Origin of the sequence: Heliorestis convoluta (assembly GCF_009649955.1) — a bacterium.
GTDB lineage: Bacteria > Bacillota > Desulfitobacteriia > Heliobacteriales > Heliobacteriaceae > Heliorestis > Heliorestis convoluta.
Window position 1 is genome coordinate 2,630,172 of the sequence record NZ_CP045875.1, and the last position, 57,671, is coordinate 2,687,842.

Here is a 57,671-nt window from a genome sequence, read left to right on the forward strand (position 1 = left end):
ACACTGCATCATTACTATAGGATGGTGTCCGTCTTTCCTTACAGGTGTAGCTGTTAGACCTAGAACATACTTTGCCTTCGCTTTTTTCATTACCTGTTCAAAGCTATATGCCGAGATATGGTGACACTCGTCTACAACAATATGTCCGTATTCTGCAATGAAGTCCTTAATTTGCCCTTTTACATTTAGACTTTGTATGACTCCAATATCAATATATCCTGTTCGTTTCTCTTTTCCCCCACCAATAGTGCCGATAGAATTGGGAGTTATATTCAAAAAACTTCCTAACCGCTCTTTCCATTGGTCCATCAAGTGTCGTCGATGCACCAGAATCAAGGTGTTTACTTTTCGTTCTACAATCATCCACGAAGCCACAACGGTTTTACCAAAAGCAGTTGTAGCAGAGAGAACTCCATTGTCATGTTTTATTAACTCATTTACTGCAGTTTTCTGTAATTCTGTTAGTTCTCCGATAAAATTTATTTTTATTGTTTTTCCTTTTTCTCTCTGTTCCTCCCAAATTAACGTAATGTTATGCTCATTGAACAAGTCTATGAGTTCTTCTTTGCAACCTCTAGGCAGAATGATGTAGGTAGGGCTGTTTTCTGCACAACTAATGATTCTTGGCTTTCCGTACGTAGAAAGCCTCATGGATTGGGCTTTGTAAAACTCAGGATTTTGAAAAGCTGCTATGGTCATGAGCTTTTGCATAAATGTAGTAGGTAGGCCGCTCTTCTCTACATAAAAAGAATTGCTTTCTATCACTTTTATAGTTGAAGGAAGTGCTCCTTCAATGTTCGAAGATCTCTTTTCTTGATCGGAAACATCTTTCCAGGGCTCTCTTTCTTCTAATACACTTAACTTTACTGGAAGAATTCCTGTGGACTTTTCTATATCTAATATTGTTGATTCTACTTGATCTGTTGTCATCTTTAGAACGCTGGATAAAAATTTCCATTGATCTTCATAAGGTATGAATTGCCTATCGAGAAAAATGCTATTTCCTTGTAATTTTGATTGACCTTGAAGAGGAAGGGCAATCAAATTACCAAATCCTCCTTTTGGCATTGTGTCTTGATTTGGAAAGAGTCGGTCGTAAGATTCAAAGCCTATTTCATGGCGTTTTGATAAACACTTTGTGAGAATGGCTGTTCCTAATTGTCTAGCCCGAGATGCTTCAATAGCTGCTTCAAAAAAGATCCATACATGTCCGCCATTTCCTGAGCGAGATCGTTCGAGGATTGCAGGGACATTCAATTCTGCACAAGTATCAGTGAAGATAGATGCGTCTTCTTGCCACGTTCCTTTATCAAAGTCAATTGCAAGAAATTTGCAAGTATCATCGTTACATAAGGGATATATGCCGACAGTATGATTCCCTGCTTTCGTTTCCCTAGGATGACTTTTCGTTGACTCAGTTCTTTCATGACTTGTTCGGGAGAGTAGGCTTTTAGTGCTCCTTTGCGAGAAAGAATGCGTCCCGCACCGTGGGAGCAGGAGTGCAGAGCTTTGGCTTGTCCATGGCCACGAACAATATAGGAGTGCATGCCCATAGCACCGGGGATGATTCCTAATTCTCCCATGGCAACACGAATCGATCCCTTACGATAAACAACCAGATCTCGATTAAAGTGGTTCTCTAAAGCAGCGTAATTGTGATGAGCGTTGATCGGTTTTTCAAAGGATAGATCAGAAAAGTATTGGGACAAGACTTCTTGAACTTGAGCCATGATTACAAGGCGGTTTTCTTGGGCAAAAGCAAGAGCTAAGTTCATCCATTCTAGATAGTCCATTCCTTCTTGGCTATCTAAAGGCAGGTGTGCCAGATCAGAGTTGGCCGTCGTCGTTGCCAATGCTTTCGCTTTTTCTATAGGATTTCAAAGCAGAACGCCCTCCTTTTCAGAATTACAAGGATCTCCATTCATAATAGCAGGAAGTATCTCCATATCAAAGCCGGCTTTTAATGCGCTTGCCATCGCCAATCGGAAGATTATCTTAAAGAATGTATTTTGTATACACAGCGCCGTGTTTACGATCAAATGATGAGGGCTCAACAATCTGTAACTAGTGCTATTCAATCGATTGCTCAAGCGATAGATCAAGAAAATGTAGGCGAAAGCAGGCTGAATGAGGCTCGTGCTAATCTACAGTCGGTTACTGTCCTCTTACCCAGGCGAGATTGATTTTTCGTAGATTGTAATGCCAATTCTATTAATATTTTCAATCAAATCTTGGTTTTCAATTTTTTCAACTATCGTTAAATCAATTTTATAGGGCAAATATAGTTCGTCTAACACTAAAGATATTTTGTATAGTTCTCGTATATCTAATTCTTTGCCTACTAACGCTACGTCTATATCAGAGCCATTTTTAAAATTCCCTTGTGCTCTTGAGCCATAAAGAATTGCTTTGTCAATTTTTGGGTTTTTGGAAAAAATGGTGATTATGCTTTCTAATGTACTGTCTTGGAGGCCGTATTTCATTTTTTCTTGTTCTCTCCTCATTTTAAATCAAGCATATTGTGTCCTCTTACCTTTGATAAGGCTTTGCGAACAGATCTGTCACACCTTTTTGTTTGGCTTCTTTTTTTATTTGATAATTCAATAAAGTACAGAGTGGTCGAATCAGCAAGGTTGGGATCTGGCCTTGAAGCAATTTTTGCGCTTTTTCTGAAATCATTCGATCTGCCAGTACATCTTGTGCAGCTATTTCCATGGCGGAAAGAAGCTTTTTGCCTTTAGAGCCAAGGCTTTCGAAGGCAACTCCATTAATGAGGGAACCACCACCGTAGCCTAGCCCACCCATCCAACGCATTTTCGTGGTTAGGGCAAAAAATCGGCAGGTTTCTAGCAAGGGCTCACAACGGGTTACGTCTGGAAATCCACACTGGCCCAGTGCGAAAAATTTTTTATCTTCTAGCAAATCAGGCGCTTCGGAAGCAAGCTTTTCCAGGAGCCAAAGCGTGGGATAGGGCAAGGTATCGGTATAAACAGGTGCGACCAAGCAAAGCGTATGACTTTCAGCAATAGACTTTTTGAGTTCTTCTACTTTGCCTTCTTGCTCAAAAAGGTCGACAACATGGTAAAGTGTTGCACTATGGCCAGCCGCTTCGGTGCTTTTTTGGATGGCTTCGGCAAAGCGAAAAGAGGTTTTTTTCTTCCGTGTACTGCCGGCAATAATAACCATATGTTGCTGTGTTCTTTTAGTGCTCATCATGGCAGCACTCCTTTAGGGTCGTCGCAATGACAGCTTCTATTTGGCCGAGAGATTGGGATCGTTTAAAAGTAAGTGCTTGATGATAAGACACTTGCATATTCAGAGCATTATGTTCCACCAGTGCTGCAAAGCTCTTAGCTTGCCCTGGTAGTTCTATTTCTTCTATACCAATAGCAAGCAAGGCTTTCAGGTTATTGTATCGTCCAGCACGGATCATATGCCCCTGGTAGCAGGCAAAAGTAGGCAAGGCCATAAGTTGAAATTTGTCAGCTGCTTTTTTGAGCAAACTGTTATAACCGCCAAAACGAATGGGCGTAAGTAGCACTAATAGAGAGTTGTTCACAATAGCTTTCATTATTTCATGTTGATCATCTTGGGCCACACAAAGTCCTGGCGATTGCATGGAACAACTACCACAAGCTGTACAAGGTAGGATGCGTTGTTTGCGAAGCTGAAAAGCGTGTACTGGCACATTCTTTTGGGCCAGCTTTTTTGTTAGCAAGCTTTCAATATCGTGCAAGATGGTGTTTTCACTTTCTGTGGCATTGAGAATGACGGCTCCCATAAGCTTAGCCTCCTTTTTTTCTTTTATGGTCCCCTTGGTGGCGCTTAGTAGCATAGAGGGACGGTTCTTCTTGCACACTGGGATAATTTTCTCTTTTAATTTTTTGGGGATTTTAGTAAAATAATAGATAGGAGTGGAAAAAGGAGGGTGTATATTTGATGGCAGATCGCTTTGAAATGAAAAAACAAAAACCACATATAGAAAAAACAGCCCAGAAATATAACCTACAACTACTTATTCTTATTGGAAGTTATGGACAAGCACACTTTCGACCCGGTGTAAGCGACATTGATCTAGCATTCCTAAGTGATAAATGTATCACACCGGAACAACAGCTGCAACTGATTATGGACTTAGCCCTACTCTTCCAATCCGATAAAATCGATCTAATCAATTTACAAACATCATCAGGTCTTATGAAGTTTGAAGTCGTCACCAAAGGCCGCCTTCTCTATGAAAAAGAGCAAGGCGATTTCTATCGATATAGTCTTTATGCGCAACGGTACTACTATGACACGAAGAAATTTCGTGACCAACGCAAAGCGTACCTTCAATCACGTTTGGAAGGGTGATGATAAGTGACCTTTATAGAAAAAGAAATCATATTGGAAAAGTTATTAATTCTGAAAGGCTATTGCGAAGAACTAGAGACAATTAGTGCACACCTTAGTGAAGAAGAGTATAAAAAAAATACCCTTCATAAAAGAGCTATTGAGCGAACGATTCAATTGATTGTAGAAGTGGCAACTGATATTAACAACATGATTCTCAAAGCGCTGAAAAAAGGACCGACCGCCGATTATTTTTCATCATTTATTGAATTAGGTGAAGCAGAAATCCTTCCTATAGAGTTTGCACTAAAAATAGCGCCTTCTACAGGTTTGCGTAATGTCATTGTCCATGAGTACCAGAAAATTGATGATCATATTGTTTACAGCTCTATTCAAGATGTACTGACTTATTATGAGAAATATGTCCGATATATTTTCCGATATCTAGGGATGGATAGTGAATAAAGCAAAAAAGCACCTTCTGGGGTTTTATTACCAGTAGGTGCCTTTTTGTTTTCTTTCTTATAGTTTGTTCAACCGGATAGAATACTTCCGCCTGGGTTCTAGGAGCAACTCATGAGATATTTCTCAAGTTCTTCAACCTTTTCAAAATCAAAAATTTTATCAGCAAGTATCTGTAAGGTGTTACAATCTTGTTCTTCTATAAGCTCAGCAAAAGCTGGTGAGAGCTTCCCAAACTTAATTGTTAGCTGGCGAAGTAGTGTTTCTGTCAGCGCTTTCTTTTTTCCTCGTTCTTCACCTAGTTCTTCGCCTTTTTTGATAATTTCTTGGTAGGCAAGGGATTCCTCTAAGTTGATCAGTTCATCCACCTCCGTAAGAAATTGTATCATTAATTCTTGATTGTAAACGTATCCAACCAATAAAAGAGCTTGTAGTAAAGCTTCTCTTTTTTCATGAACCGGTAGGGAGCTTTTAAGAATGGCGTCGGCGCTTCTAGACAGTTGCTTTGCGGGATTTTCTTTGTAACAACTACGATCTACTACTGGAAGAAAAGCTAAAAGATTCGGATTCTTTTGCTGGAGAAGTTCTTCCTGTTTCATTGCTCCTAGATTCTGATAGTTCGATCATGCTATCATCTCCACAAAGAATGTTCTAGCTTCTACTATGTAATTTATAACACTTTATAGGATGTCCATGTGTTCGTCTGGATAAGCACGCTAAAAGAAGTCTTAGCACGCAAAAAACCAACCGGATAAAATATTTCCGCTTGGTTACGCTTTTGTTGATCTTAGGTAGGCCAACGGTCTTACCTTTTTTCGAATTTATGATCCATCTCTGCTTTAAATTTTGCCTCATATAAAGCGATAAATCTTCGATCTTTACAATATTTTTCAAGTGATAAAAGAACTTTTGCTGTGTTAGCATCTTCATTACTCAATCGTTCTAAAACTTGACTAGCGTTTTCTTTTGTCAACCTATTATCACCATGCAAGTCCAGCATATCGCTGGTTATATCATAGATAAATTCAGGTTTGGCAAATAGAATTCTGTATATAGGATCGAATCGTGTATCTAGAAACACTTCCCACTTTTCCAACATATTCATCCTTTTTTGCGTTTTGCAGCATCCGAAATTAAAATTAACAACCGACTTCACTTGGTGATAAAATCACGGCATGAATGGTTACTTCATTTCTTTTTGCAGCTTCCGTACTTCTTCTATCTCTAGTCCCATGATTTGAGCTACGAGAGTGACTTCGAGGCCGGCTTTTAGGGCGGCTATGGTTTTTTCTCGTAGGGTTTCTTGGCGGCCTTCTTCTCGACCTTCTTCTCGAATCCATTGTTCGATTTCTGTCATTTTTAACACCTCCATTAATGCTTTTTTGGTGCTTTGGGAAAGAAAGGTGTCCGATATGGCTATGATAGCTCCGATTACAAAGAAGCTATTTGGTGACTTTAGGGTTTTGGCTAGTTTTACTGCTTCTATGGTTCTTTCTTCTTTGTCTTTCTTGCTTTTCATGAAGGGGAGGAAGATTAGTTTGAGTTGGTCATAGTCGTCGAGGTCTTCTCCTTTTTCTGCTTTTTGCTTGATTCTTGCTAGTTCTTTGTCTCCGTCGTGACCTTTGAAGTATAGATTTTTTACTTTGTAGCTGAGCGAGCCCATATCTAAGTCTTCTATAGATTCTTCTACGTCTCCTGCGTATAGGATGACTGTCTGAACTGGTTTGTTGTGCCGCTCTACGATTCGGGCTCCGTAAAAAGCGATTCTTCTGAGGTCACTGAGGGCTTGGGTTTTTGTTCCTTTTTAGCTGCTGTTATGTGTTGTTTCGATTGCTTTATGGTTTTATTTGGTTTCCATCTGCTTGTATTTTATCATATCTTTTTCCTTTTCGGAATGCCTGTTCCTGAAATATTTTTTCTTTTTCTTTTGTTGATTGTTCTTACTTTGTGCAAGTCCTTTCTTTTATTTTAGCAGTTATGGAGTTGTTTGCGTAGTTTTTTTGTTTGCTTTTGTTCTTACCTGTGATTAAATGGTTATTTTTTCTGTGTGGGTTTGCTGGTCATGTCATTACCTCCATCATTTCTATTTTAGGGTGAAAGACAGGAAAAGCGACAACGTCAGTTTTAGCCTTGACCATCTACTTGATAGTTGGTATTGATAGGTAAAGTCTTTTTTCTCCTGCTTTCCAAAAATGCGACGAATAGAAATCATCTTTTCATTAGAAGAAAACATGATTCCTCTGGCAAACTGCTTTTTGTGGTTCCTGTAACCATTGGGTTCCTGTTCACTGAAGGCACGTGTCCTTATGAATCTCAAAAAGACTCTTGGCAGAAGAATCATTTATAGATAGCTCTGTATGAGAAAGGTAATAATGATACAACGTCAGTTAAGCGTAAATCTTCACTCTGTCAAAGAGCGGGTGTAAGATTCGCAATGATGCGTAAGTATTTCACTATTACCGGTGAAAAGAAGCTATCTCTTAGACCTTGGGAATAGACAAAACAAAAACGACTGCCGCGCTGGCACTTTATTTCTCTTTCATGTCTTTGTTGGAGATGTTAAAATAAGGATAGCCTATGGTAGATCGAGAATCTTATAACGAAAAACCTCAAGAGCATTTAAACAAAAGTACTGAAGCTATTCTGAACAGTTCTTTACCTACTCATGAGAAAAGGCAAGTTCTAATGCAAGCAAGTTTATTGGCCGGTCTTGTCCATGATGAAGTGTTGATTAAAAGAATATTTTCGGAGGTGGAAAACATGATTAACATAGAAGAGTCTTCTACCTATCGTCTTATTATTGAGCGGGGTGAAAGGAAAGCGCTGTCGGAAGCTCTAATTCGTCTGCTCACAATTAAGTTTGGTGAGCTATCACCGACTTACGCTGAACGAATTCAAGAGCAAGAATTAACGGCGTTGCAGACTCTTACTGACAAAATCTTTGAATTGGATAAGCTAGAAGATCTAGAGAAATTTCTTCATTAATATTAAAGAATTTGAGTATGCACAGGTCACGTTGACTTGTGCTTTTTCTTAGCCAATCCCGCTCTTTTCCAAAACTACCGCCATAACTAATTTTTCTGTCTCTTCCATGACAGAATCGTTATTAATTAAAAAGTCTTGCGGGAGGTGGAAAACATGATTAACTTAGAAGAATCTTCCATCTATCGTCTTATTATTAAGAAAGGCGAAGAGCGGGGTAAAAGAAAAGCATTAACAGAAATGCTAATTCAGCAACTGACAGCTAAGTTCGGAAAGCTCTCGCCTGACTATTCAGAGCGTATTAAAGAGCAGGAGCTTGAGACATTGCAAGTTCTAGTTGCTAAGATCTTTGAGTTCAACAAACCAGAGGATCTTGAGGAATACCTTCACTAAAAATCGTACTGATTGGGACTATGCACAGGCTTATTGGAGCTTGTGCTTTTTCTTTGCCAACTTTTCTTTTCGGCGTACTCCTACATCTCGCTTTTTTCCATCGCTTCTATCATAACTCGCTTGCCTGGTCTTGTATAAACCATGGTGGTGTCTAAGCTTTCATGGCCCAGCACCGTTGCCACAGTAACGATATCGGCACCTGATTGGATCATGTTGGTGGCTGCTGTGTGACGAAGGGTGTGGGGTGTTAGATTCTCGATTCCTGATCTTTGGGCATAGTCCGTTAAGATCTGCTCTACTCGTCGGATTGATAGAGGATCTCCCCTTCACTCCCTGTTTTGAAAAAGGTACACGACTTACGACCAACTACTCGGTGAAAGCTTAATTGTTTTTAGCTCATGCAAAGCTGGTCTTTCCTCTTCGATGCATTGCATTGGTCTGTCTGCTTTGTCGTTGTCGTGTTATAGGTGAACCCTTGTTGAGGTTTGTTTTTTACATTGCTAGGTAATAGCAGGGGGGTTTTGTAGGCACTTATGATGTTTGGTGCGGTATGCTTAAAGTAAAAAGGCACCTACTGGGGTTTTGTTCCCAGAAGATGCCTTTGGTTATAGGTGTTTTATGTTGTAGTATAATTTTCAGAATTATTCATAATTGATCCTAAGTTGTATGAGGGTACGCCCCCCTGCTGGATAAGACTACCTTGGCAGTCTTATCCAGGCGAGCAAGAGTGGCTTATGATAGCACTGATGAAAGCATTCGTTTTGTTTCTTTGTTTGCATTTTCCTCAATACTAAAAGGTGTACTGATACATTTAATTTTTACCCACCAATGGGCTGTTGCTTTTTCATTTACATATTCAATACAAGCCCTTATTTTAGCTCCTTGATTTAACAATGAATTCAATGCCTCAGTGTAAAAAGCAGGTACATATCCCAGACAGAGACCTGAGTGAGTATAAATGGCTATAGCATTAGGATCACTGGGGTTTTCTGGTTCTTGCATTAAGTGTACTGAATCATTTATGGACAAGTATTTTTGCCAATCGGAAGGTAATTTCTGATGCCGCATACCATGAACAAAGCAAGTAATAAGTGTATTGCCATTATCATCTATAAAGATCGGTTCTTCAAAAGAATAAGTGTCATTCGCTATGCGTCCACGAGTTCGTCGTAACAAATCCATTTTACTGCAGTTATTCGTCAAGCCTAAATCAGAAAGAATGGAATCGAAATCTAGGCGATCAATCGAGGGCAACCGACGATCAAAAGCAGGGAAAAGTTTATGAGAGATATATAATCGTTGTCTGTCTGGAAAACTAGGGTGGAGTGAGTAACCATCTTGTAAAGCATGCTCTAGCTTACGATTCTCTGCCTTTTCATACCATGTATAGGTGAATGTATATTGATCATTTTTTAATGTTAGTGTTCCAACGTGATAGTATTGTCGACTCCGTGGGTTTTGCCATGCCAGCCAGAGTACTTCTGCGTTAGACAAAATATAGTTCACTCCTTTAACATTCGAGCCCACTCTATAATTTTCTTTATTCGAAAGGGAATTATCGCTAATAGCCATTCCCGTTGATACCTTGTAATATACTCCAGTGAGCAAATGAAATCTTCATAACAAGGTATGTCGAATGCTTCTATTTTTATAAGATTCCGATCAAACTCAACGGGATAGTACTTCGAAAGATATGTCAGCAAATCTATTGCACTTACTTTTTTCTTTTCAAACAATCCCGCTTTTACTTTTGTGTTCTTTATGTATTTATCAAGCTTTTGAGGGTTATCGAGATATGCTTGAAGACTTTGATCATCAAAACGAAATCCAAGAGATGCTCCATTATCATAAATGGGCGATAACTTTACATAACCGGACGAAAAAAATAACAAAGACCAATTATAAGGATGGCGATCTTGATTGCCAATAAGTATATCAAAAATAAGCATTGATATGAAGTCTTCTTTTATCTGACTCCAATAATCAAATTCTTCCACAATTTGAAATCCAGCTTTAATTAAATCCATTTTGTTTAATGAAGATTCTTGTAAGAGTGAGTAACCAGATGTCAAACTACTTAATAATGCGCCTCCTTCTTCCGCCATATCACATCCTTGTTCCTCAACGAAATTGCGTAGAAGGCAACCTCTTTTTCCATGGCGAACCACAATTTCAACAGTCATGGTCTCTAGTCCGTAAATTCTACCAATTTTTGCTGCAATTAATTCTGTGATGTCTTCCCAGGAAACACCTACCGCGAATGACCGTGGATATTTTATGAGGTACGTCAAATTGTCAGGAGACCTAAGCTCTTCTTTCTCTAAAGTACTTTTCCCACCAAATCCAATATGCTCCCACTTACTAATATCTTCAAACAAAAGCAACGCCTTCTTTGCTCTAGTTTTTATCTATATTTTACCATGCATATTGTGTTTGGTAAAAGGATTCCACAGACTTATCCAGGTGAGCACTCTTAAACAACTTTTAAACCACTTTTTATAACTTCTTTGGCCTCTGGATTATTCTCGTGAAAATCATCAACCAAAAAAGGATGAGGCTCAATTCGATAGTCTATTTTTCTTCTTAATTTCATTAAACGAAATGTATCTTCAACCAAATCACCTGTGAAGTTTTCTGCAACCACAGCAACATCTATATCACTGTCTTCTGTATGGTTACCTTTGATATAGGAACCATACAGATAAATCTCTTTTAACTTAAACTCTTTGTTTACCTGCTCTGCATATTGCAATACAATTTTTTTTATTTCTTCTCTAACATTGCTATCAACCATTCTCGCAACTCCTTAATCTCATTAATTCTTTCACTTGTATATTTTTACAAACTCCAAGAATAGTCATTGCTATTAAATAAGTTCATCATAGTACGAAAGTCATTGTCTGATGTATTTCTCCAAAATTTAATCAGTTCTTCTTTTTTCAAGTTTAACACCTGCCTTTTATTTTTATTATACCATAAATAGTAAGTTATGTAAAAAGAAGATGATGCTCTTTTCTTAACAGCTTGGAAATTGTCCATAATAAGAAGCACAAAACCTGCACGAGTAGCCTAGCCTTCCTCAATAGGCCACCACTGCAATCAACTCAAAGCCTTCTTAAACCTTTCTATGTAATTCATCAAAGTTTGTGTCGAGTAGTTGAGCTTCTATTGGTTACAATCTGAAAAAAGGGTGAGGACGTATCTGAGCATGTTATTTAGCTAATTTTTGCTTCCGATGAAGTTTTCATTATGGATGGACCAGAAGGGAAACTTATCTGTCATATCGAATTCCAAAGCTACAATGCGAAGGACATGCCTTATCGGATGTTGCGTTACGCTTTAGAAGTTCATAAGCGTAAAAAGTTGCCCATTAATCAGTTGGTTGTATACTTTGGTCAGAAAAAATTAACCATGAAAGAACGAATCAAGTACTTTATTGGTCCAGGACAGCACCTCCTACATCTCGCTCTTTTCTAACGCTTCTGTCATAACACGCTTGCCTGGTCTTGTATAAACCATGGTGGTGTCTAAGCTTTCATGGCCCAGTACCGTTGCGACAGTGACGATATCGGCACCTGATTGGATCATGTTGGTGGCTGCTGTGTGACGGAGGGTGTGGGGTGTTAGATTCTCGATTCCTGATCTTTGGGCGTAGTCCGTTAAGATCTGCTCTACTCGTCGGATTGATAGAGGATCTTTGAGGCAATCTCTTGATGGAAAAAGCCATTCTGTCTCTATTTTCTTTTGCTCTCTTTCTTCTAGCCACTCTTGGATTGCTTTTCTGGCTTCATTGGGAACAGGGACTTCTCGCCACTTGAATCCTTTGCCTGAGCGGACGGTTACAAAACCTTGTCGTTCGCCCATGTTTATGTCTGTGGTTTTTAAGCTAACGACTTCTCCAACTCTTAGTCCACAAGAAAGCATCAAGCGGATTAGAGCTGTATCTCTTGCTTTTGCTTTTCTTTCAACCTGGCGAAGCAAGCGGTTCTGCTCTTTGCGCTCTAATGCTTTTGGTGGGCTTTTCTGTTGCCTTGCTAGCTTGGGGAATGTGGGTAGACGGTCTATGTAGCCCACTTCTTCTGCCCACTTTAGGTAGCTTTTCAGTCCGATGAGACGGCGGTTCAAGCTAGCTGGCTTCATGGAGCGATTGTTGCGAAGGTAGGACTGGTATTCACGCAGGTCTATTGATGTGATCTCTTCTGGCTTTGGAATGCTTCCTTGTGACTGTTGGTGCCATGTGCAGTACGACATGACGTCTTCTGTGTAAGCTTCTATTGTTCTTTGCGAAGCTCCACGCTCTAGGAGGAAGTCTTGAAATGACTCTAAAAAATTAGACGAAGCTTTTTTCATGGCTTATTTGATTCAATCCTTTCCTATTAAATAGGGTTATGCGAAGGCTTTGTTTCGCCTAAGGCAGTTTAGCTGTAGTTGTTAAATGAAGTGGTGTTGATTCCGGTAAAAGAGGAGTATCTCTTCTACCAGAAGTGACCTAGCAAAGCATCTTCCCTTCACTCCCTGTTTTGTTTTGAAAAAGGTACACGACTTACGATCAACTACTCGGTGAAAGCTTAATTGTTTTTAGTTCATGCAAAGCTGGTCTCTTCTCTTCGATGCATTGCATTGGTCTGTCTGCTTTCTCGTTGTCCTGTTACCTTACCTTAGTTACCTTGCATTGTTAGCTTTGATGTTCAGCTTCTTTGTAAGCTTTGTAAGCTTTGGTTGTTAGCTTCGTTACCAGTATGCAAATTGTTACATGTAGCTTGTTGAGCTTGACTTATTACCTTCACTGGTTGCGTTCCCATGTGTTCTTCGCTTGCTCTGTCTATGATGTAACATCATGGGATGGATTACCAAACCTAGTCATTTGACGACTTGCGTGTCGACTTGCGAATTTCCTAAGGGTTCGCAAGTCGACAAATCGACAAGTCGACAAGACGTTAAAATTACATCTAACCAATACATATCAGGATTTACTATTTAAGGTAATATACAATGATTCGTTAACTCTCTATGAATCGATACTTTTTATTCCAGTGAAATAAGAAATTAGCTTCTTAGAGTTACTTTATGGAAAAAGAGTTACTTACTTATTAAATGTACTTATTTGTTATTTTTTAACTTATCTATCTTTAATAGGTAAAGTAAGTTTACTTCGTTGAGTTACTACAATTTCTATTTCACTGGAAATACCCTGTCGATTTGTCGACTTGTCGACTTGTCGATTTGCGAACCCTTAGAGATTTTCGCAAGTCGTCAATAAGTTCGACAAGTCGTCCACTTTCGAGGCTTAATGGATATCCACAAGCTATCAATCTTCAAGTTAGCAATAGGTCATGCAGAAGTGGTCAACCTTACAGATACCCACAAGATATCCAGATGCCCTCAACCTTCAGTGCATCAACAGGGTGTTTACAAGCCATTAAGTATCAATCTTCAAAGAGAAACGACATAACCATCCACAACTTATCAACCTTCATAGTAGAGATAGGGTACTCAGAAGCCGTCTATCGCCAAGCATCAACAGGTCAACAGGGTATCCACAGGTATCCATGAATCAATAATCCACCTACAAGCAAAGTGGACGTTCAAACCTTAAGGCAATGCCCAGTACCAGCATGCGTTTTTCTCTTCACCGGATGGTTTATAAGATTTCACTTTCAGCTTCTCACGAACTTTTCTGAGTTGATAAGTCGTAAAACCATGAGCTTGGGCTTTCTCTTGTACTTCTTTCGCTTCTTTTGGTCCTTCTGATAGTTCAGTTCTTAGGAATGCTTCTACATCTTTCAATGCTCCATCTTTCTGAGGAATTTGGTTCATGATCTCATCAGCATCTACATCTCGCTCACCAGTCCAGACGAGTCCTTCTTCTGCGATCATAAAAGCTTGGCCTTTGCCTTTCTCTGCTAGGTTGCTTTTGAGATGGAGCATAACTCGCTCTTCAGATGGTTCTGGGAGTTTGCCGACAGCTAAGACAGAGCGTGCTGCACCTGTAAAGTCAATGGAGCCCATGCCACGGTAGATCGCTTTGTTGCCTGTTGCTTTGGCTAGATGCCGAATGACAAGTACAGCCGTTTGATATGTTTCTGCCATGGTTGATAGGTTAGATAGTATTGGCCGTGTCTCATTGGCTCTGTGCATGTCTATACCGGGACCTAAGAAGGCTTGTAAGGGGTCTATTATGACGAGCTTGGGACGATAGAAATCTAGCTTTTCTTCTAGCAAATTCAGATTCTGAAAGGAGAAAGCTTTCTTTATTGAACCGATCTTCATACCTACGACTGAGTGGATGTTGTGACAGTCGGCTTGTAAGCGCTCTAGTCTTGGTCTTATGGTATCTCCCAAGCCATCTTCTGCTGTTGCAAGGAGCACGTTGGCTGGTTCTGTGAGTTGGAGTTGTGGATAAGTATGTTGCTGTCCATTGCTTACTCTAGCTGCTAGATCAAGGGCTAGCCATGTCTTCCCTTCACTGGGATCACCTTCTAAGATAGTAATCTTGCCAAGGGGAATATAAGGCTTCCAGAGCCACTGTACTTCTTCAATTGCTACTTCTGCCATCGATAAGACCATGAGTTCATTGCGTGAAAGAGATAAGGGCTTGACAGAAGACGTAGGTTCTGAAAGTACTTCTTGACGCACTGGATGGTTTGTGGCATTATTTTTCTGAAAGAGCATAGGGTTATCACCTCTAGTTGTTGAAGAAACGCCAGTTGGGACCTGGCGTTTCTTTTTTTATTGGCTTCTATTCTTGGGGAACTGTTCTTTGTCGTGATATAGTAGGCATAACACGTGATAACACGGTAATCCTAACATAGTAGTCGTAACACGAAGCTGCCACAGAGGTTAATGCGAATGAGAGTTTATCTTTGGTTGTATCAGCCCAAGCATGAGAGGTTACCGTGAAGCTGTAACAGGACCTAGATGAACGTTGGAATGGAATCTACTGCTATACACCATGAAACCAGCCTGTCATCGGTTCCAAGCAGGCTGGCATATCAGCTTATCTCGGCTTGTACCAGCTTGTATTGCCCGCAATGTCGAGTACTACACACACCTCCACTCCCTGTTCACTAACTAGCCTCTAAGCCTCTCTGCCACCTTCTTTGTCGCTTTGAAAGCCATACGAGTAGAGCCAGGGTTTCTGCCTTGGCGGGTTTGTCGTGCGTAGAATTTTCCCAGTGAAGCAAGGGAGAGTTGCTTGCCTTCTAACAAGTTGGTTAAGACTAAATCTGAAAAGGCATCGAGGATACGCCGCGTCATGCGTTGTGAACAACCTACTTGGTTCGAGATTGCAATCACGACATCGGGTGTGTTAAGCTTTTCTGTCTTTGCCATGCTTTCGTCCTCCTTCGAAAAATTAGTTTACTGTTCTGCCAAGGGTATCGAAGTGATAATTGCGATTCGTTATAGTATAATAATAAATTGTGATATTCTACGTGTCAACACGTGATTATTGCTTTTCTTCTTTTTTATTTTTTCTACATAGCTTTGATGAATTGTAAAAAAACGAGGATGTTGAATAATGAATTTTCATGAATTGCTAAATAGTTTGGTCAAGAGAAAAAACAAGTCCATTCGATCGCTTGCTGCAGAAGCGAATGTTTCCTTTGGCCACTTAGCTCGTTTGTTGCGGGATCCTAATACGGGTGTACCGACGATAACTGTTTTAGATGGTCTAGCTCTAGTACTTGATATTTCCTTCACTGAACTTTTCCATGTTGCCAAGCGGCTTGCTCCTATCTGTGAAGTTCCTCAAGAACCGACTTTGTTCGGTCATAAGTGGCTGAGTGGTGAAGAGATTAATACTTTGTACCGTTCTTTGTTCCATGCTGTAGCTTTTCAGGATGGTGCGCTGAAGAGTGCGGAATTGCGCCGTCATTGCATTGCAGTTGCTTTTCAAGATGAAATCTTCGAGGGCAATGAAGAAGGACGTACTTTTGTGGCACCTGAAATGTCTGATTCTGCTTTGATGGATAAATACTATGTCAATATAGTAAGCGAGATAGAAGCGACACCTGAAGATGCTGTGGAGCGTCTATTGGTGTTTTTCAAGTTAACGAATGTTGATCCAGATGAGTTTATTTATCTGATCAATGGTTTTCATCCTGATGATTTCACCCATAATTGGGATGCGCCCAATCTACGACATAAGCTATTAAAGCTAGCAGCCTGGCAAAAAGAAGTTTCTGCTTATCTTCCGGAAGGCTCGGAAGCTATTTTCGATAAGTACCTATCTTTTTGGACAAACCACTACTTTGCTGAAAAAAAGCGGTCTGCCTTTCTGTCGAAAGTCAAAGTTCAAAGCTTTCCTGATGAGAGTGAAGTTGAGCCTAAGTATGAGGTCAATATCCACAGCACAGGCAACGTTACGGAAATCGTGATTCGACTGCCCAACGATTATGCTGGGCAAACGACGAAAGAGATTCTGGCTTTGCTTAATAAGCGCTTAAAATAAGGGGCCATAGTCCATGTGACAGATGTGGTGGGACAGTCTCAGGCTATCATCATCTCTTGAGCAAAGCAGGGGTGCCCTTACTTCTGTACAGAAGCGCCATTATAGGCCGGGCTTGTTGTCCATTTTATCAGTGTGCACTGGAGGATAAGCCTCTGGACAACGAGGTGATTTATGAACGCTCACCTTGAAAGCGTTTTTGTAACATATATTTTTCAGGACGGTTGTCCTGGTTGAAAAGGAATTTTAAGAACACAAAAAAAAACCAACCGGATAAAATACTTCCGCTTGGTTGAAGGCATAGCCGAGTCAATCAATTTGTGGTATCACTAAATCTGTAAGAGAGCCTTCGTGTTGATCACGAAGGGCAGATATAGTTTTCAATATTTTTCTTGATAATTCTTCAAAGTCCCTATATGCTTCATGAACTGCATTAGAATGACTTCCAATCGCCCCATCGGCAGGAGTTAAATGAAATATTGGTTTTTTATATTCTTGAGCTAATGGAATAAGACTTCGATAATGTTTAATCGTAGCAAGACACAGTGGGTCATTTATAGGTGTTAAATCTACTGGCTTCTCTTCAAGTATACTTTCCCGATAAACTGCTGGAATTCGATTGATCCATTTGTCATATGCTTTTACCGGTCTTTTTAATCGAACACTATGTTGTTGGCAAAGATAACCAACGGGAATCATCTCTCCGTTTGGTAGATTGAACTCCGGATTCTTCCAATTCTCCAGTCTTTTATTCCATAAATTACGCCACGCTCGTACCGTTGGTCCTAAGTTTTTGAGTCCTTGAAGCGAGAACAGATCGGCACCTAGCGGGATTATTACAAAGTTTGTTGAGATTAGAGCTGAACGATTAATTGCTCCTAAGTTTGGACCAATATCAACTAAGATAATATCAGCATCTACCTTTTCTGCTGCTAGTTGCATAATTTGCCAGAATGCAGTCTGTATTCTGAAAGGACGAAACAAGTTGTTATCGCCCATACTAGCTGGCCATGTCTCTGATAAAGTTTCTTCAAAACTAGAAAGAGCTACATCTCCAGGAATCAAGTAGAGGTTTTCCTCTATTTTTTTAAGAATAGGCTCTTTAATGTCACCTACACCCGTTAACGGGCTGATCGCTCTAAATATTGTATTTGCCTCATTCTTTTTTTCCCATAATTCTTCTAAATATAAGTCATCTAGAAATGCTGCTGTTAAATTGGCTTGTGGATCTATGTCTGCTGCAATAACCCGTTTGTTTTGTTCTGCGAACATCCAAGAAAGGTGATAGATTAAGGAAGTTTTCCCTACACCACCTTTGTTATTAAAAAAAGTAATGACTGGTGTTTTCATTTTCTCTTCCTCACAATGCATAATACTGTTGTTGGTGAAACCTCAAACTCTATAGGTCCATTTCCATTCCTTTGTAATTCTTTCTGAGCAATACTGATACCGACACCAAAACGCTGTACTAAGCCATATACACGCATTGCATCGGCTAGATGACGATTTCTATAGTCAGTGATACCCGGTTTTCCGAAATTTTCAATGGTAACTTCTCCAAAGGGGCCTCCAGGGCTGATTATTTCAATTCGATCATTAAACCAGAATAAACGAACTGGAGCATTTGTCCCTTCATAAGTCCGATGCATCACAGCATTCCGAGTGAGTTGATGTAAAGCAGCTAAAGGATAGTCAATTTTTCTTGATTCTAAACTGTTCGACGTAATATCTACACGAACCCTATTATGTGCTTCTAGCTTTTCTTCAAGCCTCTTAAGCATTTGACCAATCGTTCCATCAATTTCTTCTTCATCTATAATTGGATCGGAAAATTCAGTGCCGTCAATTCGCAGAAATTGAATATAAGCACCTGGGATAAAGTCACGCGGACGATTTCCTATTACAAGTATGCCTAAAATGGTTGGTGTCGGATTATCAGCCGAGACAACCATACGACAGGCAGCCAATCTTTGTTCATAGCTCCGTCCATTTGCATTCAGTATTTCAGGGGCAAATGCAAAAGGTAGATACTCCTGTTCAAACTGTAAGCGATTCAAAGATGATAAATCCGTTGAGGGTAACGGTTGAATGTCAAAAGGCAAATCCCTGAATCTTCTTTTTTCATTTAATATCCTTTCATCTTGAGCCGATGCAATGCCTCTACGCGGACCTGTTCTAATCCATATTCGGCCTTTGTATCTAACAGGTGGCGCATCAGCAGGTTGTACGATTACAACTGCCATGTCATCTCCTTTTAACTTTCTCTTCTGCACTATGATTGTGGGTGGCGGAAGAATATTCCCATCTGTTTTTATATCTGCCAATGTCTGCAAAAGATTGTCTGTGATCGTGAGGCTTGATGGTACTCCATTATCTTTTGCGCCTACAAATAAAACACCCGGCTTAGCATGATTTGGGAGATCATTAGCAAAGGCACAGACAGCCTGTCTACCCTTTTCTGGCGAATCACCATTCCAAGATTCTTTTCGTTCTGCTAGATCAGATTCTAGGTCATCTAATAGAGCTTCTAGCTCTTCATCTGTATAATTCATATCACTCATATTTATTCTCCCTTCTATGGAAAAGCAGTAAAAAAATGAACATTTTTTGATTTAGGGTCTTTTAAACAGATTTCTTCGTGGTTGTTTTTAGTTCCTACTTCATTGAATTATACCACAACCATTCATGGATTTCTATATAATGGAAATCTATGTTAGGAGATGATTTATGATACAAGTTATAGATGATGGACAAGAAAACCACTGACTCCCCAAGATAACTTCGGTGAACTAATCAATAGTTGCTAAGATCTTTGAGTTACACAAACCAGAGGATCTTGAGGAATACCTTCACAAACATTGAGGCTTCTTGCTTGTTGATTGGTGAATTATCGGTTGATAATTGGCGATTCGTTCTTTTTCGGCGACAAACGAAAAAGAACTTTGACAAAGCGTACTTGTCAAAGTTCTTTTATGTTATGGGGTTGATGTACCAGTTTGGTAATTTTAAGCCTACACTGGTCTTTGCGACTTGTCTGGCTTCTTTTGCAGGGAGTAAAGGGTTTTCATCGAGGCCTAGAAGGATGCGAATCTCTTTAGGGTTTAGGTAAACGCCTAAGTGCTTGAAGAGCTTTTGCCGAACTGGTTTGGGACCTTTCTTTTTGTATAAGTCTCTATAAAATTCAGCACTTTGAGTGTCTAAAGCGATCTGGAGCGGCTGGCTCATGGTTAATCACCTTCTCTGAATAATAGGTTTTGTGTAGCAACTTTACAGGGCTTCATTATTCAAAGTTTTTTTCTTTGAATATCCCTCCGTTGCTATAATTTAATTGAGAAAGAGCGAGATAGTATAATAATAAATTGTGGTATTCTACGTGTCAACACGTGATTATTGCTTTTCTCTTTTTTATTTTTTCTACATAGCTTTGATGAATTGTAAAAAAACGAGGATGTTGAATAATGAATTTTCATGAATTGCTAAATAGTTTGGTTAAGAGAAAAAACAAGTCCATTCGATCGCTTGCTGCTGAAGCGAATGTTTCCTTTGGCCACTTAGCTCGTTTGTTGCGGGATCCTAATACGGGTGTGCCGACGATAACCGTTTTAGATGGTCTAGCTCCAGTACTTGATATTTCCTTCACTGAGCTTTTCCATGTTGCCAAGCGGCTTGCTCCTATCTGTGAAGTTCCTAAAGGACCGACTTTGTTCGGTCATAAGTGGCTGAGTGCTGAAGAGATCAATACTTTGTATCGCTCTTTGTTCCATGCTGTAGCTTTTCAGCATGGTGAGATGAAGAGTGAAGAATTGCGCCGTCATTGTATTGCAGTTGCTTTTCAAGATGAAATCTTTGAGGCTAATGAAGAAGGACGTACTTTTGTGGCACCAGAAATATCTGATTCTGCTTTGATGGATAAGTATTATGTCAATACATTAAGCGATATAGAAGCTATGCCTGAAGATGCTGTGGAGCGTCTATTGGTGTTTTTCAAGCTAACGCATGTTGATCCTGATGAGTTTATTTATCTGATCAATGGTTTTCATCCTGATGATTTCACCCATAATTGGGATGCGCCCAACCTACGACATAAGCTATTAAAGCTATCAGCCTGGCAAAAAGAAGTTTCTGCTTATCTTCTGGAAGGTTCGGATGCTACTTTCGATAAGTACCTATCTTTTTGGACAAACCACTACTTTGCTGAAAAAAGCGGTCTGCCTTTCTATCGAAAGTCAAAGTTCAGAGCTTACCTGATGAGAGTGAAGTTGAACCTAAGTATGAGGTCAACGTCCACAGCACAGGCAAGGTTACGGAAATTGTGATTCGACTGCCCAACGATTATGCTGGGCAAACGACGAAAGAGATTCTGGCTTTGCTTAATAAGCGGTTAAAGTAAGGGTCCCTAGTCCATGATGACAGATTTCATGCGACAGGTGTATAGGGTATAGCCATAGAAATGGGCTGTAAGCGATTGTATAGGCTTAGGACTTGGACCTGGACTCAGGCTTAGGCTCAAGCTCAAGGCTTAAGCTAAAGCAAAGAGCTATTCCCCCGCTGTATAGATACTGGTGACTGAAATGCGACCGTGGCCTAAGTCTCTGCTTGTTTTGCCGCGAGCGTCTTTGTGGTGAAGTCCTTGTCTTTCTTGATGGTGAATTTGCATACGAGCGAAGGTATGGCGTAGTCCATGATAAGTAAGGGCGCCTTTTTCACCTTCTGAGAGGTTGTGGCCGCTTTTGGCTCGGTCAGCTAACTGAATGGAACTTCGGTGATTGGCGATAAAGTTTTTGATCTTCTTTTTGAACTTTTCTACTTGGCCTTTTCCATCCGGTGAAAAGAGATATTTCTTGCCAGGCTTTGTTCTTTCTAAGGCTTCTTGTAAGCATTGCCTGGCGTTGGTGCTAAGGGGAACATCGCGCAGTTCGAGAGCTCGGTGTTTACCGCCTTTGCCACGAATCATTAAGTTACCACTGGTGAGGGCTTCTTGGGCTTGGTAGCACGTTAGAGATGCCATTTCGTTGATGCGCAAGCCCATGGTCCAACCAGCTTCAATGGCCATGGCTATTTCTTTTTGACCTAATTGGACAGCCTTTTCTTGCATGGATTGAATTTCGTCTATCTCCCAGGCTCGATCGGAACGACCATCTTTGCGAGCCAGTAAGCCAAATTCGCGGTTTAAGCGTGCGCTGTCTAAGGGATTGCGTACTAATTCATAGCGCCGTTCCTTGGCAGGGATAAAGCCGTGGTAAAAGCGGATGGCTGACAGATCATTGATAATAGTGCCGTCGGAGATACCTTCTGCTTTTCGGTGTTCTACGAAAGAGCGCAAATGCTTGTTGCTAATGTTGCCGATCTTTTGTAGGCCTCGAGCAGTGGCGGCCCATCGTAAAAAGAGTTGCATGCTTTGGATATAGCGCCGTTTGCTTTCGATACCATTGGCATTTACTTGTCTGACCAAGCGCTGAAACTGCCTGCCTAAGTCTGTGACAGCTTGCTTTTCTCCCAGTTGCGGGGTCCAAATGTAGTGGCGCATAGGTATGTTCACCTTCCCTTTCTGTGAGGTAGACTTTCTTCATCATCGGGTAAACATTGTCGAGGTATCAAAATTACTGCATACTATGTGTGAATTTGTGGGTGTGGTGGGACAGTCTCAGGCTATCATCATCGGTTGAGCAAAGCGGGGGTGCCCTTACTTCTGTACAGAAGCGCCATTATAGGCCGGGCTTGTTGTCCATTTATCAGTGTGCACTGGAGGATAAGCCTCTGGACAACGAGGTGATTTATGAACGCTCACCTTGAAAGCGTTTTTGCAAAATATATTTTTCAGGATGATTGTCCTGGTTGAAAAGGATTTTTAAGAACGCAAAAAAACCAACCGGATAAAATACTTCCGCTTGGTTACGCTTTTTGTTGATCTCGGGCAGACCAACAGAATTTATGTTAATAATTTTCCTTAAAAAAGGTCTTCAAGACATACTTATCTTAGGGTCTCTTTTCGTTACCTGTTTTTACGAACTTTTTTACGAACATATTCAGGCTCAAAAGAGACTCGAACTTCTTTCATCGACTCCCAAAGTAACTTCGGTAAACCGTCACTGTCGGAACCGAGGTTGATTTTGGGCAGAGCTTCAGAATTGTTGTTGCTTTTTCTTGAAGAAAGGTCTTCAAGTCATACTTCCTAACGTCCTTTTTTCTCGCCGCCTTGGTTCAAGACGATATGCAAGATCAAAAAGACGCGGACTTTTATCCACCGACTCCCCAAGATAACTTCGGTGAACGAATCAATACAGCGATTCCTCCGTCACTGTCGGAACCGGGAAAGTTCATGCATGAATTTAGAGGAATTTTCATCATAAACCATTTCTGTTCCCGGCATCTGCATCTGGAATCACTCTTGCGAGAGTCCCTTTGCAGTTCCTCTGAGCTTAGGCTCTAGAGTTAAAATAATAAAGATGCTATGGGAGAAGCATAGCATCTTTTAAGTGGGGTGTAAAGGGGGTATAACAAACCGCTGGATCACTGTAGCTTCGGTGCAGTCCTATCTCTCTCGGAAACCAGGGTGACCTCGATGGGCTTTATAGTTAGCTTAATAATTTCAATGCATTCAAGAACGATATGGAGACATGTAAAGTAGATTTCTTATGGTATTGGAAATGCTAAGTTACAATTAATTTTTTCGATGTTAGAACCTTTCCGGATGATACTGCCTTGGTAAGTTTATCTAAGCGAGCATTTTTACCCTTTTTAAACAGGCTCTATAAGCATGATTTATTAAATAATTTTGTAGTCACTTATTACCTTATTATTTAGTAAACCATAAAGGTAGCAACAAGACTCCGAATGCTAACTTGAACATTGTTTCTTCTTTCTTTTTATTTCCTTTTGAAACATTCTTTATCTTATTTGCGATTGAAACATTATAAATGTTATGTTTAACATTGTCTAAATTTAGAGTACCTTTGGGGTACATTTCAGACTCACAGCTTTTTGGATTACCATATGAAAAGTATACCCTACAATTAATTGGTCTGGCTTCGTATATTGAACATGAATTATTTGTTAAAAAGGGACATTTTACATTTTTACGTGTGTATTCAATGCTCTTTTGTTTATTTCCATATTCAAAGGTATCTATAATTTCTTCCATTTTTTGATGCCAGTTATCAAAGTTTTTGTGCAAACAATCCATAGTGCCCTCAGTAACGTTATTTCTAATCCAGTTTGAAATATAAAAATACTCAACTTCCGTTGCCAATATAGGATATTTACAGCATCCTGAACAATCTTTTTTACAACTAGGAAATGTATTCGTTTTTTCATGGAGCAGTTTTAAAAAGTTATCTAACATGTGTAGCTGCTCATAATGCCACAAGAGAATATTATCTTCGAACTCTTCTTTTTTCAAAATGGCATTTATTATGGTATCCCCAGCGTTTTTAGCCATTATTGCAGCAGTGTAATTGACGTCTTTTGCTTTTTTAATGTAAGAACTTACATTTGAGTTCAATCAACCATCCCCTTTCAATCTAATTATTATGATTGAAACAGAGGATTTATTAATTTTTTGCTATTAAAAACCCCTATGTTGTATAACCTGAAACTGAGCAAAAAAAGAAACCCTCTCAAAGCTAAGGGGCTAGGGGTTCTCAGCGATTTGCTGTACCTTATCACGATCGGTGATAGTGTTCTTCTTCTATATGATCAATGCCCCACTACAACAGGTTTTGCAGTAACCATTGGCTATGGTAATTGACAAGTTCATTGTTCAAAGGCTCAGTAAAACTCTTCCAGTTTCTTTTAAAAGAACTTGTTACTTGATCAAGATTTAGTACAGTACTGTTGCCTACCTTCTACCTCCCCTGCTTTGCCAACTTCATCGCTTCCTGTCAGGTCACATTCAAATCTATCATCAATTCCACCATTTAAGATAGCAGTTTAGGTCTTTCTTGATATTTTCTTGAATCAAGCTATCCAACATAAACGCATACATCCTGTTCAAATCATGTGATGTCTCTACCTTTGTATCTAACATACTCATCAGCTCGCCAAAGATATATTGTGTTCGTTTTTTCACTTGGTTGGTTTCAGAGTAGTTCCAATGGTTCCTTGGTAGAGGAGCAAGGCCAATTCCCTGGAGTTGCCGTCATGATGGCATTGGTATGGCTAAAGCAAGTATAAAGTAGTTATTGGTACACTAGCAGAGCTAAACCCAACTATATCAAGGCTTTACTTCCTTGTTTGTACTGTGAAGTTCGATGTTTAAGTAGTTAAGATGAGAGAAAGTTAATTATATCCATACCGTGATTTTCTGCAGCTTCTTTGAATCCGCATAAATATAATCTAGCACAACCATCCTCAGACACCAATGGACTATTAAATGAAAGACTCTTAAAAGGATTGAAGTCATTAAAAGATCGCGAAACAAATGAAAATGTATCATGATTTAACCAACTCATAACTGCAGGATCACAATGCCACTCTTTCTCATCAGCCATTGTGATTAAAACAATACGTCTATTTTTGCCATGTAGTCTTAACATTGAATTGAGCCAGGAATTATAGTGTAAATCCCCAAAAGAATACCCTACTATTAAAAGGCGTGAGCTGGTCAATAAAGAAAAATTAAATAGATGGTTGTATAGGCTGTATGGGTAATGTAATAGCTTATCCGACTTTCTTAATCCTGTAATGATAGGTCCTGCAATAGCTTCATCACTCGATTGTGCTGTATTCGTCGATCTGCCGAACCAAGTAGCTTTTGCTTCATTGTATGATTGATATTTATACAGGTCTTCAAATGAATCTTCTAAAGCATATTTATTTGAAGACCTAAATTTAGGGTATCCGTATAAAATTGAACCATGAAGGTGAACTATTCTAGAGTCATTTGTTTCCACAATATCCCTCGGATTAAATCTACAAAAGCCTTCGTCAATCCTTTCAAATCCATCCTTGTACACAGGAAGGCTTTTTTCTATACAAGTATCGTAATTCAGTGTGTAAATATCCCAATTAAATCGAGAATTTCCTTTATTCCAAAAATCATTATACCATTTATGTTGATTTTTGGGATCGTAGTTGTAATCATATCTGTATATTTCATCAGCTATTTCTTCAATCAAGTCTTTCTTTGCTAATAGAATCAAGTCATCATTAAAATAATCTACATTGTTCTTCTTAACAAAAGCAGATATTGGAGTCTTGTATTTTTTTGCTGTTTCTGCTCTCCAGCTCCTATTTAGCGAGGTAAGCATTTCCAATACATGAAAAATATCTTCAAAATTACCCTGGTTATTTTTGTATGAATTATTTAATGTTTTTGCAATATTATTAATAAAATCTACGTTTTTTCCCTGAAAAATTTGCTTTTTATTCCTAACTTTTGATGTTAAATCTGTAGCTAATGGACCACCGATTTCTATGCTTGAACCTGCCCCAAGAAAAGCAGTAACTCTTTTTTTCTTGTTTAACCCTAGACAATGTCCAACTTTTTTCCACATAACTATTACACCCCTTTTTTATGAATGCAAAAACCAGCTTTTGAGCTACTTTGCATAGCCCAAGCTGGTTTTTAACGTCTTACAACATTATAAAACAATAGTAAACTCAAAGCCCTCAAATACCCGCTTCTGTCATAAGCTCTCGCAAATTTCTCCTGCCTTCTGATAGTTTGACAGCAAACTCAAAGCTTTCTCCTTCAATAATATGTTATCAGGTTCTATGACCGTACCTCTAAAAACAAAATTAAAAACCAACTAAACAGACTGCTTTGCACAGTCCCTAGCTGGTTCTCTAGTCGACTATCAATCGGTCACAATTTGATATCTGCATCTTTTAGCGAATTATACCACAAAAAGAACTAAAAGCATGTCGAAAGTTGTCATCATTCTCACAAGGAAGGCATTTTTTTCACCGTTCTCTACACCACCACATACGGGTCCAAAACCCTTCTAACCCACCCCGCCAGCCCCTATAGCTCGGCAACAAATTAAACTGCATTACCTCTCTAAGCCTATTGACCTCACCCTTCTCAAAATGCCCTATGAGCTAACCTTTCACTGAATCAGCTACTACCCTAATTACTATCCCGCTTCTTAATGATACCAGAGCTAAATACTTGCTCTCTTCTTTGCTCAACATCATTACACAAGCTCTCTGATACCGTCCGTAATGCAGAATCTAACTCAAGCTGACACTCTGAGCACCGTTTACCTGAAACTATAGGCTTACTACAGCTTTCGCATTGTAAGTTGACACCTGAATGATTTTTTAGCTCTATGAGGTCTTCTTCTATATAACGAAGAATTGTTTCTTCGGGTATGCCTGTGGCTTCTACTATTTCGATAAGGAATGCGTTTGGATGATCGTAAATATAGTCTCGGACTTTTCTGAATGACTCTTCATCTTCCTTGATGCATTGAAGACACATCCTGTTGATATTTTGATAAGTGACATACAGTTGATTACAACGAAGACAATTCTTTAGGCTTATTCCATTGCTCCCTTTGTTTGTGCCTACGCCACCACAGAAGGTTCCAAGACCCTTCTTGCTTCATGTCGCCAGGCTTTGTAGGTTGGCAACAGGTTAAATTGCATAACCTCTCCCACTTTGTTGACCCGACCATTCTCGTAATGACCAATAATCAGATCAAAGGCTTTTTGAAGTTTACTACTTATGTTGCCAAGCTCATTCGATGACAGTTCTGGGAGAATTGCTTGTATACTTTTTTCGACTTCTGCATAGCCCGTTAGAACGTCTTCCATAAGCGTTATAGTCGATTCTATCTTGCCTTTTTTGAGCTGGCTATGGATGTGTTCTAAGCCTTCTTCGATAGTTTCGGAAAGTTCGAGAATACGGCGGAGGATGTCGGTTTGATCTTTCATTGGATCAGCTCTGTTCTTCAATTAGAAGCAAATGCTTGTTACATATCTACCTTCTAATTCAACTTGTTTCCGTTAACGCATTAATAGACTGTTCAGCTTTAGAAAGTAAATCTTTATAATGTTTTTCTCTTTCCTGTCTTTTACTTTTGAACTCTTCCAACTGCTTCTTATCATGCTCTATTGTCATCTTTAGTGATTCCAATATTTCCTCATTAAAAAGCTTGTTAGCTTTAATGTGATGATATCTTTCTTGTGATTTTAATAATTTTTCTTCTAAGTACTTTTCTGAGCCTTCAAGACTTTTTAATTGCTCTGTGAAGCTAGTTCTTAGCGAACTAATCAACTCTAATTCTTTACTCATTTTTACTCCATTAAAATTCATGAATGCTTATCCCAATAACTGCAGAACAGACTGTGGAGCTTGGTTCGCTTGAGCCAACATCGCTTGAGAAGCCTGAGCCAGAATGTTATTCTTAGTCATCTCCATAACTTCTCTAGCCATATCTACGTCACGAATACGAGACTCGGCAGCTTGTAGGTTTTCAGAAGCATTGTTAAGATTCGAAATGGTGTGCTCCAGGCGGTTTTGGAATGCACCAAGAGAAGAACGTTGTTCTGATACTTTTTCAATGGCTGTTTGCAGTGTTGTAATCGCCTCTTGAGCTCCTTCTTTTGTGCTCAAGTCAATGTTCTTAATTCCAATCGCTTCGCTTCTCATATCTGTAATACCAATTTCCATGGTATGTCCTTGATTCGCTCCGATTTGGAACTCGGCTTTGAAGGTACTTCCAATGATATCAGTGGCAGCTCTATCAATACCATCTTTTATTTCAATGGAATTTCCTGCAATACCTGGTTCTTTTGCAGTGATTATTAGTTTATTTAAGTCAGCACCAGATCCTGCTTGAATAGTGACGTTTTTAAGCTTTTGTCCTATTTGAGATTCAATAGTTTTAAGAATTTCATCAATATCGTCATCTGGATTTGCTCCTGACAAAGCAGAACCACCCGACACTCCTGCTAAGGACAAGTCTACGGCAAAATCAGCTGTTCCTTCATATTTACCATTATTACTATGATAGAATTCAATGGTTTCATCTCCAATGGTGAATCCTTTGCCTGTTAAGAATTTGATAGCTCCATCTGCTGTTAAATCTCCGCTGTTAAAGTAATCTGTGTTGGATTCTGCTATTCCTGATTTAAGCACTTCGTTCTTTAAATTTTCAATTGTGAAAGAGTCAATTGTAACTGCCGCTCTTTCACGTACTTCTGCTTCACCACTAGCTACTATTACTGAATCCTGTACTAGGTTAAAGCCAGTTTCTCCATTTACTGTTATATTAGCGTCGTCAGTCAATCCTAGAATTTTGGACGAGTCATCATGATGTGTAACCGAAATTTGTGCATTTGGACCAGTTGCTGTACTTGTTAATACAAGTTTGCCATCAGCATGTGAAACTGTAATAGTGCCTGCTAAGGCAGTCGCATCTATATCTGCTTGAAGTGCTGCTACCAAGGTGTCTTTAGCAGCATCACCAGATGTACTATATGAATCCCCCAGTGCTTTTACGTTAGTAAGAGTAACAGCTACCGAGTTTATTGTTAGAACAGCGTCAATATCATCGTCTAAATCAATTGAGGCGGCTAACGCAGCATGAGCTGTAAAAACTGCTGGTGTTGGTCCTTCTGTGTTTGCCATAAGAGAGTCCTGACTTGAAGATCCCAGAACGGAGATTGATTGACCTTCTCCTGTTGCTACAGAATTTATGCTTAGTACTGCTTGGTCACGTGACAATACATAATTAGATTCATCAATATTTTGATTTTCTGTCATAGCTGCTTGTAATGCTTCTTGGATTCTGCTCATTATGAAGTTTTGATTGGCGTCACCTTCCACTAATGTAAGCGTAACTTCATTACCTGCATCTTTGACTTCAAATGTGTTCGCTTTAGGATTAGTACCTTCGCTTACCGTTTCAATATTTAGCTTAATGGAGTTACCATTGAATTTGAAAGTGAATTCTTCTCCATCTATGTCATCTGCACCTTTACCAGTATCTAGAGAGAGCTGCATACTTGCACCCTTAGCAGGTTCAATTTTACCACCTGTAAGGTTCGTTTGGGAAATGCCACCTGTTGCCGCTAGCTTTAGTGCCCCAATTTCTTTAGGTGCTGAGCCGTCCCCTTTTAAGAGCTTTTGGGTGTTAAATTCAGTTGTGTCAGCAATTCTATCAATCTCGTTGCGTAACTGTTCGATCTCATTTTGAATGGCACCTCTGTCAATTCCAACGTTTGTGTCGTTGGATGATTGAACTGCCAGCTCTCTCATTCTTTGAAGAATTGCATGGGTTTCGCTTAATGCACCTTCTGCTGTTTGAATGAGTGAAATGCCATCTTGGGCATTACGGCTTGCTTGATCGAGACCTCGGATCTGGGCACGCATTTTTTCGGAGATGGATAGACCTGCAGCGTCATCGCCAGCTCTGTTAATGCGAAGACCTGAAGCTAGCTTTTCCATGGAGTTTTGGGATCCAGCCTGGTTGACACCCAACTGACGATGCGTGTCTGTACTAAACTTACAAAAAAAGAAATCAAATGAAAAAATACAATGATAACGCATTCTTGCATATCATTGTATTCTTCATTCAATCCTACAATTAAGCACTATTCTGTTCATCTTGGCACCGTGTTGGCTGTTCATAAGGTCGCTTGTGCTTCATTACGCTGTAGACGATATTGACCAGTCTGCGCATGACACATACCATGGCTTGTTTCTTCTTTCGGCCTTCGGCGATTTTCTTTTGGTAGTATTCGTACATAATAGGGTTGGCTTCTTTGCGAATATGGGTCAAGGTCATGGCATAGAAAGCTTTGTGTAGTTCTCGATTGCCTAGTTTGTTCGAGTATTTCTTCACGCTTTGGCCTGATGAGTGCTCATAAGGAGCGATGCCAGCGAGCTTGGCCAGTTTACCGCTGTTGGAGAAGCGGTTGATATCGCCGATGGAAGCGATCAAGGTGGCCGCCAAGACGGTATCAATGCCTGGAATGCTCTTTAATGGGTAATCGCTCTGTCCTACCAGCACTTCTAGCTTGCTTTCTAAGTCTTTTACTGTTCCAATCAAGTTCTCCATGTTCTCTAGATGCGTTTTAATCAGCATGTTTCTTTCTTCTTGGTAGCCCGTGTCCATCCAACCGTTTTTCTCGACTGCTTTAAGAATTTTTGCGGACAAGTCTTTGGGAGCGGAGCGGTTAAACTCTTTAAGATACTTTTGTAGCGACTCTTGGCTTACGCCTTGGAGCAGATCCGGTGAAGGGTATTTTATAAAAAAGCCTCTTGCCGTTCTGCTCTCAAAGTCTTTGAAGAAGTCTGTGTAGTTGGCATAATGATGAATCAGCATGTTATGTATGCTATTTTTCAGTGATGTGATCATCTGAATATAGTGGTTGCGACTCGTTAGAGTTTGTCGAACAGCCATGTAGAAGTCCACTGGGTTGGCGGTAGGCATGGAATCAAGTTCGTTGATTAAGTTTTTGCAGATCAGATGGGCATCGTTTTTGTCTGTTTTGCTCTTGTTGATACCAGCGTTTCTTCTCTTTTTCGTCCAGGCGGAGTTTACTTCTTTCACCTGTTGATTCTGATCAATCAGGAACTTCGCTAGGGAACGACCGTAAAAATTTACATCTTCCAGACCAAAGATGACGGCTTTGTCTTTGCTGGCTTTTAGCACGTTCTCTAGAAACTTTGGAAAGTAATTGGGTGAATTTTTGATAGTGAAGGTTTTGATGGGTTCTCCAAAACAATTGCAAAGTATGGCTACATGATTCATTTTGTGTAGGTCTATGCCCACAAAGTTGTATTGAGTGCGATCCATGCTGGTCATGTAATTACCTCCATCATTTCTATAGTTAGGGTGAAAGACAGGAAAAGCGACAACGTCAGTTTTAGCCTTGACCATCTACTTGACAGTTGGCATTGATAGGTAAAGTCTTTTTTCTCCTGCTTTCCAAAAATGCGGCGAATAGAAATCACCTTTTCATTAAAAGAAAACATGATTCCTCTGGCAAACTCCTTTTTGTGGTTCCTGTAACCATTGGATTCCTGTTCACTGAAGGCACGTAACCTTATGAATCTCAAAAAGACTCTTGGCAGAAGAATCATATATAGATAGCTCTGCTATAAAGAAGGTAATAATGATACAACGTCAGTTAAGCGTAAATCTTCACTCTGTCAAAGAGCGGTTGTAAGATTCGCAATGATGCGTAAGTATTTCACTATTACCGGTGAAAAGAAGCTATCTCTTAGACCTTGGGAATAGACAAAACAAAAACGACTGCCGCGCTGGCACTTTATTTCTCTTTCATGTCTTTGTAGGAGATGTTAAAATAAGGATAGATACTACTTTAGAGGTGGTGGTCTTCATTTCAAAATCAAAAAAATCATCAAAAGGTAAAGGCAAAGCGACGAATCAGTACGACACAACGGTAAAAGAAATCTTTGAAGATAGCTCTGAAGCGTTTATTCAGTTTTTCGCAGGTGAAAACTACGAGTTAGACAGTACGATGACCATAGAATTTCCGAAAACGGAAAGTCGTCGGGCTGATGAAGTTTTCATTGTGAATGGGCCTGAGGGAAAAGCGGTATGTCATATTGAGTTTCAAAGCTACAATGATACGAACATGCCGTACCGCATGTTAGAGTATGTTTTGAAGGTTCATCAACGAAAGAAACTACCTATAAACCAATTGGTTATCTACTTTGGCGGAGATAAACTGAATATGGAAGAGCGAATCAAATACTACATTGGACCTGGAAGATATCTTGACTTTTCCTATCAGATCATTGATCTTGGCGGTATGCCTTTCGAAAAGATTCTCAAGCAAGGCAACCCCAAGCTTTTTGCTCTTTTACCTGTTACAGAGCGCAATTCCTACAGAAAAAACTCCGAGGAGCACTTAACCAAAAGCACTGATGCTATCATGAACAGTTCCTTGCCACTTAAGGAGAAACGGCAGGTTCTCTTTCAAGCTAGTCTCTTAGCGGGTCTTGTCTATCAAGAAGAGTTGATCGAAAAAGTCTTTGCGGAGGTGGAGAACATGATTAACATTGAAGAGTCTTCTACGTATCGACGTATTATCAGAAAAGGAGAAGAACGCGGTCAAAAAATTGGGCTGGAACAAGGCCAAAAGAAAGCATTAACAGAAATGCTAATTCAGCAACTAACAGCTAAGTTTGGAAAGCTCTCACCTGACTATTCAGAGCGTATTAAAGAGCAGGAGCTTGAGACATTGCAGGTTCTGGTTGTTAAGATCTTTGAGTTAAACAAACCAGAGGATCTTGAGGAATACCTTCATTAAAAAATCGTTACTGATTGGACTATGCACAGGCTTATTGGAGCTTGTGCTTTTTCTTTGCCAACTTTTCTTTTCGGCGTACTCCTACATCTCGCTCTTTTCTAACGCTTCTGTCATAACTCGCTTGCCTGGTCTTGTATAAACCATGGTGGTGTCTAAGCTTTCATGGCCCAGCACCGTTGCCACAGTAACGATATCGGCACCTGATTGGAGCATGTTGGTGGCTGCTGTGTGACGGAGGGTGTGGGGTGTTAGGTTCTCGATTCCTGATCTTTGGGCGTAGTCCGTTAAGATCTGCTCTACTCGTCGGATTGATAGAGGATCTTGAAGGCAATCTCTTGATGGAAAAAGCCATTCTGTCTCTACTTTCTTTTGCTCTCTTTCTTCTAGCCACTCTTGGATTACTTTTCTTGCTTCATTGGGAACAGGCACTTCTCGCCACTTGAATCCTTTGCCTGAGCGGACGGTTACAAAACCTTGTCGTTCGCCTATGTTTATGTCTGTGGTTTTTAAGCTAACGACTTCTCCAACTCTTAGTCCACAAGAAAGCATCAATCGGATTAGAGCTGTATCACGTGCTTTTGCTTTTCTTTCAACCTGGCGAAGCAAGCGGTTCTGCTCTTTGCGTTCTAATGCTTTTGGTGGGCTTTTCTGTTGCCTTGCTAGCTTGGGGAATGTGGGCAGACGGTCTATGTAGCCTACTTCTTCTGCCCACTTTAGGTAGCTCTTCATTCCGATGAGACGGCGGTTCAAGCTGGCTGGCTTCATGGAGCGATTGTTGCGAAGATAGGACTGGTATTCACGCAGATCTATCGATGTGATCTCTTCTGGCTTTGGAATGCTTCCTTGCGACTGTTGGTGCCACGTGCAGTACGACATGACGTCTTCTGTGTAAGCTTCTATTGTTCTTAGCGAAGCTCCACGCTCTAGGAGGAAGCTTTGAAATGACTCTAAAAAATTAGACGAAGCTTTTTTCATGGCTTATTTGATTCAATCCTTTCCTATTAAATAGGGTTATGCGAAGGCTTTGTTTCGCCTAAGACCGATTAGCTGTAGCTGTTATGTGAAGTGGTGTTGATTCCGGTGAAAAAGGATTATCTCTTCTACCAGAAGTGACCTAGCAGAGCATCTTCCTTTCACTCCCTGTTTTGAAAAAGGTACACGACTTACGACCAACTACTCGGTGAAAACTTAATTGTTTTTAGTTCATGCAAAGCTGGTCTTTCCTCTTCGATGCATTGCATTGCTCTGTCTGCTTTGTCGTTGTCCTGTTACCTTACCTTAGTTACCTTGCATTGTTAGTTTTGATGGTTAGCTTCTTTGTAAGCTTTGTTAGCTTTGCTTGTTAGCTTCGTTACCAGTATGCAAATTGTTACATGTAGCTTGTTGAGCGAGCTTGATTATTACCTTCACTGGGTGTGTTTCCTTTTGTTCTTCATTTGCTCTGTCTATGATGTAACAGCATGGGATGGATTACCAAACCTAGTCATTTGACGACTTGCGTGTCGACTTGCGAAATTCCTAAGGGTTCGCAAGTCGACAAATCGACAAGTCGACAAGACGTTAAATTTATATCTACCAATTACATATCAGGATTTACTATTTAAGGTAATATGCAATGATTCGCTAACTCTCTATGAATTGATACTTTTTATTCCAGTGAAATAAGAAATTAGCTTCTTAGAGTTACTTTATGGAAAATGAGTTACTTACTTATTAAATGTACTTAATTGTTATTTTTTTACTTATCTATCTTTAATAGGTAAAGTAAGTTTACTTCGTTGAGTTACTACAATTTCTATTTCACTGGAAATACCCTGTCGATTTGACGACTTGTCGACTTGTCGATTTGCGAACCCTTAGAGATTTTCGCAAGTCGTCAATAAGTTCGACAAGTCGTCCACTTTCGAGGCTGTAATGGATATCCACAAGCTCACAATCTTCAAGTTAGCAGTAGGTCATCCAGAAGTCGTCTACCTTACAGATACCCACAAGATATCCAGATACCCTCAACCTTCAGTGCATCACCAAGATGTTCATAAGCCATTAAGTATCAATCTTCAAAGAGAAACGACATAACCATCCACAACTTATCAACCTTCAAGGTAGTGATAAGATATTCACAAGCCGTCTATCGCCAAGCATCACTAAGCATCAACAGGGTATCCACAGGTATCCACGAATCAATAATCCACCTACAAGTAAAGTCGACGTTCAAACCTCAAGGCAACGCCCAGTACCAGCATGCGTTTTTCTCTTCACCGGATGGTTTATAAGATCTCACTTTCAGCTTCTCACGAACTTTTCTGAGTTGATAAGTCGTAAAACCATGAGCTTGGGCTTTCTCTTGTACTTCCTTCGCTTCTTTTGGTCCTTCTGATAGTTCAGCTCTTAGGAATACTTCTACTTCTTTCAGTGCTCCATCTTTCTGAGGAATTTGGTTCATGATCTCATCAGCATCTACATCTCGCTCACCAGTCCAGACGAGTCCTTCTTCTGCGATCATAAAAGCTTGGCCTTTCCCTTTCTCTGCTAGGTTGCTTTTGAGATGGAGCATAACTCGCTCTTCAGATGGTTCTGGGAGTTTGCCGACAGCTAAGACTGAGCGTGCTGCGCCTGTAAAGTCAATGGAGCCCATGCCACGGTAGATCGCTTTGTTGCCTGTTGCTTTGGCTAGATGCCGAATGACAAGTACAGCCGTTTGATATGTTTCTGCCATGGTCGATAGGTTAGAGAGTATTGGGCGTGTCTCATTGGCTCGGTGCATGTCTATACCGGGACCTAAGAAGGCTTGTAAGGGGTCGATAATGACGAGCTCTTTTTCGGCAACAAACGAAAAAGAACTTTGACAAAGCGTACTTGTCAAAGTTCTTTATGTTATGGGGTTGATATACCAGTTTGGTAATTTTAAGCCTACACTGGTCTTTGCGACTTGTCTGGCTTCTTTTGCAGGGAGTAACGGGTTTTCATCGAGGCCTAGAAGGATGCGAATCTCTCTAGGGTTTAGGTAAACGCCTAAGTGCTTGTAGAGCTTTTGCCGAACTGGTTTGGGACCTTTCTTTTTGTATAGGTCTCTATAAAATTCAGCACTTTGAGTGTCTAAAGCGATCTGGAGCGGCTGGCTCATGGTTAATCACCTTCTCTGAATAATAGGTTTTGTGTAGCAACTTTACAGGGCTTCATTATTCAAAGTTTTTTCTTTTTGAATATCCCTCCGTTGCTATAATTTAATTGAGAAAGAGCGAGATAGTATAATAATAAATTGTGGTATTCTACGTGTCAACACGTGATTATTGCTTTTCTCTTTTTTATTTTTTCTACATAGCGTTGATGAATTGTAAAAAAACGAGGATGTTGAATAATGAATTTTCATGAGTTGCTAAATAGTTTGGTCAAGAGAAAAAACAAGTCCATTCGATCGCTTGCTGCAGAAGCGAATGTTTCCTTTGGCCACTTAGCTCGTTTGTTGCGGGATCCTAATACGGGTGTGCCGACCATAACCGTTTTAGATGGTCTAGCTCCAGTACTTGATATTTCCTTCACTGAGCTTTTCCATGTTGCCAAGCGACTTGTACCTATCTGTGAAGTTCCTCAAGGACCGACTTTGTTTGGTCATAAGTGGCTGAGTGGTGAAGAGATTAATACTTTGTACCGTTCTTTGTTCCATGCTGTAGCTTTCCAGCATGATGCACTGAAGAGTGAAGAATTGCGCCGTCATTGTATTGCAGTTGCTTTTCAAGATGAAATCTTTGAGGCCAATGAAGAAGGACGTACTTTTGTGGCACCTGAAATATCTGATTCTGCTTTGATGGATAAGTACTATGTCAATACAGTAAGCGCGATAGAAGCTATACCTGAAGATGCGGTGGAGTGTCTATTGGTGTTTTTCAAGCTAACGAATGTTGATCCTGATGAGTTTATTTATCTGATCAATGGTTTTCATCCTGATGATTTCACCCATAATTGGGATGCGCCCAACTTACGACATAAGCTATTAAAGCTATCAGCCTGGCAAAAAGAAGTTTCTGCTTATCTTCCAGAAGGTTCAGATGCTACTTTCGATAAGTACCTATCTTTTTGGACAAACCACTACTTTGCTGAAAAAAAGCGGTCTGCCTTTTTGTCGAAAGTCAAAGTTCAGAGCTTTCCTGATGAGAGTGAAGTTGAGCCTAAGTATGAAGTCAATATCCACAGCACTGGCAAGATTACGGAAATCGTGATTCGACTGCCTAATGATTATGCTGGGCAAACGACGAAAGAGATCTTGGCTTTGCTTAATAAGCGGTTAAAGTAAGGGGCCATAGTCCATGTGACAGATTTCATGCGACAGATGTGTATTGTATAGCCATAGAAATGGGCTGTAAGCGATTGTATAGGCTTAGAACTTGTACTTGGACTCAGGCTTAGGCTCAAGGCTTAAGCCTTAAGCCAAAGCAAAGTGCTATTCCCCCGCTGTATAGATACTGGTGACTGCAATGCGACCGTGGCCTAAGTCTCTGCTTGTTTTACCACGAGCGTCTTTCTGGTGAAGCCCTTGGCTTTCTTGATGGTGAATCTGCATACGAGCGAAGGTATGGCGCAGTCCATGATAGGTAAGGGCTCCTTTTTCGCCTTCTGAAAGGTTGTGGCCGCTTTTGGCTCGGTCAGCTAACTGGATGGAACTTCGGTGATTGGCGATAAAGTTTTTGATCTTCTTTTTGAACTTTTCTACATGGCTTTTTCCGTCCGGTGAAAAAAGATATTTCTTGCCAGGCTTCGTTCTTTCTAAGGCTTCTTGTAAGCATTGCCTGGCGTTGGTGCTAAGGGGAACATCGCGCAGTTCGAGAGCTCGGTGTTTACCGCCTTTGCCACGAATCATTAAGTTACCACTGGTGAGGGCTTCTTGGGCTTGGTAGCACGTTAGAGATGCCATTTCGTTGATGCGCAAGCCCATAGTCCAACCAGCTTCAATGGCCATGGCTATTTCTTTTTGACCTAATTGGATAGCCTTATCTTGCATGGATTGAATTTCGTCTATCTCCCAGGCTCGATCGGAGCGGCCATCTTTGCGAGCCAGTAAGCCGAATTCGCGGTTTAAGCGTGCGCTGTCTAAGGGGTTGCGTACCAATTCGTAGCGCCGTTCCTTGGCAGGAATAAAGCCGTGGTAAAAGCGAATGGCTGATAGATCGTTGATAATGGTGCCGTCGGAGATGCCTTCTGCTTTTCGGTGTTCTACGAAAGAGCGCAAATGTTTGTTGCTGATGTTGCCGATCTTTTGTAGACCTCGAGCGGTGGCAGCCCAGCGTAAGAAGAGTTGCATGCTTTGGATATAGCGGCGTTTGCTTTCGATGCCGTTGGCATTTACTTGCCTAACCAAGCGCTGAAACTGCCTGCCTAGGTCCGTGACAGCTTGCTTTTCTCCAAGTTGTGAGGTCCAAATGTAGTGGCGCAAAAGTAGGTTCACCTTCCCTTTCTGTGGGGTAGACTTTCTTCATCATCGGGTAAACATTGTCGAGGTATCAAAATTACTGCATACTATGTGTGAATTTGTGGGTGTGGTGGGACAGTCTCAGGCTATCATCATCGGTTGAGCAAAGCAGGGGTGCCCTTACTTCTGTGCAGAAGCGCCATCTGGCCGGGCTTGTTGTCCATTTATCAGTGTGCACTGGAGGATAAGCCTCTGGACAACGAGGTGATTATGAACGCTCACCTTGAAAGCGTTTTTGTAACATATATTTTTCAGGATGGTTGTCCTGGTTGAAAAGGAATTTAAGAACGCAAAAAAACCAACCGGATAAAATACTTCCGCTTGGTTACGCTTTTTGTTGATCTTAGGTAGACCAACAGAATTTATTGTTAATAATTTTTCTTAAAAAAGGTCTTCAAGACAGACCTATCTCAGGGTCTTTTTCGTTACCTGTTTTTAAGACGATATGCAATCTCAAAAGAGGCGCGAACTTTTTTCATCGACTCCCCTAGGCAACTTCGGTAAACCATTACTATCGGAACCGAGGTTGATTTTGGGCAGACCTGCAGAATTGTTGTTACTTTTTCTTGAAGAAAGGTCTTCAAGTCATACTGCCTAACGTCCTTTTTTCTCGCCGCCTTGGTTCAAGACGATATGCAAAATCAAAAAGACGCGGACTTTTATCCACCGACTCCCCAAGATAACTTCGGTGAACGAATCAATCAGCGATTCCTCCGTCACTGTCGGAACCGGGAAAGTTCATGTATGAATTTAGAGGAGTTTTCATCACGAACCATTTCTGTTCCCAGCATCTGCATCTGGAATCACTCTTGCGAGAGTCCCTTTGCAGTTCCTCTGAGCGTAGGCTCTAGCGTTAAAATAAAAAAGATGCTATGGGAGAAGCATAGCATCTTTTAAGTGGGGTGTAAAGAGGGTATAAATTAACATTGGAACAGTGTTTGCAACCTGGGTGCCTATCTCTCTCTGAAATCAGAGTAACATCGATGGCTTTATAGGTAGCTTTGTAATTTCAATTCTTTCATCAATGATACATATGAATTGTAAGTAAGATTTCTTATTAAGTTAAAATATTAATCCGAAATTCATTTTCAGAATATTCGAAATTGTCTTGGGGTCAGACCCTTGCTGGATGAGGCTGCCTTGGCAGGCTTATCCAGGCCGAGCAGATTAGCATCTCTAAAGCTAACTAGTTCTTTTGCCTTATCATTAATTTCATTCGAGAAAGAATGCCAGTACCAAGAATACCTTCTACCTTTGACACTTTTTATAGTATCCCTTAATGCAGTATCCCACTCCGCGGACCACCCCGATACTATCAATCCATACTCATCTAATATCCTCTTAAGAATCACAGTTAAAGGCTCTGAATAACTCTCTAGTTCATCTGTAATATTCTTAAATCTTGTATCTCTATAATCACCATGAATCTTCAAGACTGTGCAATCAGCGTGTGCTAAGGGCTTCATTCCTTCTATGTCGGAATCATGGTAAAGTATTTGATACTGGACATTCAATTCATCTAATGCTTGTTCAATTAAGCGGTCAAAGTTTGTTGTAACAATTACTTTTATATACCCCTGTTTTATTAATTCCGCTATTGCTTTATGGGCTTCAGTTGGTACCTTTCTACCTTCCTCTAAGTCTTCTTCTTTAGGCTCAAAAAATTCCTTTAGTAATCCATTCCGCTCTGAAGATGTTTTTGCTAGCATACCTATTACCTCATCATATAAAGGAGCCTTGCCAAATTTCTCTTGATACCATTTAATCTCATCTTGCTCATTCGAACCTTCTACTAGCATAATTCTCCTGCATAACTCTTTTAATACACCCCATCCTGTAGGGATGCCTGCAGAAAATGATATGCCTGAACCAAGTAATAAAGCATAAACACCCTTATTAGCTTCAACGGAAAAAGATAATGACATTAATTTTTCATCCATCAAATTGCCTCCTGTTCCTTGCCTCTACAGCTCTTCATATCCAAATTCTTTAAATAATGTATTTAATCGTTGCATTATATAATCATGCGCTCTTTCAGTTACTTGAAGGTGTGACTTCTGTCTATGTGTACAAATAATTTCATTGAAATTTGACTTTGGATTTGGGTATAAATCAGCTTGGAGTTCACGAGCAAGCTCTTTAAGGGTAATTCCTTCTTTGATAGGAGCCTTCAAAAATCTCCCACTAGTTAATTCCACAAAATAAGGGTATCTACCCCTTCTATCATTTGAATTAAAAGGTGCATTATCATCAACAATACTCTTCTCATTAAATCCTGATGTATATGCATAACCTACTATTATAGGAGTACCTTTTTCTTCTTTATCCGTACTTACCATAGTCATAAACAATAAGTTTCCTTCTTTTATTCCAGAAGGTGGTTTTGAAAAAAACGTACGTTTCCTATGTTCCTTTTTCCTTCTTTCAAAATAAGTCATATGGTTAGGAATACGGTTTTCACTGTTACCTTCAAACTTCAGCCATACACCAGTGTTTCGCTTTTGAGTATGCATTTCATCCTCTTCTTTTAGCATTTCCTCTAAGATGTCCCTATCCTTTTTAATATCTAATGTGCCGTTACCATGTAAATCTAGTTTTGCTCCCCACTTAACTTGATTTGGCTGTATTGTAACTGGCGACTGATTTTTCCTAGGCTTCTTTTGTGAGTGAGCTCTTCCAGTTACAGCATCATCACAGTATAGTTTTTCTTTGGCAATTCGGTCTAAGGTTATCTCCCAATCATTATCATTCTTGATGTCATTAAGCAAGCCATCAAAATAATTATTGCACTCCTTTGAGAACTCAGGTTCATCTTTCATCAAAATACCAAACTCATGATTTTTGTAGAAACCATTGAAAGTAAAATTTGCAGAACCCATTATTACAGATTCATTATCAAAAATATAAAGCTTTGTATGGAGTCCTTGAAGTGCATACATTTTTAAGCCAGCCTTTTTTAGACACTCTAAACCAGTAATGCTGCTAACTCCTTTTATAAAGTCTTCTCTATCAAAGCGTGTAATTAAGACACAGTCTAGTTCTATTTCAGTCTCCTCAATAAAATTTACTAAGGCTAATGCTGTTTTGTAACCTATGAATGGTGAAATAATTCGAATCTGTTTTCTAGTTGAGTCTAGTAATGAGAAGAACATACTTCCAAAATTCTTGTCTAAGAAGCTAATCGGCATGGATACTCACCCTTTTTATCGCATAGTTCAATTGTATATCTTCGCCATAATTTATTCCAATTCTAATGATTGTAACCTTATTTAATTTCGATTTCCTCTGCAAACTCTAAGTCTAATGTACGAATTAATAGGTTCCTGAATCCGTAGCAACAAACTAAACAAAACCCTCGAAAAATAGCGCAAAATCCCTTAAAAAAGAGTTAATTGGTTCTAAAGAAAGAATCAAAATCTCACCTATGGGGCCCCTGTGTTAAAGTTGTCGTAAGGACCTAAAAGACTATAATTAAGAAAATAGTGCTTTTAGGAGGACTCAACCATGTCAGGTCAACAAGGTCACGAGTACAGCCATAGCTTACCACCATCGCAAATCGTACCGGATTTAGCTGACAAAGGCATATCATAGTCAGGCTGGGAGATTTGGGAGAACGAAACAGGAGAGCATGCTTCTGAGCTTGTCAAAAGAGCTATCGTTTCAGAAAAAATCAAAGGACAATCTCTAGTACTTCACTCGAACAATGGAAGTCCCATGAAAGCATCCACTCTTCTCTTTCTTCTTGAAAAACTAGGCGTAAGCTCTCTAAAAAATCAAGGTTTTTTGTAGTATTTAGCAGATGGCCCTATTTATCTTCTTACTGTAATAACTGTAATACTGATTGAGGGTGTAGATTAGCCTGAGCTAACATTGATTGAGACACCTGAGACAAGATATTATTTTTAGTCATTTCCATCATTTGTTTGGCCATGTCAGTGTCACGAATAAGTGACTCAGCTGATGTTAATCTTATTTCATAATTTGAAGCATTTGCCAAAGAGTGTTCTAATCTGTTTTGGTATGCACCTACAGTTGTCCTTGCACTTGATACTCTACTGATTGCATGATCAATCATAGTAATTGCTGCATTTGCATTTACTTCAGAAGCTACTGACAAATGATCAATATTCAAATGTTTAGCTGTTACATTTGGTATTGATATTCTAGTACTATGTCCAGATTGACTTCCTGCTTGAATATTTAAGTGAAGAAACAAATCTCTTTCTTCTTCACTCTCACCATATACATTAAGCTCAAATGCTCCTCTTCCATTAGAAGAAGGCCAACTCCATGTAGCGTATGTTGGTCTATTATCATATATATATAATTTTCCTCCATCTGCTGCTAACTGTGAAAAATGCGTTACAAAACTTGTAGCATTACTCGGTACATGCGTCCCTATAGTAGGTATTCCTGAATTAGAAGTTGGATCATACACAAACCCTGACTGACCATATGCTGTTTCAATGATTTTATCTACTAAATCAGTTCCATTTGTAATTGCACTTACATCAACTTCCATTACAGGATTAGGGTCATTTAATCTTGAGGTATCTGGATTCCCATCTACAAACTTAATACTATAGGCTTTAGAACAAGTGCAACAGGTGTAGTAAACTCCTTTTCCAACTAAGTTGTAAACATCATTAGCTGAATTAATATTGCTAAAATCTATAATAGCGCTAGCATAATTGTTTGACCCATATGTATATGTATCTGTTATACCGCCAGTAGTTGTGATGTACTGAACATACTGATCCAAAGACCCAAGTGCTACTTTATTCCCGCCCTTATCATATTGTCCAGAAAGCAATGGCAACCCGTTAAATTCAGTATTATTAGCTATAGTACTTACTTGGTTTATTAATTGTGTTACTTCTATTTGCATTGAATTCCTATCTTCATCAGTATAAGTACCATTAGAAGATTGGACCGATAATTCTCTAATCCTTTGTAATGAACTATGTATTTCCGACATTCCACCTTCAGCTACTTGAACTAGAGATATACCATCTAAAATATTCCTTTGGGCTTGCACTAATCCACGAATTTGCGCCCTCATCTTTTCAGAAATAGCTAACCCAGCTGGATCATCCCCAGCTTTGTTTATTCGTAAGCCCGATGACAATTTTTCCATAGCAGTAGACGTTTTACTATTATTTTTTTTTAGCTTATTAAATGCATTTAAAGCAGCTATATTGGAGTTTATAATCATTAAAAATTCCACTCCATGCAACCTTTAGCTTTACTCGATTTTGTTCAAGTTTCGCAAAAGAAAATACCAACTTGAATATTTCTTTGGGCCATTGCTAGTTGCTAGTCCTCGGATTTGTCCTTTAGTATTCTGTTAGAGGTTGTAAGAGAAAAGATTTTTTGGTTTATTCTCAATCAAATCCGCCTCACTACATTAGGTAGCCCATGATACGGAAAAACAAACTACCATATACATCGTTGTAATTATGTTAAAACTTTAGGGAAATTGAAAAATATTCAAATAAACTTCAAAAAATCCCCACCTTAAAAAACAAGATGAGGATTCCGTTAATCTCCAAGTTCTATTTTGTTGCTAAACAGCTATCGGACAAAGATTCCTTTGGCAAAGGGATCAGTTGGTTCAGATCCCCATCTTGTTCAAAGTGGGGATTTTTTGGAGCTTTCGATCTAAGCTCAATCGTAAAAAGCTATTCTTGCTTTCTCATCGCCACTCATACCGTACTCATCAGAGTTGCATTTGGGGCAACGAGCTTTGGCTTTGATTCTGTAATGTCCATCTTCACAGTTGCCTGCATACTTTTCAATCTTCTCTTCTAACGATAGGCTTTTATCGCCTATTGGTATGTTCTTCATGATTTCATTCATTCTGATTGCCTTTTCTTTGCCACAGCTATCGCAATGCAAGAGATAAAAGTCTCTTCCGCCACCTTCTCGAACTTCAAAGCGTTCACCGCAATTTTTACATTGAGCTTGAAACTGTCTTCCCATCTATAATTCACTCCTTACTAAGTTGCGTATTTCATTACTGTACATTCATTATTGTGCGTAGCTTCTCATGAAAAAATTTTGGAACAAAAAGCTCTAATAGTGCTCATATGTGAGCTATTAGAGCTTTTTGTTACGTCAATAACTGTAGTACACTTTGCGGGCGCATGTTGGCTTGACTCAACATCACTTGGGAAGCTTGGTGCAAAATATTCATCTTCGTAAAATTCATGATTTCCTTAGCCATATCTACATTTCTAATACGGGACTCTGCTGCATGTAAATTTTCCGTTGTATTTTCAAGATTTTTAATGGTGTGCTCTAGTCTGTTTTGGTAAGCGCCTAGTTTACTTCTTTCTGCTGAAACTAAGGTGATAGCTTCATCATATTTTGTAATGGCATGTGAAGCTTTTTTGTGATTTAATACGTCTAAACCTCTTCCTGAATCTGATATTCCCAATGCAGCCGCTCTCATATCATTAAATTTGATAGTTATACTTTGCCCAGAATTGGCTCCTATCTGCATTAGCAGCTCACTGTTTTGCAACTCAGTTGAAGAAGGCCAAGTTAAGTTAAAGCCTGATAATGGTTGCTCTAAGTCTGCTACTACTACTGTTTGAGGAAGAATTGTTTCTGCTGTTTTCGCGTCAGATGGATCTCCTGTAATAGATGATCCAATAATTGAGCCAGTATCACCATCATTTAGGTTTATACCTGTCTTGTTTAGTAGATCACTTAAAGTTCGCACTTCAGCCCTCAGCTCTGCTGCCCATTCAGTTGTATTCGAAAAATTGATCTTACCTGTACCATTTAACATAGCAAAAACTTGATCTAAATTTCTGGAATCATCTGCTTTAAGAAGATCCATAACATCTTTAATTCCTTGGCCACCATTTTCTCTTATTTGCCAGTCCAAATAACGTGTTGCTACATAGGCTGTGGAATAGTCAAGGGGAGTGCTGTTCCAGTCCGAGTAAGCGCCAGTACCAATGTTATCAACAACCTTTGTTAGACCGGCATTTCCTCCACCATTTGAGTCAATGCTCCATTGCAAAAATTCATCATGACCGTGAATAAATTCTGCAGTACCTTCTTGAAACCATATAGACATATCCCCGAAGTTCATCGTTGTCATCATCACTGCGTGCACCATTTCATGAGCCATAACACGGCTAACGTACTGCGGACCTGTCCCTCCATCGGTAGATCCATCTACTGGCCTAGCATGAGCGAGATTGATTTCAAGCTTGAGATTGGAGCCTTTGCCTGTTATATCTGGTATACCAGTTGTATTACCTGAATCAGCTGCAAAACTTGCACGAACCAAAGCGGCCGCTGGATGGCTACGGTTATCAAAAATGACGACTTCCATATTGACTCCACTGGCTGTTATTCCATAAGCTTGGCTTACAAGATCTTCAGCTTCTTTTAGCCACCATTTTTTTAGGTTCGATATCATAGTATCAATTTCTGCTTGTGAGACAGAGCTTCTATTTAGCAGCTTAATGGTGTTAAACTCTGTAGCGTTGCCTATCCGATCTATTTCTTTGGTTAATTGGTTAATCTCGTTTTGTACAGCCTGTCGATCTACATTATATGTATCATTGGCAGCTTGAACAGAAAGTTCTCTCATGCGTTGAAGTATATTATGGGTCTCTCCCAATGCTCCTTCAGCAGTTTGGATCATGGCTATCGCATCTTGAGCGCTTCTTGAAGCTTGGTTTAGTCCCCTGATTTGAGCTCGCATTTTTTCTGATATAGCTAAGCCTGCTGCATCATCCCCAGCTTTATTGATTCTAAGACCTGATGACAACTGTTCCAGTGATCGCTGTACAATTGTATTATTTGCGCCTAGCTGTCTAAATGCATTGAGCGCATTATGATTATGGTTTATCCTCAAGCTAATCTCCTCCTTGAGCTAAGGATGACAGAGATTTAGTTTCACATCCTTGTAAAACTATAGGTCAATTATGCTATGTTTGTAAAAAAACTTTAGTATACCTGAAGACAAATTTTTGTGGTTTGCTTGCTAATTCTGTTAACCGACTCTATCTTTCTAATTGTCGAATGTTTGAATAACCTTTTTTATAGTATCGTAATGACAGCTTATAGACTTAACAGCCATAAGAGGCGATTAGTCGCTATTTAGAGTGATTAGCTATAGTTATAGTTATTTTTCTTTATCTATCGTTAGAATTACTACTAGTGAGTCGACGATCGCACACTGCACTGGAAAAATAAAGACCGAAGGACTATCTTCCTTCGGACTACTTTTACCTAAAAAAATTCACAGAGTGCAAAACTATTGGTCGAGTTAAAGCGGGACTTTCTAGTTGAAGCGACCGTCTCTTTATACGGTGCTGTAGCCTATTGCATAGTTTAGCTAAATTGCTCCCGCGTCATATTGACCGGTAGAGTTGCGCCACCAGTCATCTATTCCATATATGCTGAAGTTTACTTCGAACTTTGAACTGCAACGTTAATCAACGCAGTGCTTTCGGTCTGAGGTAGCTTGTTTACCTCAGCTACTCACACCCCTCATACTCCACTATCTGCTCTATGCAACAATCAACCATGCATCGACGATCACGAACATATACCTTCGTCCAATCAACCACTTGCTTTAATGCATGATCAATATGCCATTTTGTCTGATACCCTAAAAGCTGTCTTGCCTTATAAGAATTTAGCTTCAAGTATGATGTTTCATGTAAGTCTAACTCATCATATTTAACCCAACATCCTTTTCCCCAAAGGCTAACAAAGTTATCCACTATGTATTGTACTGATTTCTCGTTATCTTCAGATGGACCAAAGTTCCAAGCTCCGTTATATTTAGGACCTTCATTATATAGTCTTTCTGCTAGTGTGAGATATCCGGATAAAGGCTCCAGTACATGTTGCCAGGGGCGAATAGCGTGGGGATTTCTAATTTTTATTTCTTCATCTTTTTCTAAAGCTCGTACACAATCAGGTATTAGTCGATTCTCTGCAAAATCTCCGCCTCCGATAACATTGCCAGCTCTTGCTGTAGCAATGGCCAAGCCATGATTGTCATAATCATTTGGGTGAAAGAATGAATTTTGATAAGAATCTGTAATCAATTCACAGCATGCTTTGCTGCTAGAGTAAGGGTCATGTCCTCCTAAACGGTCATCTTCTTTATAACCCCAGAACGATTCATTATTGTGGTAGCACTTATCAGTAGTAACAATTACCAGTGCTTTAGCAGATGGAGTCGTCCGAAGAATATCTAAAAGGTTCGCCGTGCCCATTATGTTAGTCTCAAAAGTTTCGAGAGGATTTTGATAGGAAGTTTTGATAATAGGTTGAGCAGCCAAGTGAAATATAATTGCTGGTTTTGAAGCTTTTATAGTCTTTGCAAAAGTCTCCTTGTTACGAATATCACCTATTATAGATTCCATCTCTTTCTCTATCTGACATAGCTCAAATAATGATGGATTGGTTGGAGGTTCAAGAGCATAGCCTGTTACATTGGCTCCCATTTTTTTTAACCACATTGTAAGCCATGACCCCTTAAATCCTGTATGTCCTGTTACTAAAATGTTTTTTCCACTATAGAAACTATCTGTCACACTCCCAAACCTCCCAGGGGGCTTGTCTTTTATTCCATAAGCTTTCAAGCGTAAACTTGTCTCTCTGTGTATCCATACATTGCCAAAATCCTGCATGTTTAAATGCCACGATTTGACCTAATTCTGCAAGCTTATTCAATGGTGCTCCTTCAAATGATGTGTGATCGCCTTCAATGTATTCAAATACTTCTGGCTCCAATACGAAGAAGCCGCCATTAATCCAAACATCTAGTGTTTTCGGCTTTTCAACAAATTCTAGTACCGTGGACTCCTCATTAATACCTAAAACACCGTATCTACCACTTGGTTGAACGGCTGTTACTGTTGCTAACTTGCCATGAGACTTATGGAATTCATAAAGCTCTTCAAGATTAACGTCTGATACACCATCACCATATGTAAGCATAAAAGTTTCATTTCCGATGTACTTTTTTACGCGTTTGATGCGACCGCCAGTCATCGTATCTAAGCCGGTATTTGCTAAAGTTACCTTCCATTGTTCAACAGATTCACAAGAATGGATTTCCATTTTATTTCGATTGGTTAAGTCAAATGTAACGTCTGAACCGTGTAAAAAATAATTAGAGAAGTATTCTTTAATCATATAACCTTTATATCCAAGACAAAGGATGAATTCATTTAATCCGTAATAAGAATAGTGTTTCATAATATGCCATAATATAGGTCTTTCCCCAATCTCAATCATTGGTTTTGGTTTCAAGTGAGACTCTTCGCTAATACGCGTACCATAGCCACCGCATAGGATTACTACTTTCAAAAACATATCCTCCCGCAATAAATTAATCTTTTCTCCTAGACACTCACTTTTTCACCGTTGCTCAATAGAACCTGCATTAATAACAACATACAAGAAACGCCTTTATTAATCAGAGTAATCAGCTCAAAAAGCACTTCTGAAATCCTTAAATAGAGGTAGTTGACTATCCTTATAAGACAATATAGGTTCCGTAATTGGCCAATCTATATTTAGAGAATTCCAAAGAAAACCGCTTTCTAGTTCAGGCGAATAAACCGAAGACATTTTATAAACAACCGTCGTATCGTCTTCTAAAACTAAATACCCATGGGCAAACCCAGAAGGAATATAAACCAAGTTATGTTTTTCAGCGTCGACATGAAAACTCACAAATTGACCATATGTAGGTGATGTTTTTCGGACATCCACAGCCACGTCAAAGATACTTCCCCTGACACAATAGATCAACTTAGCTTGTTCTTTTGGAGGATATTGCAAGTGAAGTCCTCTTAAGACCCCTCTTTGAGAAGTAACCATTAAATCCTCTTTAAAATCATGTGAAATACCAATATTCTTAAATGCATCACTATGATATGTCTTAATGGACTCTCCTCTGTGGTCCGTAAAAATATTAGGAATTAACTCCACACATCCTTGGAGGAACGTTTCCCTGAGTTGAAACATCCAGTTACCTCCCTCAATCCATAACCAGGAAATTATCCACATTGTGCTTGTATTAACAATGCCCCTGTAATAATTGAACCCATTTTGATAATCGTGAATCCTTCGGATAATATCTGTAAAAATGAAAAAGAGAACTCTTGTTTTTCTCTTTTAATATGTCACTAGTTAAAAGCCATCTTCTCTGAACTTCATTTTTTTCAGTGGCTTCATTTATATTTTCTAACCAATAAAAAAAACTACGTTCATCTCCTAAACAAGAAAGAAACCAATCAGCTGGATTTTTCCCAAAAACAGTACAGAAATCAAAGTCCCTTTTTTCTTTATTCAATAAAGAATCGTAAATATCATGTAATTTTGCCACTGTTTTCTCTATCGACAACTCTCTTTTTACCCATTTACTAGCATTATCGCCCAATCTTTTTCTTTCTTCTGGATTTTGATATAAAAATCTTATAGCTTGTCCATAAGATTTAACATCTTCTACCACGATTCCCGTATCCATATGTCGTACTAAAAATTTCTCAGCAGCTTGATTCAACACAACAGGAGGGATGCCAACTGCCATCGCTTCCAACAACGCATTTTCCGTCGTACCGTAATGTTTTGGATTCAAAATATAACTGAATACATCCATCTGTCTCAATTCTTGAGATATACCTTGTATATACCCTTTAAATTCTAGTTGTTCAGTAACCCCATGCTCTTGAGCTAACTCTTCAATCCACCGTTTATCTGTACTATCCCCAACCATGACAAACGTGGCTTCACCGATGTTAACAGTTTTTATGTATTCTACAAATTTAGGATGCAATTTACAAGGATTCAAGGTACCCACATAACCTATGCGAAACCCTCGGGTTCTATGAGGAATTATACCGCTCAAACCTTTAAAGCCACCTGAGCTAAAAACGACTTCAGTCTGTTTTTTTAACTCCTCTTCTGACATTTTTCTAAGATAAGGGCTTTCATAGGAATAAGGCGTAGAGAATATAAAGCAATGGGGCTCTTTTATAAAAGCCGGTTCTATGACAGGTGGAAAATGGCCGGAATTGTGACTCCAAATAACTAAACGCATCTTTTGTGTTAAGTGACGAACCATAAACTCTGCCATAACAGGGTGATGCCACCATTCAACCTGAACGATATCAGCAACACTCATATCTTCACATATCTCTCTCAGAGGCGGTTTTATTTTTACTGATACTCCATTATTTTGGGCATAATCAATAAATTGTCTTTGTTCAGGCTCTTCTAGACAGATAATCTTATGTACATACGCATCAGATGTTGAATTGGCGTGAACAGTTGCATTTGCTAGTACTTTTCCAACGCCACCGCCCATATGGGACGCTATATGCAGTATCTCCGGCATGGCCATCCTCCTGAAAAAGATCTATTTAACTCTATTTAAAAAACATTGGGTGCGTAAGTGATAACCACCTTTTCATTTATAGATTTATCGATTATAAATGAGTTGTTCTCTTGCAATAATTCCCAAAATGCTGTTTAGGGGGAAACATACCTATTTTTATCATATGTTAAAATCAATTCTAACCCTTTTTTTAAGTCAACCATTTCTTGATTTTCTAAAATATTTTTAGCAATGGGTTTTACTTTCATAATTTCTCGTTTTCTGTAAGGGCGTTTTCCCCAATGAATATTTAGCTCTTTTCCCGTTACTTCAGTAACAAACTGGGCTACTTCTTTCAAAGTATATACCTTTTCAGGAGCAACCATATAGGTTTCTTCCTCATGAGCTTGTAAATCTTTTACTCTCTCGTGAGCAAGTTTAAATGCTTTAACTACGTCATCAATAAAAACAAGCCCTAACTCTTGATCTCCCGTTGACATCTCAAGGTACTCTTGCGTCTTTGAAATCTTTAATAAAAGCGGTAATACTTTATTTCTAGGATCATTTTTTCCATAAGTATCACATATTTTAAGAGTAAGCATACGCAATTGACTAGTATTAATATAATACTTTGCTAATACCTGGAAACACTCTTTTGTTGCTGCATATAGATTAACGGGATCGTAGTTTACTCCCCCATAATTTTGCCAGTGTGTTCCTGCGTAAATTATATGCTTTGTTCCTGCCTTAGCCGCTGCATCTAAAATATGAGTTCCTAGAAGGATATTTGAGTTTATCAAAGGTGTAATATCCTGAGTTTCATGATCTGAAATAAAAAATGTAGCTAAGTGAAAGACACTTTCAATGCAATTTTTAAAAAATATATTATTAAAAACTTCACCTTTTTCATCTATTGTATGAACAGTAACTTTGTCTAGTAAATCACTAATCAGGTAATTATCTGACGAAGGTCGCATCGTGATATGTACGTCGTAACCATCTAATATTAATGATCTGGTAATATGCGAACCTATATATCCAGTTGCTCCCGTTACCAGTACTTTACTCATTTTATATCACCCAGTTTTCGAACAAGCCCACTGAGAAGTAAGCTAATATAATCTCTAAACGTTCACCCTTTAATAGACTAATTGGTGGAATTAGTTGAAATCGTTATCTATGACTATTTGACTCTCTTTAAATATCCATCTATAGCAGATGTTATAACAAGCTTATTGTGAATACTCTCGTCTATAATGAAGTTTTCGTTTTCTTTAATAAACTCATGGACAGCTGTCCAAGGATTATTATCTACCCCCCAGGGTCTATTATCACAAAACTCGTTAGGTTCAAACTGGATAGATGTATCAAATACAACTAAATAAGAACCCTTACTTACAAAATTGGAGTAAATATCTAGCTCTTTTTTAACATGTTCATGAGTATGACATGAATCTAAAAAAACCATTATGTTTTTTTTGTTTGAAGATATTTTAGTTACGTAGTTTAATGTTTTTTCTTCTACTGAAGAGCCTTCTATCATTTTAATTCTCTTACTCATTGGATGACTCATTATTCTTTTTAAATTATGTTCTCTAATTTCAATATCTATTCCCAATACTTCTCCAGTATTTCCAAGAAGCTCAAGAATCGAAGCAGCATGTATAATGCTACCACCATGAGCGATTCCGGTTTCAATAATTAAATCTGGTTTAACCTCCCATATCAATTCTTGTATAGCCATTATATCGTTAGGCAACTGAATAATTGGCACACCCATCCATTTGTGATTATATACATATTTGTGTTTTGTATTAAATCGCATCCATTTGTTGGATATCTCTTTCATCTCTTTATCTTTAGCCATTTCTTTTATAGCTTCATTTCTCTCTATGTCAAATTTTTTTATTTCATCCATTTTTTCTCCCCCATATTCAGAATATCATCAGGATAGTTACTTACCAGAATTTTGAGGCTCTTTGATATTTTATGTGGGTATTCGAAAAGATATCGCAATGAGCTTACTCACAACATCAAACTAAGACCACTCGCAACCCCAGTAGATCAAAGTAATAAAATTCCTGCTTAAGCGATAACCTCTGGCTTTTCTCTTAACTGATTGAATGACATTAATGGATACATTCAGGCAAGCTATGCTGCTGTTACCTCACTTTTGCAAACTTTTAAGGTTATTCAGCATCATTCATTAGAATTTTAATTTTATCTGCATACTTGTCTATGTCATCTTCTTTATGGTACATAGCTGTCATATTGCCACATTCTTTACATACTGATATACTATTTCTTTCCCCATTTAAATGTTGTAATCTTAACCTTCTTACTTTTTCACCGTTCCACATATCTATGATTTTCTCATTTCTAAAGTTGCCTACCGAAAAACTTAAAGGTAGCCCTAAGGTAACACAGGGATAGATATTGCAATCAGCGTCTGCATATAATGAATAAAATAACAATGGACAAACTCTAGATACTACGGCAGGCTCGTTATACATAGTTCTCGTAGTATTTACAATTCCTTCACAATCTCCTGTTAAGGGTTGACAATCACTCAAATGTTCAATAAAAATTTCATCGCATATACTTCCAAACATTTCATAAAATTTTTTATCTTCTCCTTCTCCCAAGCAGGCATCTATGATTTTTATATATACTTTACATTGTCCTCTATTCTCATAAAAATATTTTATATTAGATTTGAACTCTTCAAAGTTGACGTTACATTTACAAACTTTTTTGTATTTTTCTGAAGATAGTCCCTCAAGAGATATTTTTAGACTATCTAACCCAGCATCAATTAGCTTATGTGTTATCTCTTTATTTAATAATGATGCATTTGAATACATCTCCACTCTATCAGATACATTATTATCTTTTAAATATTTTATCATATTTGGTAACTTTTCATTAAGAAGTGGTTCTCCCATTCCTGAAAAAACAATAAGTTTTAACCTTTGAGGAAATTCTAGTAGTTGATCTGCCAAAGAGATAAGTTCTTCATATTCCATATTCTTAAACTTAAATCCAGTTTCTAAAACTTTGTTTTTATCTAAAGAATGAGTACAGTAAAAACACTTGAAATTGCAAATCTGCGAGGCAGAAATTGTTATTCTATAGGGACCACTCAATGGTAATACTTCCCCTAACTGTATTCTTTCTTTTACATACGCCGGATTAATTACAGCTCTCATACTCACACCTCTTTTTTAGTATTTAATCTATACAATTTATATACCCGACTAGTGCAGCGTCCCATAAATTCGTTGATGTATAAAAACTAAGCCAAAAGAACAGTTGGAATAAAATGGTTTTTGAGGGATTTTGTCAATTTATGTCGTATTTAGTCATCATGAAAATGACGATCGGGCGATGAGACCCAAACAGTAACCAAATGGCGAGATCGATTTATTCAGTCCGATTTTAGCATTAAAGGACTTCACGACTTACCACGCTCTGGGGCCCCTTTAAATTTTCTATTGTTGAATTAATATCTATAGCCTGTGATGCCCCTTGTAATTATGGTTTCGATACTTACTCAGACTGGACCATCACGATACTCACAGAAGCTACCGCAGAAAGGCATCAATTAGCACAGGAAAAGTAGTAGCTCATTGTAGCTCAACTCGCAAAGGCGAAGACCTTGTTGCTTTCATGGAAACAGTGGCTGAAGCTTACAAAGACGTGCCAAAAATTCATGTTGTTTGGGACAATCTCAATATACATTATGATGGTGCTTCAAATAGATGGACTGAATTTAATGCTCGTCATGACAATAAGTTTGTTTTTCATTACACCCCAATTCACGCGTCTTGGATCAACCAAGTAGAAATCTTTTTCTCTATCTTGCACCGCCGTTGCTTACGCTGGAGTGATTGAAGAATTGAAAGAAAGCGTGATGCAGTTTATCCTTAATTGGAACACAACTGAAGGTCATCCATTTAACTGGTCCTTCCGAGGTTACCCAATGCAGGATAAGAAACAGGAGGTGGCTTAAAATGCCAAGCAAATTAATGAAAGAACTGTTGAAGTACGAATGTCCTGAAATAAAAGAACACCTTGATGGTTCTTTTGAATTAGAAATGGTTGATCGTGGTAAGTGGCAACCTACTCCTTATAGGGGAACGACTATTCAATTGTTAGATCTTTTGACACAACAATTCTCGTTTACCTTGGCAAAATTCTAGAAATATCAACTTGTTTGCTAAACAAGGTTTAGTAAATTAATAATTAGTCAATGCAAATGCAAATTTTTGCATTACAATATCTAGTGACTTTAGGTGTTGTAATGTTTTAATAAGCTTTTTTTAACAGAATCAATATTATCATATCTTTGATTTGTATAGGTAGGAGCACAACATCTTCCACAGACTTGATGATGGTATCTCTTTTCTTGCAAATGCATGACCCTAAATAAATTTAGCTTTTTACTATTCCATACGTCAACTAGAGAGTTCTCAACTACATTCCCAAAGATTATTTTTCCTTCTATGTCGTTGCAACAAGGAGATATACTTCCATCAGCGGCAATATTTAACGAGTAAAACGGGCTACTACAGACATCTACATTATCACATTTTTCACCCATCATATTAATAAGCTCTTTCTTTCCTTTGTCTTTTATTGCCACATAATTTTTATTCTCAATTAAATGTTCGATTGAAATTTCATCACAAATATTTCCGAATATCTGATAAAACTTTTCAGTCTCATTTGATACTATATTATCTAAAATCTTAATAAAAACTTTGCAATTTCCTCGGTTTTTATAAAAATCCTCAATATTTCTCACGAATTCATAAAAATTAATCTTGTATCCACAAGTATCAAATATTTGTTTTTCTGATATCCCTTGAATAGAGATTCGTAATACATCCAATCCGGAACTAATAAGATTTTTATTTAATTGTGGTGTAAGTAGAGATCCGTTAGTAATAATTTTTACCATATTACAAGCACCAGATGACTTTGCCAAATAAACCATCTCTGTAATTTTTTTGTTTATCAAAGGTTCCCCAAACCTCGATAAATTAATAGCTTTAACTTGCCTTGGAAATATTAAAGCATCTTTTATAAGTTTTTCAAAAATAGAATACTCCATTACTTTATTCATGTGTCCAAGTTTTTTTATTTCTTCTTGCATATTGCCATGAAAACAGTAAAAACATCTGAAGTTGCAAACGCTTGAAGGTTCTATTAAAAGTGATATAGGTGTGTCCAATGGAACAACATCTGCTAATCTTATACGTTCACCCTCACACCACTTAGACATTTTTGCCTTCAAATACTTCCCTCCCTCAAATGCTCCGTTACTCCTTTGCCTCGCTAAACTCACTATTTCGCGTTTGTAGCTTCTGTTAGTTTCTTTGTGTAGGCAGTATTATCTTTTATTCTGATACGATTTTAATAACATAATCTTTTACCATAACTTTGTTAAAAACATCATTTTTGTTTACTACCGTATTGGTATCTATTATTTTTTTTATATAATTTAATGTGTTTTCATCAGTTTGATGATATTCCGGCATTATATTTTTCATAATATAGGCTTTTTCTTGTAGATTCTTATGCAATATATTTATATCAATATAACTTTTTATATCATGATCACTAGAAATATTTATGCCCATCATTTGCAAAAGAGACCTTGCATCATAATTGTTTCTAACTTTTAAAAGCAAATTACCATCAGGCTTTAATAGCCTCAAAACATTATCAAGCAGTTTGTACGGATCTTTATAAAAGTTTAGTGGATTACCAATGAGAATATAATCAAATTTACTATTGGTATAATGTTCATGCAGATATTCGATCCGATCAACTATAACATCACCTTCGCATATGGTTTTTAAATCCAACCAATACTTCGCTTCAGTTGTAAACGCCGAAAGTTTGGCATCAAAAACATCAGCATACCTAAGCTTATTTTTTAATTCTAAGATTGGGGTTCCACATCGCACGTCAACGCCTAGAATTTCTGGTTTGACATTCCCACACTTTTCTTTATGATTAATTAAAGAAATCATGGTAAATTCAAAATTGTTAACATCTTCCCATGCATCAATCCCATAATATTTTTGAAAAAAGTTACCTCGACCTTTTTCTAACATATTCATCTTTTCCTGTTGATTAGATCCTGTAACACCAGCATGATGTACAAAAACGTCTTTGCATAAAATAGCTTTGTATCCAGCACGCCGAACTCTAAACGTTAAGTCATCATCACTAAAATCATGATGAAAACCGTAATCCAGTTTTCCTACGATATCCCAACACTCTTTTTTAAAAAAAGTAACTGCATTAATAAGTCTTAATCGTTCTTCCCACTTTCTTCTATCTGAAATATTATATTTTTCAGCTTTTGCATGTAACTCATCAATAGTATTGAATTTTAGATCTACACTTTGATAATTGCTAATATTATCTGATACAGGAACAATAAAGCCAATACGTTTATCAGATTTAGCACATTTAATCATATTTGTTAGCCAGTTTTTGGTTACAATTACGTCATTAGGAACACCAACGCTGTATTTACCTTTCATCCACTCAAAGCCAATAATTCCACCATATGAAGCGCCTTTATTCTCCGTAACTTTAACAATTTTTTTTCTGTTGTGAGGTACAGATCGAAAATACTCATAAGTACCATCGGATGATCCATTATCAACTAATATAAGTTCATAATCTATATCTTTGGTGTTCTTAAGAATACTCTCAACACATATCTTTGTATACTTTTCTAAATTATTATACGCTAGAACTACAATACTAACTTCTGGTGAATCTTCATCAAGTAAAAGTCTACATGTGTTTTTTCGGTTTAAATATATATCATCAGAGATTGTTGGCATTAGTTTAGTTTCAGTATTTTTTATTAAAATTTCACAGTCTTCAGATGTTTCATGAAGTTTCAAGATTTCTTTTAAACTTTGTCTTATTTTTTCAATCATTTTTTCGTCTTTTGTTAAAGT

General features: G+C 38.7%; 54 protein-coding genes and 3 pseudogenes (2 of these 57 cut by a window edge). 12 read left to right on the forward strand and 45 right to left on the reverse strand.

Annotation, left to right across the window (positions count from 1 at the left end; all coding sequences use genetic code 11):
- Together FTV88_RS12570 and FTV88_RS15670 are read right to left on the reverse strand one after the other, a co-directional pair.
- A protein-coding gene (locus FTV88_RS12570) for a TOTE conflict system archaeo-eukaryotic primase domain-containing protein (protein ID WP_438266915.1) crosses the window boundary here: on the reverse strand, nt 1–1,362 show its 5' portion. The gene continues 654 nt to the left of window position 1, outside the view; the window shows 1,362 of its 2,016 coding nt (coding positions 1–1,362); it begins with the start codon at nt 1,360–1,362; the stop codon falls past the left edge of the window.
- Nucleotides 1,254–1,853, reverse strand: a complete 600-nt coding sequence (locus FTV88_RS15670) for an RtcB family protein (RefSeq protein WP_153725934.1) — start codon at nt 1,851–1,853, stop codon at nt 1,254–1,256. Before FTV88_RS15670 ends, FTV88_RS12570 begins: the two co-directional genes overlap by 109 nt.
- A 126-nt stretch (nt 1,854–1,979) precedes the next feature.
- Here FTV88_RS15670 and FTV88_RS16195 point away from each other — a divergent pair.
- Nucleotides 1,980–2,183: pseudogene (locus tag FTV88_RS16195) on the forward strand (hypothetical protein); the annotation flags it as partial.
- On the opposite strand, the gene FTV88_RS12585 reads toward FTV88_RS16195, so the two are convergent.
- The 3 genes from FTV88_RS12585 to FTV88_RS12595 are packed head-to-tail and all read right to left on the reverse strand — an operon-like array spanning nt 2,166 to nt 3,781.
- Nucleotides 2,166–2,483, reverse strand: a complete 318-nt coding sequence (locus tag FTV88_RS12585; RefSeq protein WP_153726655.1) for a nucleotidyltransferase domain-containing protein — start codon at nt 2,481–2,483, stop codon at nt 2,166–2,168. The pseudogene FTV88_RS16195 and the gene FTV88_RS12585 sit on opposite strands and share 18 nt — an antisense overlap.
- 46 nt (nt 2,484–2,529) lie before the next feature.
- The gene (locus FTV88_RS12590; protein WP_153725935.1) at nt 2,530–3,216 is read right to left on the reverse strand and encodes an NAD(P)H-dependent oxidoreductase; all 687 of its coding nucleotides are present in this window, start codon (nt 3,214–3,216) and stop codon (nt 2,530–2,532) included.
- A complete protein-coding gene (locus tag FTV88_RS12595; protein ID WP_162008041.1) occupies nt 3,203–3,781 on the reverse strand; it encodes an NAD(P)H-dependent oxidoreductase in 579 nt (192 codons plus the stop codon). Before FTV88_RS12595 ends, FTV88_RS12590 begins: the two co-directional genes overlap by 14 nt.
- 158 nt (nt 3,782–3,939) lie before the next feature.
- On the opposite strand from FTV88_RS12595, the gene mntA reads away from it, so the two are divergent.
- Complete coding sequence (gene mntA / locus FTV88_RS12600; protein WP_162008042.1) at nt 3,940–4,353, forward strand: type VII toxin-antitoxin system MntA family adenylyltransferase antitoxin; 414 nt, start codon at nt 3,940–3,942, stop codon at nt 4,351–4,353.
- A gap of 6 nt (nt 4,354–4,359) precedes the next feature.
- Nucleotides 4,360–4,797 (forward strand): type VII toxin-antitoxin system HepT family RNase toxin, encoded by a 438-nt coding sequence (gene hepT / locus FTV88_RS12605; RefSeq protein ID WP_207707875.1) that lies wholly within the window; start codon nt 4,360–4,362, stop codon nt 4,795–4,797.
- Nucleotides 4,798–4,895: 98 nt separating this feature from the next.
- Here hepT and FTV88_RS12610 read toward each other — a convergent pair whose 3' ends face one another.
- From FTV88_RS12610 to FTV88_RS12620, 3 genes are all read right to left on the reverse strand, one after another.
- Complete coding sequence (locus FTV88_RS12610; protein WP_153725938.1) at nt 4,896–5,393, reverse strand: DUF4351 domain-containing protein; 498 nt, start codon at nt 5,391–5,393, stop codon at nt 4,896–4,898.
- Nucleotides 5,394–5,599: 206 nt separating this feature from the next.
- A complete protein-coding gene (locus tag FTV88_RS12615; protein ID WP_153725939.1) occupies nt 5,600–5,893 on the reverse strand; it encodes a hypothetical protein in 294 nt (97 codons plus the stop codon).
- Nucleotides 5,894–5,977: 84 nt separating this feature from the next.
- Nucleotides 5,978–6,457, reverse strand: a complete 480-nt coding sequence (locus FTV88_RS12620) for a hypothetical protein (protein ID WP_153725940.1) — start codon at nt 6,455–6,457, stop codon at nt 5,978–5,980.
- A gap of 914 nt (nt 6,458–7,371) precedes the next feature.
- On the opposite strand from FTV88_RS12620, the gene FTV88_RS12625 reads away from it, so the two are divergent.
- A complete protein-coding gene (locus FTV88_RS12625; protein WP_153725941.1) occupies nt 7,372–7,779 on the forward strand; it encodes a DUF4351 domain-containing protein in 408 nt (135 codons plus the stop codon).
- A gap of 153 nt (nt 7,780–7,932) precedes the next feature.
- On the forward strand, nt 7,933–8,169 hold the full coding sequence (locus tag FTV88_RS12630; RefSeq protein ID WP_153725942.1) for a DUF4351 domain-containing protein: 237 nt from the start codon (nt 7,933–7,935) through the stop codon (nt 8,167–8,169).
- An 80-nt stretch (nt 8,170–8,249) separates the two neighbouring features.
- Here the strand turns inward: FTV88_RS12630 and FTV88_RS12635 are convergent.
- From FTV88_RS12635 to FTV88_RS12650, 4 genes and pseudogenes are all read right to left on the reverse strand, one after another.
- Nucleotides 8,250–8,483 (reverse strand): annotated as a pseudogene (locus FTV88_RS12635) (tyrosine-type recombinase/integrase); the annotation flags it as partial.
- Nucleotides 8,484–8,901: 418 nt separating this feature from the next.
- Complete coding sequence (locus FTV88_RS12640) at nt 8,902–9,663, reverse strand: HIRAN domain-containing protein (RefSeq protein ID WP_162008043.1); 762 nt, start codon at nt 9,661–9,663, stop codon at nt 8,902–8,904.
- A gap of 8 nt (nt 9,664–9,671) precedes the next feature.
- Nucleotides 9,672–10,547 carry a HipA domain-containing protein gene (locus FTV88_RS12645; RefSeq protein WP_153725945.1) on the reverse strand — a complete coding sequence of 292 codons (876 nt, stop codon included), beginning with the start codon at nt 10,545–10,547 and terminating at the stop codon, nt 9,672–9,674.
- A gap of 95 nt (nt 10,548–10,642) precedes the next feature.
- Nucleotides 10,643–10,963 carry a nucleotidyltransferase domain-containing protein gene (locus FTV88_RS12650; RefSeq protein WP_153725946.1) on the reverse strand — a complete coding sequence of 107 codons (321 nt, stop codon included), beginning with the start codon at nt 10,961–10,963 and terminating at the stop codon, nt 10,643–10,645.
- A 455-nt stretch (nt 10,964–11,418) separates the two neighbouring features.
- Here FTV88_RS12650 and FTV88_RS12655 point away from each other — a divergent pair, with 455 nt between their 5' ends.
- On the forward strand, nt 11,419–11,646 hold the full coding sequence (locus FTV88_RS12655; protein WP_153725947.1) for an Rpn family recombination-promoting nuclease/putative transposase: 228 nt from the start codon (nt 11,419–11,421) through the stop codon (nt 11,644–11,646).
- Here the strand turns inward: FTV88_RS12655 and FTV88_RS12660 are convergent.
- From FTV88_RS12660 to FTV88_RS12670, 3 genes are all read right to left on the reverse strand, one after another.
- The gene (locus tag FTV88_RS12660; RefSeq protein WP_153725948.1) at nt 11,626–12,519 is read right to left on the reverse strand and encodes a tyrosine-type recombinase/integrase; all 894 of its coding nucleotides are present in this window, start codon (nt 12,517–12,519) and stop codon (nt 11,626–11,628) included. The two genes, FTV88_RS12655 and FTV88_RS12660, sit on opposite strands and share 21 nt — an antisense overlap.
- A gap of 1,242 nt (nt 12,520–13,761) precedes the next feature.
- Entirely contained in the window at nt 13,762–14,841 is a 1,080-nt protein-coding gene (locus FTV88_RS12665) for an AAA family ATPase (protein ID WP_153725949.1), read from the reverse strand.
- Nucleotides 14,842–15,240: 399 nt separating this feature from the next.
- Nucleotides 15,241–15,501: an HU family DNA-binding protein gene (locus tag FTV88_RS12670; protein WP_153725950.1), complete on the reverse strand. Its 261-nt coding sequence runs from the start codon at nt 15,499–15,501 to the stop codon at nt 15,241–15,243.
- Between the two features lie 187 nt (nt 15,502–15,688).
- Here FTV88_RS12670 and FTV88_RS12675 point away from each other — a divergent pair, with 187 nt between their 5' ends.
- The gene (locus tag FTV88_RS12675) at nt 15,689–16,621 is read left to right on the forward strand and encodes a helix-turn-helix domain-containing protein (protein ID WP_153725951.1); all 933 of its coding nucleotides are present in this window, start codon (nt 15,689–15,691) and stop codon (nt 16,619–16,621) included.
- Between the two features lie 306 nt (nt 16,622–16,927).
- Here the strand turns inward: FTV88_RS12675 and FTV88_RS12680 are convergent, their stop codons facing one another.
- From FTV88_RS12680 to FTV88_RS12690, 3 genes are all read right to left on the reverse strand, one after another.
- Nucleotides 16,928–17,968, reverse strand: coding sequence for a ParA family protein (locus tag FTV88_RS12680; protein WP_153725952.1), 1,041 nt, complete (start codon nt 17,966–17,968; stop codon nt 16,928–16,930).
- Nucleotides 17,965–19,179 carry an RNA/DNA-binding domain-containing protein gene (locus FTV88_RS12685; RefSeq protein ID WP_207707876.1) on the reverse strand — a complete coding sequence of 405 codons (1,215 nt, stop codon included), beginning with the start codon at nt 19,177–19,179 and terminating at the stop codon, nt 17,965–17,967. The genes FTV88_RS12680 and FTV88_RS12685 overlap by 4 nt, the downstream gene beginning before the upstream one ends.
- A gap of 409 nt (nt 19,180–19,588) precedes the next feature.
- Nucleotides 19,589–19,843, reverse strand: a complete 255-nt coding sequence (locus FTV88_RS12690; RefSeq protein ID WP_153725953.1) for a hypothetical protein — start codon at nt 19,841–19,843, stop codon at nt 19,589–19,591.
- Nucleotides 19,844–20,076: 233 nt separating this feature from the next.
- Between FTV88_RS12690 and FTV88_RS12695 the strand changes: the two genes are divergently transcribed.
- Nucleotides 20,077–20,934, forward strand: coding sequence for a helix-turn-helix domain-containing protein (locus FTV88_RS12695; RefSeq protein ID WP_153725954.1), 858 nt, complete (start codon nt 20,077–20,079; stop codon nt 20,932–20,934).
- A 221-nt stretch (nt 20,935–21,155) separates the two neighbouring features.
- On the opposite strand, the gene FTV88_RS12700 is transcribed toward FTV88_RS12695, so the two are convergent.
- The 9 genes and pseudogenes from FTV88_RS12700 to FTV88_RS12740 form a co-directional block, all read right to left on the reverse strand.
- Nucleotides 21,156–22,145 (reverse strand): tyrosine-type recombinase/integrase, encoded by a 990-nt coding sequence (locus FTV88_RS12700; protein ID WP_153725955.1) that lies wholly within the window; start codon nt 22,143–22,145, stop codon nt 21,156–21,158.
- Nucleotides 22,146–23,414: 1,269 nt separating this feature from the next.
- Nucleotides 23,415–24,119, reverse strand: a complete 705-nt coding sequence (locus FTV88_RS12705) for a YkgJ family cysteine cluster protein (protein ID WP_153725956.1) — start codon at nt 24,117–24,119, stop codon at nt 23,415–23,417.
- A gap of 402 nt (nt 24,120–24,521) precedes the next feature.
- Complete coding sequence (locus FTV88_RS16200) at nt 24,522–24,740, reverse strand: flagellar protein FliS (RefSeq protein WP_153726658.1); 219 nt, start codon at nt 24,738–24,740, stop codon at nt 24,522–24,524.
- A gap of 139 nt (nt 24,741–24,879) precedes the next feature.
- Nucleotides 24,880–26,112 carry an SIR2 family protein gene (locus FTV88_RS12715; RefSeq protein ID WP_153725957.1) on the reverse strand — a complete coding sequence of 411 codons (1,233 nt, stop codon included), beginning with the start codon at nt 26,110–26,112 and terminating at the stop codon, nt 24,880–24,882.
- 1,015 nt (nt 26,113–27,127) lie between these two features.
- Nucleotides 27,128–27,496, reverse strand: a complete 369-nt coding sequence (locus tag FTV88_RS12720) for a DUF8042 domain-containing protein (protein WP_153725958.1) — start codon at nt 27,494–27,496, stop codon at nt 27,128–27,130.
- Between the two features lie 58 nt (nt 27,497–27,554).
- A complete protein-coding gene (locus tag FTV88_RS12725; protein WP_153725959.1) occupies nt 27,555–27,878 on the reverse strand; it encodes a hypothetical protein in 324 nt (107 codons plus the stop codon).
- 6 nt (nt 27,879–27,884) lie between these two features.
- Nucleotides 27,885–29,570, reverse strand: a complete 1,686-nt coding sequence (locus FTV88_RS16070; protein WP_153726659.1) for a flagellin — start codon at nt 29,568–29,570, stop codon at nt 27,885–27,887.
- 105 nt (nt 29,571–29,675) lie between these two features.
- Nucleotides 29,676–30,116: pseudogene (locus FTV88_RS16255) on the reverse strand (flagellin N-terminal helical domain-containing protein); the annotation flags it as partial.
- Between the two features lie 37 nt (nt 30,117–30,153).
- Entirely contained in the window at nt 30,154–31,377 is a 1,224-nt protein-coding gene (locus FTV88_RS12740; protein ID WP_162008045.1) for an IS110 family RNA-guided transposase, read from the reverse strand.
- A 529-nt stretch (nt 31,378–31,906) separates the two neighbouring features.
- Between FTV88_RS12740 and FTV88_RS12745 the strand changes: the two genes are divergently transcribed.
- On the forward strand, nt 31,907–32,851 hold the full coding sequence (locus tag FTV88_RS12745; protein ID WP_153725961.1) for a DUF4351 domain-containing protein: 945 nt from the start codon (nt 31,907–31,909) through the stop codon (nt 32,849–32,851).
- 81 nt (nt 32,852–32,932) lie between these two features.
- Here the strand turns inward: FTV88_RS12745 and FTV88_RS12750 are convergent, their stop codons facing one another.
- The 3 genes from FTV88_RS12750 to FTV88_RS12760 all read right to left on the reverse strand — a co-directional run bounded on the left by FTV88_RS12750 (nt 32,933) and on the right by FTV88_RS12760 (nt 35,975).
- Nucleotides 32,933–33,826 (reverse strand): tyrosine-type recombinase/integrase, encoded by an 894-nt coding sequence (locus FTV88_RS12750; protein WP_153725962.1) that lies wholly within the window; start codon nt 33,824–33,826, stop codon nt 32,933–32,935.
- Between the two features lie 1,243 nt (nt 33,827–35,069).
- Nucleotides 35,070–35,714, reverse strand: coding sequence for an AAA family ATPase (locus FTV88_RS12755; protein WP_153725963.1), 645 nt, complete (start codon nt 35,712–35,714; stop codon nt 35,070–35,072).
- A gap of 6 nt (nt 35,715–35,720) precedes the next feature.
- A complete protein-coding gene (locus FTV88_RS12760; RefSeq protein ID WP_153725964.1) occupies nt 35,721–35,975 on the reverse strand; it encodes a hypothetical protein in 255 nt (84 codons plus the stop codon).
- A 234-nt stretch (nt 35,976–36,209) separates the two neighbouring features.
- Between FTV88_RS12760 and FTV88_RS12765 the strand changes: the two genes are divergently transcribed.
- Nucleotides 36,210–37,142, forward strand: a complete 933-nt coding sequence (locus tag FTV88_RS12765; RefSeq protein WP_153725965.1) for a helix-turn-helix domain-containing protein — start codon at nt 36,210–36,212, stop codon at nt 37,140–37,142.
- A 147-nt stretch (nt 37,143–37,289) separates the two neighbouring features.
- Here the strand turns inward: FTV88_RS12765 and FTV88_RS12770 are convergent, their stop codons facing one another.
- From FTV88_RS12770 to FTV88_RS12830, 13 genes are all read right to left on the reverse strand, one after another.
- A complete protein-coding gene (locus FTV88_RS12770) occupies nt 37,290–38,279 on the reverse strand; it encodes a tyrosine-type recombinase/integrase (RefSeq protein ID WP_162008046.1) in 990 nt (329 codons plus the stop codon).
- 1,124 nt (nt 38,280–39,403) lie between these two features.
- A complete protein-coding gene (locus FTV88_RS12775) occupies nt 39,404–40,255 on the reverse strand; it encodes an SIR2 family protein (protein WP_207707877.1) in 852 nt (283 codons plus the stop codon).
- A 24-nt stretch (nt 40,256–40,279) separates the two neighbouring features.
- A complete protein-coding gene (locus FTV88_RS12780; protein ID WP_153725967.1) occupies nt 40,280–41,503 on the reverse strand; it encodes a phospholipase D family protein in 1,224 nt (407 codons plus the stop codon).
- A gap of 629 nt (nt 41,504–42,132) precedes the next feature.
- A complete protein-coding gene (locus FTV88_RS12785; RefSeq protein WP_243137151.1) occupies nt 42,133–43,542 on the reverse strand; it encodes a flagellin N-terminal helical domain-containing protein in 1,410 nt (469 codons plus the stop codon).
- A 440-nt stretch (nt 43,543–43,982) separates the two neighbouring features.
- Nucleotides 43,983–44,297 carry a hypothetical protein gene (locus tag FTV88_RS12790; protein WP_153725968.1) on the reverse strand — a complete coding sequence of 105 codons (315 nt, stop codon included), beginning with the start codon at nt 44,295–44,297 and terminating at the stop codon, nt 43,983–43,985.
- A 130-nt stretch (nt 44,298–44,427) separates the two neighbouring features.
- Entirely contained in the window at nt 44,428–46,194 is a 1,767-nt protein-coding gene (locus FTV88_RS12795) for a flagellinolysin (protein ID WP_153725969.1), read from the reverse strand.
- A gap of 625 nt (nt 46,195–46,819) precedes the next feature.
- Nucleotides 46,820–47,890, reverse strand: coding sequence for a CDP-glucose 4,6-dehydratase (gene rfbG / locus FTV88_RS12800; protein ID WP_243137153.1), 1,071 nt, complete (start codon nt 47,888–47,890; stop codon nt 46,820–46,822).
- The gene (gene rfbF, locus FTV88_RS12805) at nt 47,880–48,668 is read right to left on the reverse strand and encodes a glucose-1-phosphate cytidylyltransferase (RefSeq protein ID WP_153725971.1); all 789 of its coding nucleotides are present in this window, start codon (nt 48,666–48,668) and stop codon (nt 47,880–47,882) included. Before rfbF ends, rfbG begins: the two co-directional genes overlap by 11 nt.
- A 123-nt stretch (nt 48,669–48,791) precedes the next feature.
- Nucleotides 48,792–49,331, reverse strand: coding sequence for a dTDP-4-dehydrorhamnose 3,5-epimerase (gene rfbC, locus FTV88_RS12810; protein WP_153725972.1), 540 nt, complete (start codon nt 49,329–49,331; stop codon nt 48,792–48,794).
- A gap of 52 nt (nt 49,332–49,383) precedes the next feature.
- Nucleotides 49,384–50,709, reverse strand: a complete 1,326-nt coding sequence (locus tag FTV88_RS12815) for a glycosyltransferase family 4 protein (protein WP_153725973.1) — start codon at nt 50,707–50,709, stop codon at nt 49,384–49,386.
- Between the two features lie 128 nt (nt 50,710–50,837).
- Nucleotides 50,838–51,752: an NAD-dependent epimerase/dehydratase family protein gene (locus FTV88_RS12820; protein WP_153725974.1), complete on the reverse strand. Its 915-nt coding sequence runs from the start codon at nt 51,750–51,752 to the stop codon at nt 50,838–50,840.
- A 113-nt stretch (nt 51,753–51,865) separates the two neighbouring features.
- A complete protein-coding gene (locus tag FTV88_RS12825) occupies nt 51,866–52,600 on the reverse strand; it encodes a cephalosporin hydroxylase family protein (protein WP_153725975.1) in 735 nt (244 codons plus the stop codon).
- Between the two features lie 271 nt (nt 52,601–52,871).
- A complete protein-coding gene (locus FTV88_RS12830) occupies nt 52,872–53,891 on the reverse strand; it encodes a radical SAM/SPASM domain-containing protein (RefSeq protein ID WP_153725976.1) in 1,020 nt (339 codons plus the stop codon).
- 394 nt (nt 53,892–54,285) lie between these two features.
- On the opposite strand from FTV88_RS12830, the gene FTV88_RS16205 reads away from it, so the two are divergent.
- Together FTV88_RS16205 and FTV88_RS12840 are read left to right on the forward strand one after the other, a co-directional pair.
- On the forward strand, nt 54,286–54,576 hold the full coding sequence (locus tag FTV88_RS16205) for a transposase (protein WP_368277595.1): 291 nt from the start codon (nt 54,286–54,288) through the stop codon (nt 54,574–54,576).
- A gap of 119 nt (nt 54,577–54,695) precedes the next feature.
- A complete protein-coding gene (locus FTV88_RS12840) occupies nt 54,696–54,884 on the forward strand; it encodes a hypothetical protein (RefSeq protein WP_153725978.1) in 189 nt (62 codons plus the stop codon).
- 89 nt (nt 54,885–54,973) lie between these two features.
- Here the strand turns inward: FTV88_RS12840 and FTV88_RS12845 are convergent, their stop codons facing one another.
- Both FTV88_RS12845 and FTV88_RS12850 read right to left on the reverse strand, forming a co-directional pair.
- Nucleotides 54,974–55,981 carry a radical SAM/SPASM domain-containing protein gene (locus tag FTV88_RS12845; protein WP_153725979.1) on the reverse strand — a complete coding sequence of 336 codons (1,008 nt, stop codon included), beginning with the start codon at nt 55,979–55,981 and terminating at the stop codon, nt 54,974–54,976.
- Nucleotides 55,982–56,084: 103 nt separating this feature from the next.
- Nucleotides 56,085–57,671 carry the 3' portion of a glycosyltransferase gene (locus FTV88_RS12850; RefSeq protein ID WP_162008047.1) on the reverse strand. 954 nt of this gene lie beyond the right edge of the window, so 1,587 of the gene's 2,541 nt are visible here — the last part of the coding sequence; its start codon lies off the right edge, out of view; the stop codon is at nt 56,085–56,087.

Coding starts and splice junctions, on each gene's coding strand:
- FTV88_RS12585 (WP_153726655.1), bottom strand. CDS start 2,483: ATGAAATACGGCCTCCAAGACAGTACATTAGAAAGCATAATCACCATT.
- FTV88_RS12590 (WP_153725935.1), bottom strand. CDS start 3,216: ATGATGAGCACTAAAAGAACACAGCAACATATGGTTATTATTGCCGGC.
- FTV88_RS12595 (WP_162008041.1), bottom strand. CDS start 3,781: ATGGGAGCCGTCATTCTCAATGCCACAGAAAGTGAAAACACCATCTTG.
- mntA (WP_162008042.1), top strand. CDS start 3,940: ATGGCAGATCGCTTTGAAATGAAAAAACAAAAACCACATATAGAAAAA.
- FTV88_RS12610 (WP_153725938.1), bottom strand. CDS start 5,393: ATGAAACAGGAAGAACTTCTCCAGCAAAAGAATCCGAATCTTTTAGCT.
- FTV88_RS12615 (WP_153725939.1), bottom strand. CDS start 5,893: ATGTTGGAAAAGTGGGAAGTGTTTCTAGATACACGATTCGATCCTATA.
- FTV88_RS12620 (WP_153725940.1), bottom strand. CDS start 6,457: ATGGGCTCGCTCAGCTACAAAGTAAAAAATCTATACTTCAAAGGTCAC.
- FTV88_RS12625 (WP_153725941.1), top strand. CDS start 7,372: ATGGTAGATCGAGAATCTTATAACGAAAAACCTCAAGAGCATTTAAAC.
- FTV88_RS12630 (WP_153725942.1), top strand. CDS start 7,933: ATGATTAACTTAGAAGAATCTTCCATCTATCGTCTTATTATTAAGAAA.
- FTV88_RS12650 (WP_153725946.1), bottom strand. CDS start 10,963: ATGGTTGATAGCAATGTTAGAGAAGAAATAAAAAAAATTGTATTGCAA.
- FTV88_RS12655 (WP_153725947.1), top strand. CDS start 11,419: ATGGATGGACCAGAAGGGAAACTTATCTGTCATATCGAATTCCAAAGC.
- FTV88_RS12660 (WP_153725948.1), bottom strand. CDS start 12,519: ATGAAAAAAGCTTCGTCTAATTTTTTAGAGTCATTTCAAGACTTCCTC.
- FTV88_RS12665 (WP_153725949.1), bottom strand. CDS start 14,841: ATGCTCTTTCAGAAAAATAATGCCACAAACCATCCAGTGCGTCAAGAA.
- FTV88_RS12670 (WP_153725950.1), bottom strand. CDS start 15,501: ATGGCAAAGACAGAAAAGCTTAACACACCCGATGTCGTGATTGCAATC.
- FTV88_RS12675 (WP_153725951.1), top strand. CDS start 15,689: ATGAATTTTCATGAATTGCTAAATAGTTTGGTCAAGAGAAAAAACAAG.
- FTV88_RS12680 (WP_153725952.1), bottom strand. CDS start 17,968: ATGAAAACACCAGTCATTACTTTTTTTAATAACAAAGGTGGTGTAGGG.
- FTV88_RS12685 (WP_207707876.1), bottom strand. CDS start 19,179: ATGAGTGATATGAATTATACAGATGAAGAGCTAGAAGCTCTATTAGAT.
- FTV88_RS12690 (WP_153725953.1), bottom strand. CDS start 19,843: ATGAGCCAGCCGCTCCAGATCGCTTTAGACACTCAAAGTGCTGAATTT.
- FTV88_RS12695 (WP_153725954.1), top strand. CDS start 20,077: ATGAATTTTCATGAATTGCTAAATAGTTTGGTTAAGAGAAAAAACAAG.
- FTV88_RS12700 (WP_153725955.1), bottom strand. CDS start 22,145: ATGCGCCACTACATTTGGACCCCGCAACTGGGAGAAAAGCAAGCTGTC.
- FTV88_RS12715 (WP_153725957.1), bottom strand. CDS start 26,112: ATGTGGAAAAAAGTTGGACATTGTCTAGGGTTAAACAAGAAAAAAAGA.
- FTV88_RS12720 (WP_153725958.1), bottom strand. CDS start 27,496: ATGAAAGATCAAACCGACATCCTCCGCCGTATTCTCGAACTTTCCGAA.
- FTV88_RS12725 (WP_153725959.1), bottom strand. CDS start 27,878: ATGAATTTTAATGGAGTAAAAATGAGTAAAGAATTAGAGTTGATTAGT.
- FTV88_RS16070 (WP_153726659.1), bottom strand. CDS start 29,570: ATGCAGCTCTCTCTAGATACTGGTAAAGGTGCAGATGACATAGATGGA.
- FTV88_RS12740 (WP_162008045.1), bottom strand. CDS start 31,377: ATGACCAGCATGGATCGCACTCAATACAACTTTGTGGGCATAGACCTA.
- FTV88_RS12750 (WP_153725962.1), bottom strand. CDS start 33,826: ATGAAAAAAGCTTCGTCTAATTTTTTAGAGTCATTTCAAAGCTTCCTC.
- FTV88_RS12760 (WP_153725964.1), bottom strand. CDS start 35,975: ATGAGCCAGCCGCTCCAGATCGCTTTAGACACTCAAAGTGCTGAATTT.
- FTV88_RS12765 (WP_153725965.1), top strand. CDS start 36,210: ATGAATTTTCATGAGTTGCTAAATAGTTTGGTCAAGAGAAAAAACAAG.
- FTV88_RS12775 (WP_207707877.1), bottom strand. CDS start 40,255: ATGGATGAAAAATTAATGTCATTATCTTTTTCCGTTGAAGCTAATAAG.
- FTV88_RS12780 (WP_153725967.1), bottom strand. CDS start 41,503: ATGCCGATTAGCTTCTTAGACAAGAATTTTGGAAGTATGTTCTTCTCA.
- FTV88_RS12790 (WP_153725968.1), bottom strand. CDS start 44,297: ATGGGAAGACAGTTTCAAGCTCAATGTAAAAATTGCGGTGAACGCTTT.
- rfbC (WP_153725972.1), bottom strand. CDS start 49,331: ATGTTTCAACTCAGGGAAACGTTCCTCCAAGGATGTGTGGAGTTAATT.
- FTV88_RS12815 (WP_153725973.1), bottom strand. CDS start 50,709: ATGGCCATGCCGGAGATACTGCATATAGCGTCCCATATGGGCGGTGGC.
- FTV88_RS12820 (WP_153725974.1), bottom strand. CDS start 51,752: ATGAGTAAAGTACTGGTAACGGGAGCAACTGGATATATAGGTTCGCAT.
- FTV88_RS12825 (WP_153725975.1), bottom strand. CDS start 52,600: ATGGATGAAATAAAAAAATTTGACATAGAGAGAAATGAAGCTATAAAA.
- FTV88_RS12830 (WP_153725976.1), bottom strand. CDS start 53,891: ATGAGAGCTGTAATTAATCCGGCGTATGTAAAAGAAAGAATACAGTTA.
- FTV88_RS12840 (WP_153725978.1), top strand. CDS start 54,696: ATGCCAAGCAAATTAATGAAAGAACTGTTGAAGTACGAATGTCCTGAA.